Annotated in this window: 37 protein-coding genes and 6 pseudogenes (1 of these 43 only partly in view); 31 read left to right on the forward strand and 12 right to left on the reverse strand. The window is 62.0% G+C overall.

The genetic code is table 11. The features are described 5' to 3' along the window. The 4 genes from JNK74_07560 to JNK74_07575 all read left to right on the forward strand — a co-directional run. Positions 1-3,633: the 3' portion of a hypothetical protein gene (locus JNK74_07560; protein ID MBL7646032.1), read on the forward strand. The gene continues 1,662 nt to the left of window position 1, outside the view; only the last 3,633 of its 5,295 coding nucleotides appear in the window; its start codon lies off the left edge, out of view; its stop codon occupies positions 3,631-3,633. A gap of 92 nt (positions 3,634-3,725) precedes the next feature. Then, positions 3,726-4,709: a hypothetical protein gene (locus JNK74_07565; protein ID MBL7646033.1), complete on the forward strand. Its 984-nt coding sequence runs from the start codon at positions 3,726-3,728 to the stop codon at positions 4,707-4,709. A gap of 24 nt (positions 4,710-4,733) precedes the next feature. Beyond that, positions 4,734-5,072, forward strand: coding sequence for a hypothetical protein (locus tag JNK74_07570; GenBank protein MBL7646034.1), 339 nt, complete (start codon positions 4,734-4,736; stop codon positions 5,070-5,072). A gap of 417 nt (positions 5,073-5,489) precedes the next feature. After that, complete coding sequence (locus JNK74_07575) at positions 5,490-6,080, forward strand: transposase (GenBank protein ID MBL7646035.1); 591 nt, start codon at positions 5,490-5,492, stop codon at positions 6,078-6,080. Positions 6,081-6,192: 112 nt separating this feature from the next. Here the strand turns inward: JNK74_07575 and JNK74_07580 are convergent, their stop codons facing one another. From JNK74_07580 to JNK74_07595, 4 genes are read right to left on the reverse strand one after another with little or no spacing between them, the layout of a single operon-like run. Beyond that, positions 6,193-8,331, reverse strand: coding sequence for a hypothetical protein (locus tag JNK74_07580; protein MBL7646036.1), 2,139 nt, complete (start codon positions 8,329-8,331; stop codon positions 6,193-6,195). A 23-nt stretch (positions 8,332-8,354) separates the two neighbouring features. Continuing rightward, positions 8,355-9,023 (reverse strand): peptidoglycan-binding protein, encoded by a 669-nt coding sequence (locus tag JNK74_07585; protein ID MBL7646037.1) that lies wholly within the window; start codon positions 9,021-9,023, stop codon positions 8,355-8,357. Positions 9,024-9,054: 31 nt separating this feature from the next. Continuing rightward, positions 9,055-10,371 carry a PAS domain S-box protein gene (locus JNK74_07590; GenBank protein ID MBL7646038.1) on the reverse strand — a complete coding sequence of 439 codons (1,317 nt, stop codon included), beginning with the start codon at positions 10,369-10,371 and terminating at the stop codon, positions 9,055-9,057. Further along, the gene (locus JNK74_07595; protein ID MBL7646039.1) at positions 10,368-11,390 is read right to left on the reverse strand and encodes a c-type cytochrome; all 1,023 of its coding nucleotides are present in this window, start codon (positions 11,388-11,390) and stop codon (positions 10,368-10,370) included. Before JNK74_07595 ends, JNK74_07590 begins: the two co-directional genes overlap by 4 nt. Positions 11,391-11,819: 429 nt before the next feature. On the opposite strand from JNK74_07595, the pseudogene JNK74_07600 reads away from it, so the two are divergent. The 7 genes and pseudogenes from JNK74_07600 (at position 11,820) to JNK74_07630 (ending at position 17,496) form a co-directional block, all read left to right on the forward strand. Continuing rightward, a pseudogene (locus JNK74_07600) lies at positions 11,820-12,116 on the forward strand (PKD domain-containing protein). Next, positions 12,102-12,350 (forward strand): annotated as a pseudogene (locus tag JNK74_07605) (PKD domain-containing protein). The pseudogenes JNK74_07600 and JNK74_07605 overlap by 15 nt, the downstream one beginning before the upstream one ends. A gap of 450 nt (positions 12,351-12,800) precedes the next feature. Further along, positions 12,801-13,145, forward strand: a pseudogene (locus JNK74_07610) (PKD domain-containing protein). Positions 13,146-13,268: 123 nt separating this feature from the next. Next, positions 13,269-13,652: pseudogene (locus JNK74_07615) on the forward strand (PKD domain-containing protein). 114 nt (positions 13,653-13,766) lie between these two features. Further along, positions 13,767-14,171: pseudogene (locus JNK74_07620) on the forward strand (PKD domain-containing protein). A gap of 165 nt (positions 14,172-14,336) precedes the next feature. Continuing rightward, positions 14,337-15,824 carry a PKD domain-containing protein gene (locus JNK74_07625; GenBank protein MBL7646040.1) on the forward strand — a complete coding sequence of 496 codons (1,488 nt, stop codon included), beginning with the start codon at positions 14,337-14,339 and terminating at the stop codon, positions 15,822-15,824. 88 nt (positions 15,825-15,912) lie between these two features. After that, on the forward strand, positions 15,913-17,496 hold the full coding sequence (locus tag JNK74_07630) for a PDZ domain-containing protein (GenBank protein MBL7646041.1): 1,584 nt from the start codon (positions 15,913-15,915) through the stop codon (positions 17,494-17,496). Positions 17,497-17,636: 140 nt separating this feature from the next. On the opposite strand, the gene JNK74_07635 is transcribed toward JNK74_07630, so the two are convergent. Beyond that, positions 17,637-18,770 carry a cobalamin biosynthesis protein P47K gene (locus JNK74_07635; GenBank protein ID MBL7646042.1) on the reverse strand — a complete coding sequence of 378 codons (1,134 nt, stop codon included), beginning with the start codon at positions 18,768-18,770 and terminating at the stop codon, positions 17,637-17,639. A 152-nt stretch (positions 18,771-18,922) separates the two neighbouring features. On the opposite strand from JNK74_07635, the gene JNK74_07640 reads away from it, so the two are divergent. From JNK74_07640 to JNK74_07650, 3 genes are all read left to right on the forward strand, one after another. Continuing rightward, a complete protein-coding gene (locus JNK74_07640) occupies positions 18,923-20,479 on the forward strand; it encodes a cobalamin-dependent protein (GenBank protein ID MBL7646043.1) in 1,557 nt (518 codons plus the stop codon). Beyond that, the gene (locus JNK74_07645; protein MBL7646044.1) at positions 20,476-21,501 is read left to right on the forward strand and encodes a uroporphyrinogen decarboxylase family protein; all 1,026 of its coding nucleotides are present in this window, start codon (positions 20,476-20,478) and stop codon (positions 21,499-21,501) included. Before JNK74_07640 ends, JNK74_07645 begins: the two co-directional genes overlap by 4 nt. 71 nt (positions 21,502-21,572) lie before the next feature. Further along, on the forward strand, positions 21,573-21,962 hold the full coding sequence (locus JNK74_07650; protein ID MBL7646045.1) for a DUF4280 domain-containing protein: 390 nt from the start codon (positions 21,573-21,575) through the stop codon (positions 21,960-21,962). Positions 21,963-22,045: 83 nt separating this feature from the next. On the opposite strand, the gene JNK74_07655 is transcribed toward JNK74_07650, so the two are convergent. Together JNK74_07655 and JNK74_07660 are read right to left on the reverse strand one after the other, a co-directional pair. Next, the gene (locus JNK74_07655; GenBank protein MBL7646046.1) at positions 22,046-23,590 is read right to left on the reverse strand and encodes a hypothetical protein; all 1,545 of its coding nucleotides are present in this window, start codon (positions 23,588-23,590) and stop codon (positions 22,046-22,048) included. Positions 23,591-23,699: 109 nt separating this feature from the next. Continuing rightward, positions 23,700-25,391, reverse strand: a complete 1,692-nt coding sequence (locus JNK74_07660; GenBank protein MBL7646047.1) for a right-handed parallel beta-helix repeat-containing protein — start codon at positions 25,389-25,391, stop codon at positions 23,700-23,702. A gap of 249 nt (positions 25,392-25,640) precedes the next feature. Between JNK74_07660 and JNK74_07665 the strand changes: the two are divergent. The 5 genes and pseudogenes from JNK74_07665 to JNK74_07685 all read left to right on the forward strand — a co-directional run bounded on the left by JNK74_07665 (position 25,641) and on the right by JNK74_07685 (position 29,471). Beyond that, positions 25,641-26,132: pseudogene (locus JNK74_07665) on the forward strand (TlpA family protein disulfide reductase). A gap of 645 nt (positions 26,133-26,777) precedes the next feature. After that, positions 26,778-27,422 (forward strand): cobalt transporter CbiM, encoded by a 645-nt coding sequence (cbiM, locus tag JNK74_07670; GenBank protein ID MBL7646048.1) that lies wholly within the window; start codon positions 26,778-26,780, stop codon positions 27,420-27,422. Continuing rightward, positions 27,419-28,039, forward strand: a complete 621-nt coding sequence (locus JNK74_07675; GenBank protein ID MBL7646049.1) for a carboxypeptidase regulatory-like domain-containing protein — start codon at positions 27,419-27,421, stop codon at positions 28,037-28,039. Before cbiM ends, JNK74_07675 begins: the two co-directional genes overlap by 4 nt. After that, positions 28,039-28,788 carry a cobalt ECF transporter T component CbiQ gene (cbiQ, locus tag JNK74_07680; GenBank protein MBL7646050.1) on the forward strand — a complete coding sequence of 250 codons (750 nt, stop codon included), beginning with the start codon at positions 28,039-28,041 and terminating at the stop codon, positions 28,786-28,788. The genes JNK74_07675 and cbiQ overlap by 1 nt, the downstream gene beginning before the upstream one ends. Next, positions 28,785-29,471, forward strand: a complete 687-nt coding sequence (locus tag JNK74_07685; protein MBL7646051.1) for an ABC transporter ATP-binding protein — start codon at positions 28,785-28,787, stop codon at positions 29,469-29,471. Before cbiQ ends, JNK74_07685 begins: the two co-directional genes overlap by 4 nt. A gap of 102 nt (positions 29,472-29,573) precedes the next feature. Here JNK74_07685 and JNK74_07690 read toward each other — a convergent pair whose 3' ends face one another. Next, positions 29,574-29,951 (reverse strand): transcriptional repressor, encoded by a 378-nt coding sequence (locus JNK74_07690; GenBank protein ID MBL7646052.1) that lies wholly within the window; start codon positions 29,949-29,951, stop codon positions 29,574-29,576. 116 nt (positions 29,952-30,067) lie between these two features. Between JNK74_07690 and JNK74_07695 the strand changes: the two genes are divergently transcribed. From JNK74_07695 to JNK74_07705, 3 genes are read left to right on the forward strand one after another with little or no spacing between them, the layout of a single operon-like run. Beyond that, complete coding sequence (locus JNK74_07695; GenBank protein MBL7646053.1) at positions 30,068-30,982, forward strand: zinc ABC transporter substrate-binding protein; 915 nt, start codon at positions 30,068-30,070, stop codon at positions 30,980-30,982. Beyond that, entirely contained in the window at positions 30,979-31,731 is a 753-nt protein-coding gene (locus tag JNK74_07700) for an ATP-binding cassette domain-containing protein (protein MBL7646054.1), read from the forward strand. The genes JNK74_07695 and JNK74_07700 overlap by 4 nt, the downstream gene beginning before the upstream one ends. Continuing rightward, positions 31,724-32,533 (forward strand): metal ABC transporter permease, encoded by an 810-nt coding sequence (locus JNK74_07705; protein ID MBL7646055.1) that lies wholly within the window; start codon positions 31,724-31,726, stop codon positions 32,531-32,533. Before JNK74_07700 ends, JNK74_07705 begins: the two co-directional genes overlap by 8 nt. Positions 32,534-32,539: 6 nt before the next feature. Here the strand turns inward: JNK74_07705 and JNK74_07710 are convergent, their stop codons facing one another. Further along, positions 32,540-35,389: a response regulator gene (locus JNK74_07710; protein MBL7646056.1), complete on the reverse strand. Its 2,850-nt coding sequence runs from the start codon at positions 35,387-35,389 to the stop codon at positions 32,540-32,542. A 42-nt stretch (positions 35,390-35,431) separates the two neighbouring features. Further along, complete coding sequence (locus tag JNK74_07715; GenBank protein MBL7646057.1) at positions 35,432-36,160, reverse strand: response regulator; 729 nt, start codon at positions 36,158-36,160, stop codon at positions 35,432-35,434. A 473-nt stretch (positions 36,161-36,633) separates the two neighbouring features. Between JNK74_07715 and JNK74_07720 the strand changes: the two genes are divergently transcribed. The 9 genes from JNK74_07720 (at position 36,634) to JNK74_07760 (ending at position 46,500) form a co-directional block, all read left to right on the forward strand. Then, entirely contained in the window at positions 36,634-37,083 is a 450-nt protein-coding gene (locus JNK74_07720) for a glycine cleavage system protein H (GenBank protein ID MBL7646058.1), read from the forward strand. Between the two features lie 91 nt (positions 37,084-37,174). Continuing rightward, positions 37,175-38,284, forward strand: a complete 1,110-nt coding sequence (locus JNK74_07725) for a cobalamin biosynthesis protein P47K (GenBank protein ID MBL7646059.1) — start codon at positions 37,175-37,177, stop codon at positions 38,282-38,284. A 5-nt stretch (positions 38,285-38,289) separates the two neighbouring features. Then, positions 38,290-38,679, forward strand: a complete 390-nt coding sequence (locus JNK74_07730) for a hypothetical protein (GenBank protein ID MBL7646060.1) — start codon at positions 38,290-38,292, stop codon at positions 38,677-38,679. Further along, positions 38,676-39,581, forward strand: coding sequence for a ferredoxin family protein (locus tag JNK74_07735; GenBank protein ID MBL7646061.1), 906 nt, complete (start codon positions 38,676-38,678; stop codon positions 39,579-39,581). Before JNK74_07730 ends, JNK74_07735 begins: the two co-directional genes overlap by 4 nt. A gap of 4 nt (positions 39,582-39,585) precedes the next feature. Next, the gene (locus JNK74_07740) at positions 39,586-40,782 is read left to right on the forward strand and encodes a radical SAM protein (GenBank protein MBL7646062.1); all 1,197 of its coding nucleotides are present in this window, start codon (positions 39,586-39,588) and stop codon (positions 40,780-40,782) included. A gap of 67 nt (positions 40,783-40,849) precedes the next feature. Next, the gene (locus tag JNK74_07745; protein ID MBL7646063.1) at positions 40,850-42,664 is read left to right on the forward strand and encodes a polyprenyl synthetase family protein; all 1,815 of its coding nucleotides are present in this window, start codon (positions 40,850-40,852) and stop codon (positions 42,662-42,664) included. Beyond that, the gene (locus JNK74_07750) at positions 42,603-43,466 is read left to right on the forward strand and encodes a hypothetical protein (protein ID MBL7646064.1); all 864 of its coding nucleotides are present in this window, start codon (positions 42,603-42,605) and stop codon (positions 43,464-43,466) included. Before JNK74_07745 ends, JNK74_07750 begins: the two co-directional genes overlap by 62 nt. Continuing rightward, positions 43,466-45,355, forward strand: a complete 1,890-nt coding sequence (locus JNK74_07755; protein MBL7646065.1) for a squalene--hopene cyclase — start codon at positions 43,466-43,468, stop codon at positions 45,353-45,355. Before JNK74_07750 ends, JNK74_07755 begins: the two co-directional genes overlap by 1 nt. Continuing rightward, positions 45,352-46,500, forward strand: coding sequence for a cysteine desulfurase (locus JNK74_07760; protein MBL7646066.1), 1,149 nt, complete (start codon positions 45,352-45,354; stop codon positions 46,498-46,500). The genes JNK74_07755 and JNK74_07760 overlap by 4 nt, the downstream gene beginning before the upstream one ends. A 4-nt stretch (positions 46,501-46,504) precedes the next feature. Here JNK74_07760 and JNK74_07765 read toward each other — a convergent pair whose 3' ends face one another. Together JNK74_07765 and JNK74_07770 are read right to left on the reverse strand one after the other, a co-directional pair. Further along, the gene (locus tag JNK74_07765; protein MBL7646067.1) at positions 46,505-47,476 is read right to left on the reverse strand and encodes a class I SAM-dependent methyltransferase; all 972 of its coding nucleotides are present in this window, start codon (positions 47,474-47,476) and stop codon (positions 46,505-46,507) included. Between the two features lie 245 nt (positions 47,477-47,721). Further along, on the reverse strand, positions 47,722-48,150 hold the full coding sequence (locus JNK74_07770; GenBank protein MBL7646068.1) for an acyl-CoA thioesterase: 429 nt from the start codon (positions 48,148-48,150) through the stop codon (positions 47,722-47,724). Between the last annotated feature and the right edge of the window lie 178 nt (positions 48,151-48,328).

Consider the following 48,328-nt stretch of genomic DNA (forward strand, 5'->3'; position numbering starts at 1 on the left):
CTGGTCAATCGCCGCCTCCGCACCGACATGCTGGATGCCTACCGCGGCATCTTTGAGTATCGCTACGTGGCGCCCCTCGCCGTCGCGGCTCAGGATCGCATCGTCAAGGAAGAGCCCGTCTGGCGCGACGAAGCAACATACGCCCTCGGGCAGCTTCTGCGTATCGAAGCCATGACCGAGGACGGATTCGCACCCGACCTCGGCTCCCAGGGCCGCAAAGTCGAGCTGAATAGCTTCCTCGCCTATGCCGTCGAGGACAAAGCCCAGTACGCGGAGCACGACAAGTTCTACAACGAATACGTCAAAGACCTCTACGACCCGCCCACATCCCAGGCCTGGCCGCCGGAGATTTTCTTCGAAGCCGGAGCCAGGGAACGCCTCCATGCGGCGGTAGACAGCGGTACAACACAGTTCAAGAAGCACATAGACACCTATGTATCCGAAGGCGCGGCCTTTGCCGATCTTCGTGCGCTGTTCACCGCGCTGACCGATTTCCACGACGCTGAGTCCCTCCTCTGGAAGAACGCCCAGGAGGGTGGCAACCCCGATAGCGTCCATGAGATCGATGTCATTCTCGCGTCGTGGCGCGAAGACGTTGAGAAGCTGACCGAGAAGCGCAAAGCACTGGATGAAGTCATCACCCGCCTCTTCACTGATCGCGAAGTAGACATTAAGAAGCTCTGCGAGGACGAGCGGGAAAAAGTCCAGGACAAAGTCAACAGCGACTATCGTATTCTCACCCAGGAGCTCGACAAGGTCGTGCCCATCAAGGTGGACGAGACCGGCCTGCACATACAGGATGTGAAAAACCGGCTCGCCGCCGACAAGACCTCGACGGATGCCCTCGTGACCCAGTCTGTCGACAAGTTCCTGGCCGATTTCGACGCGCTCCGCGCCGACCGCGAATTTCTCGCCAAGACCGACTTTCAGGACATGCGCGGCTACCAGTTGCGCAACCACGTCTATGGATTCCTTCAAGAATCGGACTATGTTGTCGGCGAAGATGTGTACGATCCCTTCGATTACCTCCTCGACCTCGAAGAGCTCCAGAAGGCCTTCGACGAGAGCGTGCGCAACATCGCCGATTTCGATACGAACTCGGACAGCTTCAACAGCGGCCGGGAAGCCGCCGAGGCCATGCTTGCGCTGATCTACCGCCAGCAGCGTTTCAAGGTCGTGGCGCAGATCGTGGAAGCGCTCCCGATCAATACCTCCGACTTCGCCCGCCTCGTGGCCTCACGCGTCGAGGCCCAGTGGCTGGAGCGGCCCGAAGTTCCCCTCACGCCGACCGGCGAAATGCAGCAGTTCGACGATGGATTCAACACCGAAGTGGTCTATGACCTCCTGACACTCTGGTCACACATGAAGGAAATTCTGGGCCAGGAAAAGCTTGGAAAAGACGCCCTGCCCGACATCGAGCGGCTTCAGCGCAGTTTCAAGGAAAAAAATCAGGTCTTTAACAACTACATTACCGAGTATGTGAACTACTGGTCGCGCATGGTCGACCAGAACACCGAAATGGTCCAGTACGCCACCTGGAAGGAATTCCACGCGGAGCTGAACAATCTGGAGGTGTACAACGTCAACCACAAACTGCGCATGCTCTACGAGACCGCGCTTTATGCGGTAGATATCGTGCCCGACACCCACCCCGGCCAGACGGACGCCCACTTGGACCTCTCCCTCAAGCTCAAGGGCCTCGGCGAGGACTTTGACGCGGAATGCCTGCGCATTCTAAACGCGTGGAAGGCCATCGAGAAAATCGATCGCGATGTGGTGAACAACATCCTCGTCATGAAGGCCGACGCCTTCAAGAGCGGCTACCTGTCCCTCCTGGACAACAGTGTGAACAAGGCCAACTTCGCCTTCTGGACCAGCCTCTGCACCCAGGCCGTCCGCCTTCTGGCCGACGAGGGCGAGCACCTGTCCCGCTACTACCTCGTGAATCTGGCCACGCGCTATAGGGGCTTCCCCCTTATCAACGACACCGCCACGCCGCCCCTGACGCCGGAGCAGTTCGACGAGGCCGTGGAACTGGTGCGCCATATCAAGCAGCCGCCGAAGCCCGAAAAAGCGGAATCCCTCATGACCGGCGAACGAACCGGCTGGCCCGACGTGGACAAGGAAATCGATCGACTCCAGGGCGACAAGGTCATCCGCACGGAATACGAGCGCGAATGGTTCGACCAAATCGTGGCCGTGATGGATTTCATCGGCGGCGACACGCCCCTGACCTGCGAACTGGTGATCCTGCCCCGCGAAATGCAGGAAAAGCGCCCCCCGCGTTTCCCGGAGCCCATGCCCACCAGCAAGGTCTATGGCGCCGCGCCCTGGGTCTACCGCTACATGCGGATCAACGGCGAAGCCTTCAATACCGAACCCACAACCTATGTGGTGGGCGAGGCGGCCAAGACCTATCCGCTGGCACCGGTGTCCAACAAGCTCGCGCTGCACTTCTACTACACGTCCGAGGATCTTAATCCCGGGGTGAACAGCTTCGCACGCCCAAGCGGCGTGGGGGGGCTGGAAATGGACTGGCTTCCCATCGTCGTGCTGCACATGGGCGACTCCGTCGTGCTGGAAGACAAAATGACCTGCGCCGTGCCCTTCCGCGTGGTGGACAATGCCGAGCACAAGGACAGCGAGTACTACTATTGGCTCGGCTTCAAGTTTAACAAGGAAATCCCCGATCGCAAGGGCTGGCCCTCGGCCTACAACTGGCCCAGCCTGCGCCGTATGCCCCGTGCTCTGGGCGACTCCTATCCCGAAGAAGCGGAGGGTAGCCAGTTCATCAATCCCGACGCGCCCCTGCTGCCCCTGGTTCGCGAAGAAGGGATTCCCGAGCCGGTTCAGACCAATGCCACGTCGGTGCAGGTCAGCGACAAGATCAAGGAAGTGATGATAACCGGTTCGGGCGACACCGCCCCCCCTGCGGCGCCTGCGCCGGCTCCCGAAGTGACGCCGTTGCCCGCCCCGGAGCCCGCGCCAACCGTCGCACCGGCATCCACCGGAACCGCGCCCATGCCCAATGGCGCCTACAGTTACAAGCCCGCCGCCGAATCGCCCCGCGTGTTTACCCTGGACAATCCAAGCACCCCGGTTCGCGGGGGAGAAGTGCCACAGACCGTTCCGGTAGAAGCTTCGCCCCAGCCCGATCTGGATGTCGCCCACGCGCCAGCCGTCGAAGCATCTGCGCCCGACTACACGCTTCCGGGTGAAATCCCGCCAGCAACCCAATCTGAGCCTGCTGTGGCGCGCTCGTTCCAGCAGGCGCCTGCGCCTGCCCCCGCCACGGCCCCGGTTGCGACGGCACCCGCGCCTCAACCCGCCATGCCCGCCGTGCGCACCGAGCCCATCAAGCGCCCGCCGGCGATTGTGCCCGCACCGGAGCGGCCGCTCTATACCACCGAGGTGACCTTCACCACGCCCCGCGAACCTGCGAACGGCGCAGCGCCCGAGCCACCGATCATTGGCGCACCCTCCGCTCCCGCCGCGAGCCGCGATGCGGTCGCCGATCCCTATTCCGAGAGCACCGGTCCGGGCTATGGCGGCAAGAAGAGTAAAAAAAAAACCGATCCGGGCCTGGATCCCCCGCAGGAGCGACGAGTAAGCCGGGGCCGACCGGACCGGTAACCGTCGTCGAGACCCGGTCGCCGATCAAGAAAGATGATCGGCGCCTGTCCAATCCCGCCATTCTGAACCAGTATGACCGCCCCAAGATTGTGGTGCGCCAGGCTCCGGACCAGCCCGATCCGACCAATCAGTTTCCCATCTACTTCGACATCAAAATCGACGAGCCCGTGGTGGATTTCCCCACGGGCGCCAACGCTCCCGGCATTGTATTGTCGGGCACGGCTTCTGGCCTGCGCTATAGGGTCGAGGGCGAGCGCGACACCTACCGCGTCGCCATCCTTTCCGCCGAGCACGACGGTACTATCGAGGTCAGCGTGCCCGATGGGCTGTGCGCCGACCTCTTCGGCAATCTCAATGTTCCCTCTACGGCCGAAGACGCCAGTGTCGTCTTTGATGGATCGCGACCCACCTGTCTCGTCCACAGCGAGGCCGCCGGTGTGGTCAACAACGCCACCATGGAAATCGCGCTGGGCTTTTCCGAGCCCGTATTCGGACTGAAAGACGAAAGCCTCTCCGTTGGCAACGCCGAGCTCAAGCGCAAGGCAGGGGCCGATGGCGATGCCATCTATCTCTTCTCCGTTACCCCCGCACAGGACGGTACGATCGCATTCCAGATTCCGGAAGATGTGGCGCACGACGCCGTCGGCAATGGCAACGAGGCATCGCCCGCCTTTTCGATTGTGGTGGACAGCGCCGGCCCGGTGGTCGCCCTCACGTCCTTCGAGACGCCTGGCGCCAGCAATGCCCGCCTCATTCGCGTGCGCGCGGAGTTCAGCGAGCCCGTACAGGGATTCGAGCGGGGCGATGTCGCCGTCGCCTATGGGAAAATGATCAATTTCTCCGCCGAGCCGGATGGCAAGACCTTCATCATCGATATGCGTCAGGATCGGGGGCCCGTAACCCTGTCCATCCCGGCCGGGGTGGCCACGGACCAGATTGGAAACCCAAACCTCCCTTCGGAACCTTTCCACCGGGACTACGGGCCCGCCCGGCGCACGCCCGTGGAGGTGGAGCCCGATGTCTCAGCGCCGCCCCTCATTGGACGTCCCCAGAGTGCCGTCACCCGCAATCCATAATCATGTCCGAAAGGATTCATCGCCATGGGTCTAAGACAACGGGCCAGAGAAGCCTTCGAAGCCCGACAGGAAGAGATTCTCGCGGAAAAGATTCGGACAACCCGACAGATTCTCCGGGAGCGCTTCGGTGTAAAGGAAGAGGAGATGGACACCTTCGAAGCCGCTTCCATCGGCCTCTGCGGTGCCGATAAGACGATCCGCATTGAAGATTTGCTCTTTATGGTAGACGACGCCGGCCGGCTTCACGTCCGCGATCAGCGTGCCACCTGGCACACCGACGAACCCTGGAAACCCATAGAGTCCCTGGCGGATCTGGGCCAGATCGCCGCCCAATCCACCGTCCAGACGACACCGAGAATATGACCAATGGGTGTGCCAACGGTAGCGCCAGGTGCCACCCACAGCCGGGTTCCACCAACAGCAACGGGGGGGTGCGGACGAGCGAGGTGAACTTCGTTCAATAAGGGTGATCAAGGTGTTCAATGCAGGGCATCGGCAATAGAAATCTCAGTGACGCCGGGAACCGTCAAGAGTGACGTTGGGTGCCACCCACACCCGGAGGAGCGCAGCGGGGGAGGATGTGGGTGCGGAGGAGCGAGGTGAACTTCGTTCAATAAGAGTTGATCAAGGTGTTCAAAGCAGGACATCGGCAATGGAACTCTCGGTGATGCCGGGAGCCGTCAAAAGTGACGTTGGGTGCGGACCGAGGGAGGTAAAGATTCGCTCAATCGAAGTTCATGACGAAGCAAAAAGCAGACTATCGACAATGAATTGTCACTCTTGATGCTCAACAACTCCCATGGGGCCTTCATGGAAGAACCGCCGCACCGAAAGACACGGGAAACGTACAATACGCCGGGCGAGGCTCACGAACTCACCTTTACCTGTTTCAAGTATCGGAAGTTCCTCAGCAAAGACCGTACTCGCTGGTACGCCATCAATGCCCTTGACCGGTTCCGAAAACAGTACAGCTACGACCTTTGGGCCTTTGTCATCATGCCGGAGCATATGCACGTAATCGTCTATCCTCGTGATGAGCAATATGACATGTCGGACTTTTTGGGATCGGTCAAACAATCGGTGGCAAAAAAGGCGACGTTCTATCTCCGCCGATACAATCCAGACGGACTGAAGTATCTCGCGACCGGCATGGAGTGCGCACCGTATGCGTTCTGGATGGATGGTCCCGGCTACGACCGAAACGTTATCAAGCCAAAAACGCTGGCCCATATGGTTGGATATGTTCACAACAATCCCGTTCGCCGCGGGCTGGTGCAAGATCCGGAAGATTGGTACTGGTCGAGCGCGCGTGAGTGGTTGGAGCCTGGTTCAGGCCCCTTGAGTCTGGACTTGGATTCCTATCCCTTTTGATATGTGGGGCTGGCTGCGCGTGCTCCGCACCCACATCCTCCCCCGCTGCGCTCCGCCGGGTGTGGGTGGCACCCGGCGTCACTTTTGGTGGCAACCGTGATCCCGTCCCCAATCACTTCGGCGGCTCAATCTTCTCGGGGTTGTCGTAAAACTTCTCCAGCGTCTTCCACCACGGGGGCAGCTTGTCAACGGTGCAGCCGTAAGCGTTCACCAGCTTGTCCATACCCGCACCGCCGAGACGGGGTTTTATGTTCAAGTACCGAAGGGCATTCTTCGTCGCCCACTGATCCCAGACTTTGGTGCGCTTGACTCGCTCCGCCTCGGGAAGCTGGCTGAATGTGGCCTTGTCCATCTTGCAGGCCTTTTCCACCAGTCGCCAGAAATCGGCTGGGCTGAGACTCGCCATTTCCGTCATGTACCAGTCCGTGCCGATCATGCACTTGTCGAAGAGCCGGCCCGCGCCCTTTCGCTGCTCCAGCGCATCCTGAAAGATCGGACCCACGATATCGTTGAAGGAAGAGCCGTTCCCCGTGATGAACGAGATATCGGTATAGACGTTGTCGTACTCCGTGACCAGCTTGGTGATCTTCGTACTCCAGTCATCGGGATAGGCCGCGGCCCACTTGTTCAGCCAGTCGTCCCACTCCGTCTTGGGGGCGAGTAGCGTATCCGCGGACTCCTGCGCAAAGTCGTCCTTAATCTTCTTGTCGTAGCGATTCCGCACCGCCCCCTTCTTGAAATAGTCTTTGAAACTGCGTTCACCCGTGGCGCCCGAAATCATCGGGTTCTTATGCAGCAGCAAGTCGCAATCCGCTTTCGCGGCATCGGATTTCACATCATACCGGACGTAGGCGCCCAGCTTGGAGCCGAAGTGGGCAAAGCAAAGACGGAGCTTGGGATATTTCTTCAGAACCGGTTCCCAGCTATACGGCGACGTGGTCAACTGGTCGTACAGGCAGTAATAGCCAAAACCGGTCAGTTCAAAGGTCAACTTCTCCAGGGAACGCTCTTTCTTGGAGCGGTTTCTCACATACATGTCCGGCTGCGTCCAGTTGCTCGGAGGATATCCCGGAGGCGCCGCGTCGGAGGCGTCCTTCCGGTCTTCCGCCGTGGCTTCCGCCGTCATGCGCCATGGGAAGACCAGTGCGCCGTCCGGCGGGTGGCCCGTGGGGCTGGTATGGTTCAGAATGGGAATGTCGTTCGCCGTGACATAGGCGTAGAATTCGTCCAGCCGGTCATCAAGTATCTTGCCGGTCGCCTTGCCATGGAGCGCCGCATTGTTCGTAGGCATCCACCCGCAGCGGGCATACAACTTGACGCCCACGTAGGCCTGCGTGTCCATGGCCGCCTTCACAATATCGAGGCAATTAGGCCGTCGCGGGTCGTAGGGGCAGAAGGGCATGATCTGGCCGGGCCAGAGTGTGGCCATCAGGTGGAGAATCTCCACCTGGTGGCGAAACATCGAGTCGTCCCGTGTGAAAAATCGATGATCCCGCTGCGTCTGTGCCGACTTTGAAAAATAGTAGATTCCGGTATCCGCCAGCTCCTCCTGCCGCGCCTTCGTCTCATTCATGCTGTTGCCCGAGCCCTTGACCTTGGCCGCCTTACTGGCCACTGAAGTGCCCAGCGGCGTATAGCCGAAATCCAGCAGCATCGGCGTAATGATGACCGGGTTGCCGATGTCCTGCCGCTCCGTGGCGTCTTGAAAGCTCTGCGTGCTGGTGATGATCTTCTTGGCGACCCACGGATCGTCGAGGAAATTCCAGTGTCCCAGTTGCAGCGCCGGGTTCAGCCGCGACTTATACTGCTCTTCCTTCTTCTCGTAGTACTCGTTCAGCGACTTCTGGAATGCCTCGCGCTTCTTCGGCGTCTTCAGATCGTTGCCGTGAAACAGGCCGTGTTGCTTGAAGTCCTTCAACGCCGCCTTCGTCTTGGAAAGGCTCACCCCGTGAATGTGGCAGTGAATATCCACAATCGGCAGCTTCGGCAAAGGCTCGTCCAGCGTGGACGCCGTCGTGCTCGCATCGCTCGTCGCTCGCGCCACCGACTGGGTCGTCCCCTCGCCCGTAGGATCGACGGGATTGTCGTCGCGCCGGACCGCGTCAATATCCAGCGGGCCGTCGATGAGTTTCTCCTGGAAAATTTCTTCAGGATCGTCGGGGTTCGTGAGATTGACCAGCTCTTCCGTCTCTTCAACGTTTGACGGTGGCGTTCCGGTATTCGTGTTCGGGCTGTTGGGGCCGCTATCCATCGGGGTTCTCTTTGCCTTCTTGGTTAGGAACGGTGGACTTCAACCAGTTTCTGCCGCGTCGTCTCGTCCGTTTCGCCCGTCTCCGGCAGCGCATTTTCCTTCTGGAACGCCCGAACCGCATCCTTATAGGCGAGCGTAAGTTCGTCGTCAATAAACCCGCCGTACATGCCGATATTCCGGAGGCGCTGCTTGACGCCCTTCACGGTCGCCACAGGCAGCGTGTGGCCGAGCTGGAGGGTATACATCTTTTCATCTTCGGGGGGGCCCACCCAGAGCTTGCCCTTCTTCGCGTTGCACGGGATATAGATGTCCACGAAACCCTGGCTGTCGGTTACGCCCTTCGACAGCTTGCCGTCGATATCCACCCGGTAGGATTCGTTCGCACGGGGCTCGCCATGCTTCAACAGACGCAAGTGCAACTTCGCGGGAACGCCCTTGCGCCGGAACCGGTAACTGGCGTTCGTCGCTTTTGATACCGTCTTCTTCGTGATCGGCTTGACCGTCACCCGGTCTCCAGGCAGCAGCACATTCGGATCCTTCCGGATCTCCTTCAGCGTCGCATTCGCCGGGTCGTCCCAGATCGTCTGCCAGAAATGGCCCGTGGCCTCGGCGATGGAAGACATGCAGTCGTCATCCTTCACCACGTAGTTGCCCGTGCCTACGGGCTTGGATGGATCGCCACCATTGCTCATGTAAATACCTTCCTCATTGCGACGCGCGCCATCACCGCGCCTTCGAATCGGGCGCCATACCCAGGCGCCGCGTATTCAGCACCATGCCCCGAACCGCGGGATTGCTCGCCTGGTTCGAAGCGAAGGTCTCCACGAGGTGCCACTTCCCAAAGGCATCCATCACGCGATATTGAATCGTCTGCTCCGTCGGCAGCTCGCGCTGCGCACGGGCCAGGTAATCCTGAACCTTGATAATGTCGTCGGCATGTATTCCCTCATAAACGCTCTTGCCGATCATCTCCTTGTCCGTCAACCCGAAAAAAGCCTCGCAGGCTGGAGATACGTGAATATAGTGCTCCTGACGCGACAAAATCGCCATAAGGTCGAAGGCGTGAAGGACCAGGGCGTTGTGACGTTCCTCCGCCAGCAGCGCCGATTGTTCCCGCTCACCGCGCTTCACCGTTTCGGACTGGAGCTTCGCCTCTTTGATGGCGTTCTTCAATCCTGCCTGCTCCGCAAGCGCCGTATCCAATCGGAGTTGAGCGCGATGGAGACCGGCAAAGAAGAGGAAGGCCAGGCTCAGCAACAGCGCGATGGTAAGAACGCCCAGAAAAGTGGCTGTCCGCTGACGGTGCTCGAATTCGGCGCGTTCGTACAGCGTCACCAAATCGACCGCCCGTCCCGAGAGCGGGGCAGATGCAAGCTTGACCAGCACCTCGTCCAGGGCCTTCTTCCGTGAGCGAATGGTCTCACCCTGCCGCACAAAGGCCGACAGGTGCGGCTTGAACGAGGCGCTGACCTCTTCGCCCGCCTCCGCCGCAAGGGACGAAAGCTCACTCGACAGTTGCGCCTCCACCGCCGCGCCGGGGTGATGGGCAAGCCGCGCCAGATTGCCCGCCGCGCGCGCCAACAGACCGTCGCCGTGTCCGCCCGCTTCGATACGTTCGTCCAGTGCCGCTTCGATCTTCTCCGGAAGGGCGTCCAGACTCACCTGCAGGGCGGCCAGACCCGTCTTGAACTCCTCCACCAGCGCGAGCCGCTCGTTCACCATCACCGCAAGTTGAAGCCGGGCTTCATTGAATGCGGCATCCGAATTGAGATAGCGGGGGATGTTGTTCAGCGGACCCTCCGCGCGCCGCATCCCATGCACCGCCTCCTTGAGGCCGTCGAAATGGCTTCCCGCGCCAATCTCAAGATATTTCAGCTCGGCGTCCAAGCTTCGTTCCGCTTCAACAAAGTCCAGGAGCGATTGCTCGTAGGCGTGGCCGGCGGGCCGGGCCGCGGTCGCGAGGCCAAAGCCCACCACGCCCAGGATCAGTCCGATCAAAAGCAGGATCGCGCCGTGATTCAGGCAGAGTCGAAGCTTCATGGTTGGGACCCCGCGGTCGCATCGAGGAGCGCACTCCCGGTCAGCGACTCCAGGAACGCCACAATCGATTGTACTTCCTCATCCGATATCGACCTGCCGATCTGATGCTGGGCCATCGCGCGCACCGCATCCCCCAGGCCGGGTACCGATCCATCGTGAAAATAGGGCGAGGTCAGCGCCACGTTCCGCAGGCCGGGAACCTTGAACTGATAGCGGTGCGATTCATCGTTGGTCACATTGAACCGCCCCAGGTCGCTGTTGTTGACCTGTGTCCGCGAGGAGAGATACGAACCGAAGGAGGCAAACAGATTACCGCCAACGCCCGCGCCCTGATGGCACCGGACGCAGCCCAGTTCCTTGAAAGCTTCATAACCCCGCCGGGCTTCCTCTGTCAATTCGCCCCCCGCGAGCCAGCGGTCAAACGCGGAATTGGGCGTCGACAGACTGCGCACGTAACTCGCCAACGCATCCTCAACGGAGGATTCCACAAGGCCGGCCTCGGGATAAATCCGTTCGAAGCGGGCAACGTAGTCCGGATTCTCGGCAAGTGCCGGAATGATGCTGTCCCAGGAGCCGTCCATGACGTTCTCCGAACGGATGGATGCCTGAATCACCGCTTCCAGACTTTGTGCCCGGCCATTCCAGAAGTGAGCAAACTGGTGGGCGGCGTTAAACACCGTGGGGATGTCATAGGGCTCGGCATCGCCGGTCACGGCTCCGGTCGGCGGCCGGCCCGTGGTGCCACCCTTCTCCAAGGCGTGGCACGTGGCGCAACTCACCCGGCGCGATGCGCCCGAAAGGGCCGTTTCGTGGAAGAGTTGTCTGCCCAGTTCCAGTTTTTCCGGGGACACGCCGGGGGGCGCGGGAACGGGGAGAATCGGCTCGGCATGCCCCGCGCGCGCGGGCGGTGCTTCAGTACCGGCCTCTGACGCCTCACCGGGAGCGCTCTCGCGGCCGCACTGACAGCAGCAAAGGGCGATCAGCAACCCGCAACCGGCTCTTCGAATCGTACGCACCATGCTCTTTCCCTGGGTCCCTGCATTGGAAGTGCGCGCATGCCGCCGCGCCCGGGGTTGTCGGTTGAGTTTTGGAACCGAAATCCGGTGCCCAGTGTGCTTCCCGAACCGTTCAAACCAGAGATTAAGATACAGGGTTGACTGAAGAATTGCAAAGACTTCGCCGTGGTCGGCGCAACGCGTTTCGCCGCGTAAATCAACCGTGGGATTGCGGTTGACAAGCATGCTGGTGACAAGATAAGGTTCCCCTGAGCCGGTGTGCCCCAGCCCCCCTTTGGACCGCTTCAACAGCCGATTCCCATGGGCGCGCGGCCCTCCACCCGATGCAAGAGCCGGTGGAGGGGAGGGCGGGCCGGACCAGGCGAGTGAAACACGTTGCGGTACAACGATCGAGGGCCACAGGCCGGGTCCTGAATTCCGAAAGGGAAGGTAATGCGCGAGAAACTGGTAGCCGGGGTTATCTGTCTGGCCCTGTCCGTGACGCTGATGGGCTGTCCCCTCTTCGAGAGCCCCGAATCGGCGTTCACCGCGACCCCCACCGAAGGTAACGCGCCCCTCACCGTTCTCTTTGTCGATCAATCCCAGCCCGGCTCCACCGATCTCACCAACTGGCTCTGGGATTTCGGCGACGGACTCAGCAGCACCGCGCAGAATCCCAGCCACGTCTACAGCGCGCCCGGCGTCTACCGCGTCACCCTCACCGTCACCAGCCGCCTGGGAAATGATACCGAAACCAAGATCGACTATATCACCGTTCGAAAACTGCCCGAAGCCGACTTTACCGCCTCCCCACAAGCCGGCGAAGGACCGCTGCAGGTAACCTTTACCGACGCCTCCATCGCGGGCGCCGCACCCATTACGCTATACGAGTGGGACTTCGGCGACGGCAATACCAGTGAAGACGTAAACCCCGTTCACATCTACGAAGATCCCGGCACCTATACTGTCAAACTCAAAGTTACCACCGCGATTGGCGATAACACCGAGACCAAGGCCAATCTCATCAACGTGCAGGAGCGGGCCACCGCCTCTTTCACGGCATCCCCACGCGCGGGTGCCTCGCCCCTGGCCGTGCAATTCACGGACACCTCCGATCCCGGCTCTTCACCGATTACCCAGTGGTTCTGGGACTTTGGCGATGGCACCTCGGACACCCGTCAAAATCCCCAGCACACCTACACCGCCGCGGGCGCTTATACCGTATCGCTTTCCGTCACCACCGCCGTCGGCCAGAGCCCCATCGCCTCCCAGTTAAACTTTATCGAGGTCGAGGAACTGCCCAGGGCAAATTTCAGCGCTTCGCCCACTTCAGGGCCAGCGCCCCTCAACGTCAACTTTACCGATCTCTCCTCCGGCGGTTCTGACGTGATCACCGAATGGCTCTGGGATTTCGGCGACAGCACGAGCAGCACCCTGCCCAGCCCCAGTCACCGATATGCCAGCGACGGCGTCTACGACGTATCCCTCACCGTGACCACCTCCTCCGGAAAATCCCACACGCTGACCAAGGCAGGGTTCATCACCGCTCAGCAATCGCCCGATGCCGCCTTCAGCGCAACGCCTCGCAATGGCGAGGCGCCCCTGACTGTGCAGTTCACCGATCTGAGTGACCCTGGCTCGGCACCGATCACCAGTTGGCAATGGGACTTCGGCGATGGCAGCACCAGCGTCGATCGCAATCCCTTCCACTCATACACCCGGCCTGGACGCTACACCGTGACCCTCGGTGTCTCCACCGCGGTGGGCAGCGACACCGCCACGCAGGTGAATTACATCACCGTGGAGCAAAAGCCCGTCGCCGCCTTCACCGCGACGCCCACGAGCGGGGCCGCCCCCTTGACCATCGTCTTTGCCGATCAGTCCACACCGGGCTCCTCCGAGATAACCACCTGGGCCTGGGACTTTGGCGACGGCACAAGCAGTTCCCAGCAGAATCCGTCCAAGACCTACGCCCAGCCCGGCGTGTATACGGTTAAACTGACCGTAACCTCCGCCGCAGGCACCGGCACCATAACCAAGGCCAACCACATCACCGTCCGCCAGTTGCCGTCCACCGACTTCACATCAAACGTCACCACCGGCTCCGCGCCCTTGACCGTGCTCTTCGCGGACGAGAGCACCAGCGGTAGCGAGGCCCTCACCGGATGGCAGTGGGACTTTGGCGACGGCACCACGAGCGGCCTCCAGAACCCGAGCAAGGTCTACGCAACCCCGGGCATCTACACCGTGTCTCTGACCGCCTCCTCCAGTGTTGGCAGCGATACCGAGACCAAGTCCGCCTACCTTACGGTTCGACCCGCGGTCAACTTCACCGCCACGCCCACCACCGGCGCGGGAAGTCTCTCCGTTTCCTTCGCAGATACGACACCCCTCGGCGCGTTGAATGTTACCTCCCGTTCCTGGAACTTTGGCGACGGCGCCGCCGCCAGCACCGAGGCCAGTCCCGTACACATTTACAGCGAGCCCGGCATCTACGATGTGACCCTCACCCTCCAGACCAGTCTCGACGGTCAGGCCGATACCCGGACCAAGTCGGGCCTGATTATCGTTCGTCCCCAACCCGCCTTCAGCGCCAATGTCCTGCAGGGCGACGGCACCCTGCAAGTCAATTTTACGGACGAGACCGAATTGGGCTCCCTCGACGCCATCGGCGTCCTCTGGAACTTCGGCGACGGCACCACCAGCCAGACCGCCAATCCGTCCCATACCTACACCGAACCGGGCACCTACACCGTTAGCCTCACCGTGACGACCGCGGCCGGCTCGCAGACCGCGACCCAGTCCAATCTCATCGTGGTGCGTCCCATACCGGCCTTCTCCGCGAATCTTACCGCCGGACCGCCGACCCTGACGACCGCGTTCACGAACCTCACCGAACTGGGTGGCCTGACCATAACTGGTCGCCTCTGGGACTTCGGCGATGGCACCACCAGCGAAGCCGCAAGTCCGATTCACGCCTATACCGAGCCTGGAAACTACGATGTCACGCTCACGCTGACGACCAGTCAAGGCGTGGTGACCACCACCGTCGCCGACTATATTCAGGTCGCGCCCGTCGTCGCCTTCACCTCCGATGTCAGCAGCGGCGCAGCGCCACTTTCGGTCCAGTTCACCGATGCGACCGACCCCGGTTCCCTGACCATAACCGGGTATTCCTGGGACTTCGGCGATGGCACGGCGACCTCAACCGACCAGAATCCATTCCATACGTACACCACCGGCGGCAGTTTTGATGTGAGCCTGACCGTGACCACGGCCCAGGGCAACAGGACCTTCGTCGATCAGGACGCCATCGTCGTCACGCCGATCATTAAGATCCTGGCCAGCGTCGTGGATGGTAAGGGCGGTGAAAACGGCGCGGTTAGCTTCCTCGATGCAACCGATGTGGGCGACGCGACCGTGCTCGGTCGCCGCTGGAGCTTCGGTGATGGCTCGGAGAGCAGCGAGGAAGCAAACCCTGTCCACGTCTATCGCGCGCCGGGTACCTATGACGTCGGCCTGGATCTCCTCACCACCCTGGGCTCCCTTTCCGGTACCGTGGAAAGCCTCGTGGAAGTGCCACCCGTGCCGACCTTCACCGTCGACCAATCCGAGGGGATCGCTCCACTCACCCTGTCCTTCACCGATACCACGGAAATGGGGACCTTGTCGCTCCTTGGAAGGACTTGGAATTACGGTGATGGGACCTCGGACAGTACCGGTGCTCACACCTACCAGGGGCCCGGTACCTACGAAGTAACCCTGCAAATCGCCACGGAACTGGGCTCCGCCCGCAGTAACCCCACCACCATCAAGGTCGGCATCAACCCCCTGGCGGCCTGGTTCGACGGTCGCGAAAACGAAACGGGCCATGCCTGGATCCCCGTCTCCGGCGGCTATATGCTCGTGGGCACCGCGTCCACCGGTGAAGAAAATGGGCTCGATGTGGTTCTCGTCGCCACCGACGGAGAAGCACAGGCGCTGCCCGGATGGCCCCGCTATATTGGTGGCGCGGGCGACCAGCAGGGTTTCAGCCTGGCGGCGACCCGGGACGGCGGCTATGTCATCGCAGGCGAAACCATCCCGGAGGGCGGACAGGATGCCAACGCCATGTTGCTCAAGGTCGACGGCGACGGCCAACTGCTCTGGAACCGCGAATTCGGTGGCCCGGGCGACGACCGCGCGAATGCTGTTATTGAGTTGCGTTCGGGCCGACTCGTTATCGCGGGCGCGAGCAGTTCCCCAGGATCCAACGGCGGCTTCGACGCCCTCGTGGTTAACACGGACGCCGCTGGCGAGAATGCGCTCCTCACGTGGCATGGCGCTCCACAAGATGAAGAGGCCGTTGCTGTCGAGGAGCGTTCCGATGGAATCTTGCTTGTTAGCGTCGAATCCGGCGGAAAGACCGAGGGGCTTGGCTACCAGCTACGACTCAATCCGGACCTCAGCGTGCCATGAATCACGCCCACCAAACCTGAGCAGGCGATAAATGATACCCTTCGAAAGATATAGGCCCAAATTCGGGGTTCTGATTCTTACAGTCGGCATGTTGCTCTACGCGACGCTGGCCGACGCCCAGGCGCGCTTCGGCCACATTGAGGTTCGTTGCGAAGCCGAAATCAAAGTCTTTCTCGACAACAAATTCGTTGGCGTGTCCGATGTAAACGGTCTGTTTCTTCGTCAGGTGCCCGTCGGCCCCCACGTGGTCCGAATTGAGAAGGACGGATATCAACCCCAGAACAGCGACACCTTTCTCCTCGAAGCCGATCAGGTCTATCTCTTCGAAGCCGGCAAAATGGAAGCCGCGCTGGAACCCGAGTCCGATGAGAACGAGGAAGTCGCCCGCGGCACCGGCAGCCTCGTCATACAGACTATTCCCGTCGAGTGCCTCGTGACGCTTTTCGGCGTCGGGCTCACCGGTAACGACGAGGAAATCGTCAAGACCCAGGACCGGTGGACCGCCAACGGCGTCCGTGCCGGGCGCTACCTGGCCACCTTCTCCGCCATGGGGGTGGAGCACAAGGAAATAATAAGCATTCAGCCCAACCAGACCACCCACATCATGGTGGATATCCAGCGCGGTGAAATGACCGATATTGGCCTGCGAACCATCCGCGAAATGCAGTCCGAGGGTTGGCGCGAGAAAGCCGAGTCAGAAAGGGAAGCCGCCCGGCAGGACAATATGGCTCTGCTGAAAACCCGCGCGACGGAAAATATCCGCAAGGAAGACTACCAGAAGCGGGGTCTCGAGCTTCTCCTTCATCAGGGCGAAAAGCAGTACGAATCCGCCCAGTACACCCGCTGCCTCTACACCATGCTTCAGGCCCTCTACCTCGACCCGAAAAATGAAATCGCCCTCTATTACTACAAGAATGCCCATGCCCGCCAGGGCGATGAAGATCGGGCCATCAAACTCGCCGGTGAGTACCGCCAGTTCATCTACGGCGAGGACGGCGAGCTCGGCTTCGATCTGGTAAACACCGACGGCAAATGGACCTTGCGCGTGTATTCCGGCGAGAAGGAACTGGAAATCGTCGATGCCTCGGTCCACGACTTCACACTTAAGTTCTCCCGCCGCTACACCCTGTCCGCGCTACAGATGTTCTCGCGCAAAAAGGGCAGTATCATTCCAACCTTTCACACGGACAAGGACTCCAAATTCGCCTACGAGGACTATGAACTCACCCTCGACGGTCGCGACGCCCAGGGCCGACGGCGCTGGCGCCACGCCCGCCCCAAAGTAAATGGCGTCCCCACCGACGAATGGTTCCCCGTCACCTTCCGCAAGCAGGGCGGTGATCGCGCGCCCCAGGGCTACCTCGGCATCTATCACGACGATCCCTCACACGTCGCCCAGTTGGAAGGCGATCCGACCGAGGCCGCGCTACGCATCGCCAAGGGCTGGCCGGAACAATACGGAGCCGTTGTTCTTTCCTGTTACAAGGACTCCCCGGCCCAGCAGTCCGGGCTCCAGCAGGGCGACTTTATCTACAAGTTCGACGGGGCCGACGTTCTCAACAGCCAGGATCTCGACCAACTGATCGAAACAAACCCCTTCGAGACCGTTGTGCTCAGCGTATATCGCGATGGGCAGCGGAAGCAGTTCCGCGTGACCCTCCAGGGCGGCTGAGGGACGTACCGCCGCAGGGGCGCCCCACACAAAGCGAGGAACTTCAAGCACCGCCGCGAAGCCGTCAGGCAAAGCGCACGCTGGCGCGGCGGAATGTCCCGATGGATGATGGCCTGAGATTTTCAGCCTCACATGAGTTGCTACAAGCCAATCCGCACCGTATTCCGGCTCGGTGGCGGCGGCGCCGGCGGGCTCGGAGCAAAAGCCTCCAGTGAGGCCACCTCATGCGTCAATCCCCAATCGACCGCGCACGCGGCAATGGCCTCCAGAACGATCTCGCGCAGCAACGCCGGGTCCGCCTCAGCGCGAAGATTCAACACCAGGCTCCCGTCCACGAGCGTTTCATCCAGCCGGCGGACCACTTCGCAGCCGTGAAGATTGCTGGTGGCATGGATCCCAGCCTCCCGCGCGCCATCGATCAGCCGCATTTTGAAATGGGCGACTTCCGCACCGGCGGCCACCAGGGATTCGTGAACCCGCCTCGCAAGCGACTCCAGTGCCTCATCCCCGTTCCACGAGCGCTTCCCCGTCAATTTCACCCGTGCATTCAACCAGCCCAGCGCCGCTTCGCCCGCGGTGTAGAGCGCGTAGTCCACGGCCACCGGGTGTTGCCCGGTCCCGCCATGGCCTTCAATCCGCGCCATCAGCGCGTCGAAGCCTTCCCCCGTCCGCGCGGAAACCGCCAGATGCTCCGCCCTCGGAAAATTCTGGCGCACCAGCCGCATCACCCTGTCCAGCGCTGCCGGGGGCATCCGGTCGACTTTGTTCACGGCGATAATATCCGCCTCGTTTTGCTGCATCTTATAAATGTAAGTAACCTTGCTCGAAAAGCCCAGTGCCCCCCGGCCCGTCAGCGCGTCCAGCGCGCGCTCCGGATCCAGCAGCACCGCGTAGGGAGCGACGGAAAAACGCTCCGTGTAGAGCTTGCGCAGCGGCGTGATGACCGCGTTGACCAGATCCGTGCAACTCCCTACGGGCTCCGCCAGAATCACATCCGGGTCCAGCCCGTCCGCCAGGCGACCGGATGCTTCCAGCAGCTTTTCGAAGTGGCAACAGAAGCAGCCCGATGGGATCTCCTCCGTGGCGAGCCCGGCCCCCCGAAAGGTCAGCGTGTCCACCAGACCCTCCGCCTGATCGTTGGTGATGACTCCCACCCGCAGGCCCCGGCCCGCATAGTGCCGGGCCAGGCGGAGCAGCGCCGTGGTTTTTCCCGCACCCAGAAATCCCCCAAGCATGACGAAGCGAATGGGCCGTTTGGATGGGCTAATTTTCAAGGGGAAAACCCTCCTTTTGCGGCGCCGCCACGGCGCGTCCGGGCGCATGCTACCCGAACAGAAAGGCCATTGCAAAGTCGAGGTATTAGTGTTATATTGCAGATCGGTCAAGCACCTCTGCCCATCGGGCTTCGGAAGGAGGATGAGATACGGTGTCACGTTCGATCCAGGCCCAGCACCTTGCGCCAGGGGACGACTCAACCCTCGCCGAAACCTTCTCAAGGCTGTCTCACCGGGTGCACCAGCACCTTGCCCTCGCCCGCGACGCCCAGGCGTCCAACAGCGCGCTGGGCGACCTCCTGCGGCAGGCCAGGGCCGCCTCCGGAGCCAGCGGCTTCGCCGGTGTAACCCAGCAGCTCGTCGTCACCAACAAGAATCTCCAGGAGTACACCCAGGCGGTGGGCGAGGCTATCGGTACCGCCGTGGCCGCCTTTCAAGACCTCGAAACTACGGTAAATCAATTCGAACAGGAGTTCGTCCTGCTCCGGGAAAGGATCGACGCAATTCGCGACTCCGCCCGGCAGGTCTATGAGATTGCGATGCAGTCCCGAATGGTCGCCATCAACGCATCCATACAGGCGGCGCACATTGGCGCGGCGGGCGCGGGTTTTGCCGTGGTCGCGAGTGAAGTCCGCGATCTCTCCAACCGGACCGGAAAAATCAGCGACACGGTACAAGACGAACTCGTCGCGGTGGAGGACCCACTGCGGCACACCACCCAGCGCTTCGAGGAAAACCACAAAACACTCCTGCGGGCCAAGTCCGCCGTAGAGGGGCTGGAGGCCACGGCCGAGGCCATGCTGGGAGAGGCACACGCCCTGTCCCGCGCCACCGACAGCGTAGAAGCCATCGCGTTCAAACAGGTGGAGATTCAGGACCATCTGGATGGCATGGATCGCCATGCTCAGTGGGTGGCCCAGGCGGCGGACGCGCTCGTCCCCGAGCTGGCGGGCACCTCCGCCGCGGTGGATAGTCTTTGGGACACCGCGCTGCCCCCCGAGGATCGCACCGCCATCGCGAGTCTTCAGCATTTCGAATCGGAACTTCACCTCGCACTCCGCAACGACGAGCCCCACCGCGCAAGACGGGCGGTGGAAGTAGCCGTTCACGCCCACCTTGATCACGATGAGATGCTCAACCGCGTCAGCCGCGCCGCCATGTCACTGCACCTCGAGCAGCTCGGACGCGCGCTACCCACCGAAACCGTATTCCGCAACGGCCGGATACTTGAAGACACGCTCAGTGCCATGGAGGCCCAACAGCCCGCACCGCTTTCCCGAACGGAAACGGGATCCGAGTTCGCTCCTTCCGTCCCCGTCGTCATATTGGGAAATGCCTTTGAAGACTATCACGACCTCGGAAGACGCCTGGTGGCCATGCGCATGCGAAGCGCGGGATTTCACGTCATCGACCTCGGTCTCAGCGTAACCAACGAAGCCTTCGTCGAGGCCGCCAGAAAACATAACGCCGACGTGATCGGCGTCTCCGCACTCCTGCTACACACGGCGGTCTGGATTCCCAAATTAAAGCAGGCCCTCCAGAAAGCCGGCCTGGGCAGGATTAAGGTGATCGCGGGCGGCGCGCCTTTTCTCGTGGACCCCCTGCTGCGCGATGAATTCGGAGCCGATGGCGTCGCCGGTAACCCCAACGAGGCCGTACGCCTCGTTTCCGCCCTCGTCCACCGCTCCCGCGCGGGAGCAGTCTCATGACGCCCGTCGAACGTATCCTCGCCGCCGCGTCGCTTCAGCCGCTGGATCGCCCGCCCGTGCTACCCGTGTTGCTTCAGCAGGGCGCCCGCATGCTGAACATCCCCCTGACCTCCTATTTCGGCGAGCCGACCCGACTCCTGGAAGGACAGTGTCGCCTGGTGGACCGCTTCGAACATGATGCCGTATTCGCCTTTCCCCATGTGGTGCAGGATACCCTGCCCTGGGGCGCCGGCATTGACCTCCATGAAGACGGCCCCCCTTCGGTGAACAAGATGGTCATCCAGCGCTACGAAGAAATTTCTCAATTGCGCGCGCCGGATCCCTGCGCCAATCCCTATCTGCTCCACACCCTGAAAACGGCCGCCGAACTCGCGCGGCGCTACAAAGGCGATCGTCTCATCGTCGGAGCCGTCATCGGCCCTTTTTCCCTGCCCTCCATGCTCATGGGCATGGGCAAGGTCCTGGATCTCATTTTCCACCAGGAGACCCTCCGCCGCGCCTGTTTCGCGCCCTTGATGGACCAGATGATGAACTACACCCGGCGCTGGGCCCAGGCTCAGCTCGATGCCGGGTGCGATATCGTCGTCATGGCCGAGGGCATGGCCTCCGCCTCACTGCTCACGGAGAAAACCTTCGTCGAATTCGCCCTGCCCGTCTTGCGGGAATCACTCGCCGGTATCAAAGGACTCGTGGGCCTCGAACTCGTCGGTGACGCACTGCCCTTCATGAAGCACCTGCGCGATCTGCCCTGCGCCGCCCTCCTCGTAGGCAGTACCGACCGCCTCCGGGACACCCGCGCCATTCTCGGCAAACAAAAGCTGCTCATTGGCAACATTAACAACCTCAAGTTGCTCCACTGGGATCCGGAGCGGGTGGAATTCGAGGCGCGACGGGCCATCCGCGAAGCCGGCCTGGGCTTCGCCCTGTGCAACCAGGGCCCGGAAATACCCTGGCACGTCTCCGATGCCAACATAGACGCCCTCGTCCGCGCCGCCCACCGCTCACGCATGTACGCCGCCTGAACGCCCCTTGTTCCGCGCGAAAGGCTTCCGTATACTGCTGCGAGGTCCGAAACCCAGAGGAGACTTCCGCCATGGCCATGCCCGTCGTAAACGGGGCCAAATTACTTTGCACCATGGGCACCGCCCCCTGCACGCTGATCGTACCCCCCGTCAGCATGGTGACCATGGAGGGCGTTCCCGCCGCCAACATCATGGATTTCGTGCCGATGAAGAACATCACCGGATTCGGGAACTGCATCACAATGTCCAATCCCACCGTCGCCTCCGCCACCGCCGCCGCGCTCGGCGTGCTCACGCCCATGCCCTGCGTTCCCGTCATTCCCGCCCCCTGGGCGCCCGGAAGTCCCACGGTTACCGTGGGCAAAATGCCCGCGCTGAACAACACCAGCAAGTGCATGTGCGCTTTCGGCGGCAGCATTTCCATTGTGGACCCAGGCGTGAAGAAAGAAACCATTGCCTGAGCGTTGGTCGATGGCGTAGTTCGGCTCCCCGGTAAGCCGTTTCAGCATCCTGCTCGTCGAAACTCATGGGTATCAAAGTGCGCTCAGGTCAGGGGACTGACCTCAGCGTCCATCGGCAGTACACGGCGCACCAGCGGCGCAAGATCTTCCGCGTCCACCATATCCACGGGCTTTTCGATGCCGAACAGCGCCGGCAGGTGCGCCCGCAGGGCGCAATCGAGCGCGCCGGCGGGCTCTGCGTCATCCCCAAAGTCCACCAAGAGCGTCACGCTGTTCATCTGCGCGTCCAGATCCCGCTCGACCGCGCCCGCCCGCGCCGCCAGCGCACGTGCGGCCCGGAGCACGCCCAACTCTTCAGCCTTGACGTCGATAGACGCGATCAATCGGGCGACTCCCTGAGACAGGGCAATTTCCCCCATGGTTTTTCGCGCCCGCAGCGCCAGCCCTTCCACGTCCGGCACCAGTTTGTGCAGGTGCCGATAAAAATAGCGATTGCGTGGGAGCGCGCGGGCGCTAAACTCGGCACAACGAGTTTGAAGCACCTCCAGGGCTCCGATTCGCTCTCGATAGGACGTGGGGGCCAAGTCCTCGTAGGCAACCAGGGCCGAATCGATTTCCACCGTAAATGGGGACGCCCGCCAGCCCCGCTTCAGCGTTTCGCCGGGGCGATAGCGCGCGCAGCAGGCCCGCAGCCGCTCCAGGTGCTCCAGACGCTCCGACAGATCGCCATCACGGGCCTCGTGGCAAATTCGGATCCCGCCTTCAATCTCCGCCTTCTCCGCAGGGTATTCGCCGTGACCAATGGCCGTGTCCCGCGCCCACGCCTCGCCGACCTCGCCCTCAAGCTCCAGGAAGGCGCGCGCTCCAGTCCGGATTTCCCGGATACGCGCTATTCGTTCCGAAAGACCGAGGGCATTGCACGTGTGATACTGGTCTATTCGATCCCGGAGATTCTGAATCGTGATTCTTGATCGGGCGCCAACCGGCACATCCAATACAAAGGCCGCGCCCGTGCCGAGTTCGGCCTGTCCTGCCTCCGTCTTCCAGCGGGTCATCGGTACCGCCGCCCTGGAGAGCTGGATCAGACAAGCCACGGGGGCAGTCTCCGTCCTTTCCTGCGCGATGGGTCCGGCAAAGGGGCCAACGCAAGACTCTCCAAGGTCAATCGAAATGGTCGGCAGGAAATGGATCGGGCAGCGCGAGAATTCCCAGGGACCACCCGGGACCGAGTCCGAGGTCTTGCCTCGGGTCAACCAGCGTCCATTCAATGCGTCCACAACATTTCGCACCGTCCCCCGTATCCGTGTCCGCAGTTCGTCAGCATCGTTGCCGCCAAGCCAGGGAGGCATGTGGATCGACAGTGCGACACAGACGATCATCAATCCATCAAACCTGTTGTCTCGGAGCCCAGATCCAGAAGGAACCGCATCCGTCATTCCCAACTCATCGCCGCCACGGGAAAACACATAGATATCTTCCAGTCCAGCGCGTCGGCTGGGTGGGGAGGCGGGAAGGGACTGATAGGCCACCCGCAATGCGACGGTGGCGTCACCAAGACCATGCGCCGCCAGTATGCCTGCGACTTCGTTCAAGGAATCCGCCGGGAGATCGGGAGGGGGGTAAGACAAGATTCAAACTTCCTGTTCAAGCAGAAGGACTTTCGCGTCATTCACAAACGCCGCTGCACGATTGTAAGCGTCGAGACTTCCGGCTGCAAGGGGGGAGTGGAGCGACGGGTCAAGGTACGGCGGGGGAGATCTCATAGGCTCCAATATCCGGACCGTCCCCGGCGGGTCTTCGATTGCGATCAAAATCCAGCACTACTTCGGTTTCGACCCCGCGGTCAATGCAAGGACTTGTCGCACCAGGACGCAAGTCGCCATCCACCATCGGGTCGGCGGTCAAATCGCCATCGGCCAATGTCAGACCCGCAACCGGCCCGGCGCCATTGCCGAAATAGGCATTGTTGAGAAAACTCGAGTCCGCCGCCTCACTGCGGAGGCCCACGCCCCGATTGCCCACCAACAGGTTGTTGGCGACCAGCGAAGTCGAAGCGCCGAAGCCGACCACAATACCATCGTCAACGCCGCGCACCGCATTGTGAACGATTTGCAGTCCCCCCGCCTCCTGAATGCCAATACCGGCGTGGGGGAGTCGGCCCTGAAACGTACCCGTAATCACGTTGCACGCCACTACAACCGAGGCCAGGGTTCCGGTGAATCCGCGCGCCGCGATCGCATCGTGCTGGGCGGTGTCCCTCAGGCACGCGCCATGGATGCGGTTTCGCTGAACGGTGACCGAAAGCGCTCCGCCATAGTTTTCCAACTCCTCCAGTACTAACGCGCGCCCCCCCAGACCTTCAAACTGGTTGTCCTCTATCAACAGCGAACTCGCCGCCCCGCTCGGTCGCCAGACACTCACCCCATCGCCCGCGAGGTTGCCGCCACCGCCCGAAAAGCGGCACGCGCGGACCACTCGAATCCAGGCCTTGTCATCGCTCCGTATCGCCGAGTGGTCTTCGCCCGCACCCCGATGGGTCGCATTGAAATGGCAACCTTCCACATCCGTCGGGCCGCTGCCCGCCTCCACCGCCTGAATGGCATAGCCCCGCCCCCGAGCCAGATTCCAGTCGTCAAAGGTGCACGCCGCGATACTCGCATAATTGGCCCCCTGGCCAATCTGGCAATGGGTGCCGCCACTTTGCGTGAACGCGCAATCCGCGATTTCCACGTGGTCGGCCTCCCACAGCAGCAGCGTAGTCTTGATCGCATGGCGGAAATCAAGACCCTCCAACCGCAGGTGACTCATGCTCAGGGGCCCCGCCACAAAATCCCGCACCGGGACCTCGATGGACTGGGCCACCGCGGCCGGATTGCTGTCCTGGCGCACGTAGAGGCGTCGGGAAACATCGTCGTACCAGAAATCCCATGGATCGGCCAGCGAGTCCTTGTCACGGCGGGGCGTGGCCACCTTGTCATCGTAATAGAACACGCCCGGGTCGTTCCGGATATCGTCCAGATACCAAATTCCGTCGCCCTCGTAGCGCCACAGGCCGGGGGCTCCGAAAACATCCGAGCCGCGCACGCTTGGCGGAGCGCCCTCGCCATAGGCCCCGACGCGAATGGGGGCTTCCGCCGTGCCCGACGCGTCCACAATTAGCGACTCCCGCCAGACACCGCCGCGCCGCAGCAGGATCGCGCTTCCCGGCGCCTGGTATGTCTGAAGCAGGCGTCCCAAGGATTTCCAGGCCGAAGACTCCGTTCGCCCGTCTGCTTCGTCATTTCCGCCCACGGCATCGATGTAGTAGCTCGTCGCACTTTCCCCACGGGGTCGGACCGGCGGGGGATCGGGCGACGCCCCCCGGCCCGCCGCCCATAACAGGGTCAGGGCGGCAATCGCGAGGAAGAAAAAGAGCAGGGCATAGCGCATTTGAAATCTCAGAGCATAGAAATACAGGAGACAAACAACTCGATTCGAACTATCTCGCCATTCAACGATAAGGGGGCGGGAAAGACTCCACGCTCCGATCATACCCACACCACCTCGGCGGATCTACCCGCGCGCGACCCATGACATAAGTATTGTGGACCGCCCGAATATACTTCGACGCGCAGGATGAAGCGCCCCGGCCCGTTCCAGTAAAATGCCCCTGCAATTCCGCACAACAAGGAACCCCCCATGAACAAGTTCACGACAACCATGCTGCTGGGTCTGACCACCGCCCTTGCGCCTTTTGCCCACGCCCTCGAAGTGGGGGGGCCAGCTCCGGACCTGGCTGTTTCCAAAGTGGTAAAAGGCGAAGAAATTGCCGCCTCCCTGAAAGACTCGGGGAAGATCACCGTGGTCGAATTCTGGGCCACCTGGTGCGGGCCCTGCCGCCAGAGCATTCCCCATCTCACCGAGCTGCAGAAGAAGTACAAAGATAAGAACGTCCGGATTATCGGTATTTCCGATGAAACCGAGGAGCAGGTCAAGCCATTCGTTGAGACCCAGGGCGAGGCGATGGACTACACCGTCGCACTCGATCAGGAGAAAAAAACCTGGGCGGCCTTTGCGGAGCCCTTCGGACTTACCGGAATTCCCCACGCGTTCGTGGTCGATGCCGCCGGCACGCTGGTCTGGCACGGACACCCCATGGATGGTATGGATCAGGTCATCGAAAAGCTGGTGGAAGGCAAGTTCAATCCCCAGGAAGCCAAAATTCGGGAAGAACTGGGCGAACTTTCCATGGTGTGGGCCCAGGAGTATCTCATCCTCGCGAAGTACGGCAGGGACAAGGAAGGCGCCGACAAAGTCGGGCGGAAGCTCCTTGACAGTGGATACGACGACGCCGAATTCTTTGGCCAAGTCGCCTGGACACTCCTGACCGACGACAGCCTCACCTACAAGAACCTCCCCTTCGCCCTTGAAGTGGCGACCTTCGCCAACACCCTGGCGGACGGCAAGTCCGCGAATGTGCTGGACACCCTCGCCTTCGCCCAGTTCAAGTCGGGTGATATCCCCAAAGCGGTGGAAACCCAGAAGAAGGCCATCGAAATCTGCGACAATGAAGACCTGCTCACCCAGTTGAGGCAGCGACTTGCCGAGTACGAGAAAATCTGATCCCGGCAACCCAAGTCACGTGTTCGTCCCCGCCGCAATGACGTGGCGGGGACGTTTTCTTCAGGCGTCGGCGTGCCGGTGCCGCCCGAACAGGTGCGCATCCATGCAAACATGATAGTATTAGCCCGTCATCTCAGGGGGCGGATGCGGCAGCGCTTCTGCCCCGATCCGCCCAGCCGGGCCCCATCGTTACCGATACCAGTCAGGAGTACCATGCACTTAGCCGAAGGAGTCATAACGTCGCCCCTCGTTTGGGGCGGTGGCTATGTGGTGGCTGGCGCCGGGGTCGCCATCGGATTGCGCAAGCTGGACGAGACGCAGGCCATGCGCGCCGCCGTTATGGCCTCCAGCTTTTTTGTCGCCTCCCTCGTCCACATTCCCCTCTTCGGCGTACCGGTCCATCTCTCACTCACCGGACTGCTCGGGATTGTCCTCGGCTGGGCCGCGTTTCCGGCCGTCTTTGTCGCCCTCATCCTGCAGACCGTCCTCTTTGGCTTTGGCGGCATCACGACCCTCGGCATCAACACCTGCATCATGGCCCTGCCCGCCGTCGTTGCCTGGTACGTTTTCCGACTCCTGCGATTGGATCACCGCAGGCGTCGCTTGCCGGCCGCAAGCGGTATTCTGGGCACCCTCGCCGTTACCCTGGCCTCGCTCATGCTCGCCCTCGTACTCGCCACCGCCGGTGAAGCACTGATTCCCGTCGCGTGGTCGGTCCTCGTGGCCCAACTGCCGGTCATCGTCATTGAAGGACTCGTCACCGCTTCCGTCGTGGCTTTCCTGCAAAAAGTCAGCCCGGAGCTTCTGGCGGGCGCCGCCCTGCGCGGGGCGACGGAAGCAGGAGACGTCGGCCCGTGATGATTCCTAAGCCAGTCTGCACCCGCATCGCCCCGCGTCTCCTGACCGCCGCGCTGCTCCTCGCGCTCGCGCCACTGGTCCGCGCCCACGGCATCAATCTGTTTGCCACGGTCGAGGGCGCCACGATTCAGGGGACCCTGCGCTACGCCGACGGCTCCCCCGCGACAAGCGCGCCCGTGACGGCCTTCGCACCCGACGGATCGAAGATCGCCGAAGCAATGACCGACGAGACGGGCCGTTTCTCATTTCAAGCCCGTGTCCGCTGTCGCTACCGCCTCGTGGGCGACGCGGGCCAGGGCCACCGTGGCCTGTTCACAATCCAGGAAAAGGAACTGCCCGAGTCGCTTCCCGCGCCCGGCGAAGAGGCGCCTTCCGCTTCCGCACCCGCAGTGGCTGCGCCACCGGCGCCGAATGCCGCGCTTCAGACCCTGCCCGCCGATTTCGATGAACGGGTCGGGGCCGCCGTCGCGCGCCAGGTCAATCCGCTGCGCGAACAAATCGACGGCTACGAAAACCAGATCCGCATTCGCGACGTTATGGGCGGTATAGGCTATCTATTCGGCCTCTTCGCCATCATCGTTCTCGTGAAGCACCGCAACACCCGCCGGGCGGACTGATGGATATCATCATCTACAGCGACAAGCGCTCCCGCGTGCATCGATTGGATCCCCGCGCCCGGATAATCGCCGCGGTCCTCTCCAGCATGGCTATTTCAATCTGCCACGAACCCCGCGCCCTCGCCTTTGCCCTCATCGCGGGCGTGCTGGCCGTTTCAGTCGCACAAGTACCGATTGCCGCCATCCTGCAGCGCCTCGTACCCCTGAATGGGCTGCTCCTGCTCCTGTCGCTCTCCCTGCTCTTCTTTACCCCCGGTGAAACCATCTTCACCATAGGCGCACTCGAAGCCACCATGGAGGGTTTCCGACAGGCCGTGATTACCGGACTGAAGGCGAATGCCATCGTGCTCCTACTGGCCGCCCTCCTCGGCACCATCGAACTCGTCGATCTGGGCCATGCCATGAGCCGGCTCAAGGTGCCCCCCGTGCTCACCCACATATTTCTCTTCACCATTCGCTACATGAGCCTCATGCTCGCCGAGTTCGAGCGCCTCTCCCGCGCGGCACAGTTGCGCGGCTTCCGGCCCGGCGCAAACCGGCACACCCTTCGCACCACCGGGTATCTCGTCGGAATGCTCCTCGTACGAAGCTATGCCCGGGGCGAGCGCATCTTGAACGCCATGCGTCTCCGCGGGTACACCGGTACCCTCGCCTTTGACGGCGAACTCGCCTATGCGCGGCGCGACGCCGTGTTTGCGCTCCTTGCGCTGGCCGCCCTCGGGGCACTCCTCGGATTGGAATCGAAATGAGCGGTCCCCTCATTCGTCTCACGGACATCACCTTCGGCTACCTCGCCGACAAGCCCCTCTTCAGCGATCTCAACTTTTCACTCGACGCGGGCCAGCGCATCGGACTGACCGGGGCCAATGGGCGTGGAAAGAGCACCATGCTCCACCTGATCACCGGCCTGCTGCGCCCCCAGGCCGGTATCATCGAGGCCTTCGGCCGGGTGCGTCGTTCGCCCAACGATTTCCACGAAGTCCGGCGTCAGGCCGGCTACCTCCTTCAGGACTCCGAAGATCAGCTTTTCTGCCCCACCGTGCTGGAAGACGTCATGTTCGGCCCCCTCAATTTCGGGGAGGGAAGGGAGGAGGCGCGGCGGGTCGCCATGGAGACCCTCGAAACCCTCGGCTGCGGAAACTACGCCCACCGCGTAACCTACAAGCTATCCGGGGGGGAAAAACGCCTGATTGCCCTCGCCGCCGTGCTCGCCATGCGACCTCGCGTACTGCTCCTCGACGAGCCCACCGCGGGACTCGATGCCGACACCGAAGAACGGCTCGCCGCCATCCTCGAAGCGCTGGATCAGGAGATTATCCTCATCTCACACAACCGCCCCTTCCTCGAGCGAATCACCAACACCGTATACACCCTCGATCACCACGTGCTTGTCGAAGCGGACCCGGTGGGACTGTCCAGGAACGATGCCTGAACTGGGCAAGTGACATATCAATAGACGGAGGGTCTGAAAGGGTTGAAGCAACGCCGGATAGGAATGTCCCACGCCCTTTGTGCGCGGGACGGTCCCCCGGCGTCACCGCGCCGGTCCGCATTCCCGACAGCGACCATAGATAAACACTTCATGATCTTCCATCACAAAACCACGTGGAACCAGATTCTGCAAATCGCCCGGACAACCGTCCATCTCAAACATGCGCCCACAGGAACGGCAACTGAAGTGGTGGTGATGGCCCTTGCCCGACAACTCATAGCGCTGCGGCTCGCCCGGCACATCCACGACACTGAGGTCATGACTTTCCGTGAGGCTTTTCAAGGTCCGGTAGACCGTCGCCAGACCCATGCGCGGAACCAACTGCTGCGCCGAGTCCAGGATTTCTTGCGGGGTGAGGGGGCGATTCTGCGCGCTGAATACCTTGCGAATGGCCCGTCGTTGCGCGGTGTCACGTTGCACAGTGCTGAGTTCCTTGCATCATTTAATGATACGTTGTTATCATTACATTCAGAGGCTGTGTTTCAGGTGCACTATACCAGAGCGCCGCGGTGTCTATAAAGGTTTTGGGTGGTTTAATGACGCGTCTGTCTGCGATTTGGGGGTGCTGCCGCGCCATCGTGCTCGGGAGCGTCGTATGCCTCCTCCACGCCTGCGCACCCTCGCCCCTGGCGCAGGCCGACTTCGTCGTCACCATTCCGCCCCTCCAGTTTATCGTGCAGGAACTTACGGGGGATGCCGCAACCGTGGCGTCCATTCTTCCCCCGGGATCTTCACCCCACACCTATGAACTTCGTCCCTCCACGGCGCGCCTCCTCGAAAACGCCCGGGCTGTCTTCTATGTGGACGACAGCATCGACGGGTGGGCGGCCCGCCTTGCTCCCGGTAAGATCCACGCGGTCTTCGATCTGGTGCCCGAAGACCTCCGTCGCGAGTTCCACGTAGCGCACGATCACGGCGAAACCGAGTCGGCTGCCGAACCCCATACAATCAACGCCCATTTCTGGTCCGACCCGGTGGTGGTTAAGGCGATAGTCCCCCGGCTCGTGGATACCCTTTCCCAATCGGACCCGGACAATGCCGACATCTACGCCACCAACGCCACCCGATTCATAGGCGAACTGGACGAACTGGATGCGGAGTTCAAGGCGGCGCCCGCCCCGGTCGGGGGCTATGCCCTGGTGGCCTTCCATCCTTCCTGGTGCTACTTTTTCGAACGCTATGGCATCAAGGTGGGCGCTTATGTGGAGCCCTTTCCCGGCAAAGAACCCACCCCCCAGACCATCCAGCAGCTCAAGCAGGATCTGACGGGCGCAAAGCGCTGTATTGTCCTTTCCGAAGTTCAATTGCCCGCCAAATCGGCCGAGGTACTTGCCGAAACGCTCGGGGCTCAAGTCGCGGTGATAGACCCCCTCGGAGGACAAGGTGACCGAACCACCTACGCCGGGCTGCTGCGATACAACGCCGCCCGCATTCGGGAGTCGCTCCAGTGAAGCCCACCGCCGTCGAAGTGCAACATGTGAGCGTTTCCTTCGGGGATTTCGTCGCCCTGTCCGACGTAACGTTCTCCGTTCCGGAATCCGCTTTTCTTGCCATCATCGGTCCCAATGGTGCGGGCAAGAGCACCCTCCTCAATGTGCTCCTCGGTCTCCTTCCCGCCGATCACGGCTCGGTGTCGGTTCTCGGCCGTTCCCCCGGCACCCTGGCCGGTATGCGCGTGGCCTATGTCCCCCAGAAAAAAACTTTCGCCCAGCAGTTCCCCGCCACGGTCTTGGAGCTGGTCGTCAGCGGCATGCTCGGCACCTGGCCCTGGCGCGTGACCAAACCCCAGCGCGAAGTGGCTCTTGCCATGATGGAGAAAACCGGGGTGCGCCACCTGGCGGACCAGTCCGTGCACCGCGTTTCGGGTGGTGAACTCCAGCGCGCATTCCTCGCCCGAAGCCTCGCCAACAGCCCCGACCTGCTGATCCTGGACGAACCCGCCGCCGGTATGGATCTCAAGGGCGAGGCCGCCATGTACCACATTCTTTGCGACTACCAGGCGGAATCCGGCGCCACCGTTGTCATGATCACACACGACTGGGAGGGCGCCCGCTGCCACGCCGATCTCGTATTGCTCCTCGATCGCGCCGTCGTCGACTTCGGCCCGTCGCGAGAGGTGGCTTCCGAGGCGCGGCTCCTTTCCCTCTTCGGCCATCGGGGCCATGTGCACGAAACCCACCCCGAGACCGCCCATGCTTGAACTGCTCCAGTACCCCTTTATGCAGCGCGCGCTTGTGGGTGGAATTCTCGTGGCGATTGTCGCCAGCTTTTACGGCCCCTTCATTGTGCAGCGCCAGCTTGCCTTCCTCGGTAGCGGCCTCGCCCACGCGGCCTTCGGTGGCATCGCACTGGGGCTGTTGATGGGACAGGACCCCCTCTGGGTCGCGATTCCATTCACGGCCATCGTCGCCGCCGGCATCGTGTGGGTCCGCAACCACACCGGACTAGCGGCCGACACCGCCGTGGGCATCTTCTTTTCCCTCGCCATGGCCCTCGGCGTCATATTTCTCTTCTTGAGAGATACCAATTCAAGCGACGCCTTCACCTACCTTTTCGGTTCCATACTCGCCCTGAACCAGACCGACCTCTACCTTTGCGGGGCCGTGCTCGTGGCCAATCTGGCCATGCTTCCCCTGTGGGGGCGATGGGCCTACGCCACCTTTGATCGGAATCTCGCCGTCGTGGACGGCCATCCCGTACTGCGCGACGAGTACCTCCTTTCCATCGCCGTCGCCATCGTCACCGTCGTCTCCATCAAGGTCGTGGGCATACTCCTCATGTCGGCCTTCCTCGTGATTCCCGCCGCAAGCGCCCGCCTCGTTTCGAGGCGCTTTATCCATATGATGCTCGCCACCCTCGCGCTCAACGTCGCCGGTGTGGTCGCGGGCCTCGCCGCCTCCTATTACAGCGACCTGCCCAGCGGCCCGGCAATCATTATTGTGCAGACCATCCTCTTCGTCGCGATGTACCTGCTTTCGCGCCAGTTCAAACTCGCCGCCTGAGTCGAATCAGGAAACCGGATCCTGGGCCGTCGTATCCCGCAGAACCTTGCGGATGTGCTCCGCAATCGTTCGGGGCGACGCCGGCTTCAACAGAAACTGGCGGACCCCCGCGTCCAGCGCGATCTGCTCGTTGACCGTGTCGCTGAAGCCCGTGGCGAGGATCACTGGAAATTCCGGGCGGAGCTGCATCGCGTGGCGCGCCAGTTCCAGGCCCGTCAACCGGGGCATCGTCTGGTCGCTGATCAGAATGTCGTACTCATCCGGACGCGCCCGCAGCGCGGCGAGGGCTTTCACGCTGTCCGTGTGGCCCTCCACACGATACCCCATCGACTGGAGCCCGCGGGTCAGCATGGACACTATCGCGGGCTCGTCGTCCACCAGCAGTATCCGCTCCGTACCGTGCCAGGCCCGGGTGCGGGGGAGGGCGTCCCGGTTCAACTCATCGATCGGCGTGGCCATCGGGATAAATACGTTGAACTCCGTCCCGTGCCCTGGCTGGCTGCTCACAAGAATGTGGCCCTTGTGACCCTTCACAATACCATGAACCGTCGCCAGGCCGAGCCCCGTGCCTTCTCCCACTTTTTTCGTCGTGAAATAGGGTTCGAAGATCCGCTCCATCGTCTCCTCGGACATCCCCAGCCCCGTGTCGGCGATGCTCATTTGCACATAGGCCCCGACCGGAAGATCCGAACTGAGCATGGGGGAATCCAGGGTAACATGCGCCGGTTGAAGCCGCACGGTCAAGACGCCCCCGCCCTCGCGCATCGCATGATAGGCGTTCGTACCCAGATTCATTACCACCTGGTGCATCTGGGTGGGATCGGCAATCACCGCGGGGCAATCCTGCAGATCGAGTCGTATACTGATCGTCGAAGGAAGCGATCCGCGAAGAAGCTGCGTGCACTCCTTCACGATGCTTTCCAGTTGCAGCAGTTTGCGCTCCTGCTCTGAGCGGCGGCTGAAGGCCAGGATCTGTTTCACCAGTCCCGACGCCCGCTTGCCCGCATTGAATATCTCGTTCAGGCTGTACCAGAGCTCCGATCCGTGCTCCACCTCCGTCAGTGCCAGCTCGGCATAGCCCAGAATCGGGCTGAGCATGTTGTTAAAGTCGTGGGCAATGCCCCCGGCCAGGGTCCCGATCGCCTCCATCTTCTGCGCCTGCCGCAACTGCGCCTCCAGATCCACCTCATGCGTCACGTCACGCGCAACGGATACAAAATTGATAATGTTGTCGCGGTCGTCCCGGATCGATGAAATCGTCGCTTCCTGCTCCAGAAGCTGGCCCGACTTGGTCTTGTTGATAAAACGACCCTGCCACACCCGGCCGGCGTTCAATGTCGCCCAGAGATTCTGATAAAACGTGTCGTCCATCCTGCCGCTGCGCAATATGTTCGGCGTCTTGCCCAGCGCCTCGGCCCGGGTGTAGCCGCTCAGCCGTTCGAACGCCGGATTGACATACTGAATCGTGCCGTCCGGCTCCGTGATCATGATGGATTCCGCCGCGTGCTCCACCGCCGCCGCAAGACGGGAACGCGCCTCCTCCGACTGCTTGCGCTCGGTAATATCGCGCGACACCGCCACCAGGCCCGACGTGGCCCCCGCGGGATCCCGCAACGCGATGAATCCCGTCTCCGTTGAAATCGGCGACCCGTCTCGATGGAGAAATACCAGTTCCAGATTGTGGGTGTGGTCTCCCGAGAATCCCGCCGGGTCCGCGATAGCCTCCGACAGCAGCGACTTCACCGCCACCGCCGAGTCCGCCGTCATCTGCTCCTCCAGCCGCTGGGTCATCGCTTCCTCCACGCAGTGGCCCCGCATCGCCTCCACCGAAGGGCTGACATACGTCAACCGCCCCGCGGCGTCTATCGTCCAGATGATGTCCGCCACATTGTCCGCCAGCAGCCGGTACCGTTCTTCACTGCGCGCAAGCGCCTCCTGCGCCTGCACACTCCGGAGAATTTCGGAACACACCGACGAAAGCAGGGCCCCGAGCTCCCGGTCCTGCTGGCTGAAGGGAGTCGCATCGTCCCGTTCCAGGCACACGAAGCCCGTGACCCGCGCCGTTTCCCCAAAAAACGGGATGAATAAGAGCGACGTCGAGGGAAGGGTGTCCCAGGGAGGCGGGGCCCCGTTGTCGGGGACCGAAGTGCTCGCCACCAGCAGCGGCTGGCGATTCTCAAGCAACAGATCAAAGATCGAAGCCGACGTTGCCGCCGATTCCGAAGGGCCGTTCGTATCCCAGGCCGACAGCACACCGTCTTCTTGAAGCAGGTGAAAGGCCCCGCGCTGGGCGCCGATCACAGAGATGACTTCGTCCAGCACCAGGGGCATCAGCCCGTCCACCCGTTTGGACGCCGTCAGCCGCCGCGCCGCCTCCACCACGCTTCGGAGGCGGACCGTCAGGGTTTCCAACTCCTGATTGCGCTGGCTCAGGGCCGACTCGGCCGCGATCTTGTCTTCCTGCAGCGCAATTTTCTCGAAACAGCGCTCCAGGGTCGTCAGCAGATCCAGACCGTCGATGGGCTTGCGCAGGTAGTTGTAAGCGCCCTGCTGCAGCGCCTGAATCGCCGTGTCCAGCGCCGCGTGCCCCGTCATCATCACGCAGAGCATCTCGCTCCGCACCGCCTTCAAGCGCGAAATGAGCTCTATGCCGTTGTCCCGGCCCAGGCGGATGTCGAGCAGCGCCACATGCGCGTGAAAATGCGCCGCCTGCTCGCACGCGTCCTGCGCGCTGTGAGCGAGCCGGACCGTGTACCCCTCCGAATCCAGGATTTCCCCGATCGCCGCGGAAAAGTCACTGTCATCGTCGACAATGAGTATGCGCTTGCTACCCTCTTTCCGGGCTGCTACCGTCATCCCGACCCATGCTCCTTTGCCAAGTTCTGGCACCCCGACAATTCAGCCCTTCTTAACCATGGACGCGGCAAGTCTGGCCACAGCCGCGGGGTCGCACGGCTTCAACAGCAACGCCACACGGGTCCCCTCGCAAAGGGAAGCCAGCCTTGAATCCGCACCCGGAGCCTCGCCCGTCACGATAATCGCCGGGGACTCCTGCCCCCGTGCGCGCAGGCTGTGAAAAAGCTCCACAAGTCCGTCGGCAGGAACGTGCAGATCCAGAATGACCAAGTCCGTCGATTCATCCCGCACAAGACGCACCGCTTCCACGTCGCCCTCAGCGACCACGGCCCGGAGCCCCTCCGCGCCAAGGGCCGACGTCAGTGCCGCGATGAAGCCCGGCTCCTCATCCACAATCACCACCAGGGGGGCCGCGGGCACCGCCTCCACAATCTCAAGCACCTGAAGCATGTCCAGCGGCTTATGCATCACCGCCCAGGCTCCATTCTCGACCGCCCGTTGCAGCAACTGCTCCATGCTGTAACCCGTCATCATCACCACCCGCGCATCCGGCTTACGGCTCCGGATCTCCAGGAAGCTTTCCACCCCGTTCTGGTGGGGGAGCTTCACGTCCATAAAGGAAATATCGTAGTTCTTGTGCTCGAACAATTGCACCGCGTCCTCCCCCGTATGACACCGGTCGACACGGTGATTCTCCGCCTCCAACACATCCGTCAAGGCCTCGGCAAAATCCCGGTCATCGTCTACGACAAGAATGTTCAGTGTGTCCATGGTCCACTCCCATTAAGGATAGGATATAGTTTCCAGCAGATTTATCCAAGTAGTTTTTGCGACTTTCTCGATTGTCGCCACGTGCGCGATTCGACCCGCACCCGAGAGACCGACACAGGCGGGTTCGCACTTCTCCCTGGCGCACCCCGCCTCGGGTCGGTCGCCTCCGGACCGGGGGCGAAGAGTGTCGTCTCCAAAGTGCGAAATGTGTGGCAGGCATGCAACCCGGCTTTCTTGACTCGACAGCGCCCGTCTGTTTAAATCTACGAAGCAGCATCGCTCCTCCGAACAGAGCGCCCACCCCTTTGGCGCGGGGCCCCCTCCCTGAAGGTGTCCCGCATTTCAAAGTTGGACGGCCCTGATCGCGTACGGGCACACACGATGCCGCCCTTGACGTTGGACCGTGTTTCTATCCTGATGTTGCCCGAGAGACGATGACGAACCACAACCCCGGGGACCCCGTCCCCACTGAGATGGATACGATCCGTTACCGGCGGGAGAAGTTCTCCACCCGACTCTATCGCGATTGTCTCTACACCCCGGCCCACGCCTGGCTGCGGAACGAGGGAGACGGTGTCTGGCGTGTCGGTTTAACCAAATTTGCCGCCCGCATGCTTGGCGATCCCGTGGAGTTGGACTTCGAAGTGCAGGACGGCGTTCCGGTCGAACGCGGCCAGGAAGTCGGCTGGCTCGAAGGCTTCAAGGCCGTCAGCGACATTTACACGCCCCTTACGGGCATTTTCAGAGGTGGCAATGGCGCGCTGCTCGAAGATATCGATTTGCTCGGTCGGGATCCTCACCGCGAGGGTTGGCTCTTTCGCGTCGAAGGTCGCCCCGGCGAAGACTGCATTGACGTAGAGGCCTATATGTCCGTGCTGGACAAGGCGATTGATAAAATACTCGGAAATAATAGTACCCTGTGAATTGTCTAGTTGTAGAGCGACAAACGGGCACCACCCCCCAAACCCAAGGCGCATTGTGAACATTTCAGTACAAGAAAAGGCACGCTACATCATGCTGGGGGGCTTTCTGGGGGCCGGTAAGACGACCGCCATCGCGGCGCTGGCCCGTCACCTCAGCGAGGCCGGCCTCCGCGTCGGCCTGATTAGCAACGATCAGAGCACGGGGCTCGTCGATACCGGCGTGCTCCGTGCGCGCGGATTCTCCGTGGAAGAAATCGCCGGCGGCTGTTTCTGCTGCCGGTTTGATTCCCTGCTCGATGCCGCCGGGAAGCTGTCCCGGGAGGTCGCCCCGGATGTCTTCCTGGCGGAGCCCGTGGGCAGTTGTACCGACCTGGTGGCCACCGTTTCTTATCCCCTCCGGCGGATTTACGGTGATCGCTTCGCCATCGCGCCACTGAGCGTGCTGGTCGATCCCGTCAGGGCCGCGCGGATCCTGGGGCTGGAACCCGGACGCCCCTTTTCGGAGAAGGTCGTCTATATCTATACCAAACAGCTCGAAGAGGCCGATATCATCGTGCTCAACAAGTGCGACAGTATCGACCGCACCCTTCGAGAGCAACTGCTGAATGCCCTGCGGGTGCGCTATCCCGGAGCCGAGGTGTTCGCCTGCTCTTCGCGCGATGGTTCGGGTCTCCTTCCATGGTTTGATCGCCTGCTCCACACCGAGTGTGGGGGAGAACGTCCCACCATGGAACTGGACTACGAGCGCTACGGCGAGGGCGAAGCCCTCCTGGGCTGGCTGAATGCCACCATCCGCGTGGGTGCCCCCGATGGCTTCGTGCCGGATGAACTCCTCCTCCAACTGGCCAGGGCCATTGGCGCGCGCGTCACCGGGGCCGGCGCCGAAATAGCCCACCTGAAAATGACCCTGGACGCCGGTGATATTGCCGGCAAGCTCTCCGCCGTCAGTCTGGTTCGGAGCGACGGTCTCCCGGAACTGCGCGATTCCCTGCCCGATGAAGTGCGTGCCGGTACCCTCGTTCTCAACTTGCGCGCCGAGGCCGACCCGGAAACGCTTCGCCAGATTGTGGAAGGTGTGATCGCCGAGTCGGGACAGGAAAACACCTTGGAGATGGTCCTGGAGCACCTGGAGAGTTTCAGACCCGGACAACCCCGGCCCGTCCATCGCGACGTTGTGGCCGCCGTCGCCTGCGGGAGCTGACCAGGATGGAGAAAATTGAGATAAATCCGGCAAACACCGAGCCACCGCTCCCGCGAATCTTATACTGCAATTGTACTTATGCAAATGTGGTGCCCAAGGAGGTCAAGCGTGAGGTGCTTGCCGCGCTGAGCGCCTCCGGCCTGGCCTTCGATGCCGTGCCGGATTTGTGCGACATGGCGGCCCGCAAAGACCCTGCGATAGCGCGTCTGAGTGCCTTCCCCGAAGTTCGCATTGCCGCATGCTATGAGCGCGCGGTCCGATGGTTGTTTCACGCCGCCGGAACTCCGCTGCCCCAGGCGGGCGTGGAAGTATTGAACATGCGCGAAGACAGTGCGGAAAACATCGCCCGCGCGCTCCTCGCGCCCTGTGTCGGCTGTGGGAATTCGAAACAATGAGAGAACAGGCAAGCAAGACAGACGGACTCAACCTTCGCGTCGTACTGTATGAGGGCGCAGGGGCCACACCCCTGTCCGACTCTGCGCGTCTGCAGACCCTCACCGCACTGCTCGAAGATGGGTTCGAAGTGAGCCGCCCCGCGCCCTGCGAACAGGCGGCCCCGAGTGAAGGCGAGACCGTGCTCGTGCTCGGGCAGTTCGAAGGTAGCTCTCCGGCCCACGATTTCAACCCGAGTAATACTCACGTGCGCGATATCGCCGGGCTTGCACCGGAAGACATCGCCGGACTGGCGCGTAGTACCCGTGATTCGGTCGGAGCCCGCGCGCTCGACGCTTGGAAACCCTGGTTTCCCGTTATCGATTACAGCCGCTGCACCAATTGCATGCAGTGTCTCAGCTTCTGTCTTTTCGACGTGTACGCCGTGGACTCGGAGAGCCGGATCACCGTTCAAAACGAGAGCAACTGCAAGACCGATTGTCCAGCGTGTTCCCGGGTCTGCCCAGAGGTGGCCATCCTTTTTCCGAAATATAAGAAAGGACCAATCAACGGCGACATCGTGCGCGAGGAAGACCTCCAGCGCGAGGCCATGAAAGTGGATGTGTCCGCCCTGCTGGGCGGTGATATTTATTCCACCTTGCGTACCCGCCAGTCCGGCGCGCGACAGCGTTTTTCCACCGAGCGCGACGAATCCAAGGCGCTTCTGGAACGCAAACGCTGCCTGAAGAAACTTAAGAAGGATTTGGACATTCCGGACGAAGTGCTCATGAGCCTGCCATCCGCCGGCGATATCGAGGAGCGCGCCGAACGCGCCCGCGAAAAACTCAAGCTGCGCCAGGAACGCTCCCGGAGCGCCCGGGATGCCCAACGGCCCGCGCCAACCCAGGATGATTGGGGTATATAGATCGATGCTGCCTTCCCTCGCCTATCGCATGGTGCGCACCGTGGACGCACGGCTCCTCTGGAAGTTTTCCTATAACTTCGGCTTCAAAGGCATGCTCTCCGTGCAGCGCTTCAAGCGCGAACTCAAGAAGGGCAAAGTGTTCCCGCCCTTTCTCTACGTGTCCATCATCAATAGCTGCAACCTTCGCTGCCAGGGATGCTGGGTCGATGTCGCCGCGCCCCAGGCCATGATTTCGTTCGAAGACCTCAATCGACTCGTGGTAAACGCGAAGAAACATGGCAATACCTTCTTCGGTATTCTCGGCGGCGAGCCCTTCATGCACCCGGACCTGATCCGGCTGCTGGAAGCCCATCCCGACTGCTACTTTCAAATCTTCACCAACGGCCACTTCATTACCGACGAGGTTGCCGCCAAATTGCGCCGTGCGGGTAACGCCACCGTCCTCATCAGCATCGAAGGACGCGAAATTGCCAGCGACATTCGCCGGGGCCGCAAGCGGGTGCTGAACCACACGGTCAACGGCCTTCAGGCATGCATCCGAAATCGCATTATCACCGGCGTCGCCACCAGCGTCTGCCAGAGCAACTTTGAAGAACTCGTCCGAGAAGAGTGGGTGGACGAACTGATCCAGTGGGGGGTTCACTACGCCTGGTTTCACACCTATCGCCCCGTCGGTCCCGATCCCAGGCCCGAGTTGGCCCTGACGCCCGAGCAGGTGCTCGCGGTGCGGCGCTTCGGTGTGGAAATGCGCAATCGCAAGTCCATTGGCTTTGTCGATGCCTACTGGGACGACAAGGGCAACGCCCTGTGCCCCGCGGCCGTGGGGATCAGTCACCACATCAGCCCGTGGGGCGATATTGAGCCCTGTCCAATCATCCAGTTCGCCAACGAGTCCATCACCGACAACGACGGCGACATTTACAAGACCATGACGGAGTCGCGCCTGCTGGAAGATTTCCGCAAGTCCGCCGCAAAGGCGACCCGTGGCTGCATTGTGCTGGAGCGGCCGGCCCTCCTGAAGGAGATTGTAGAGCGCAACGGGGCACACGATACCACCGCCCGCAAGCAGGCTATCGCCGAGCTCGAAGCCATGGAGTCGCGCAACAGCCAGTATAATCTTGGAAACGAAATCCCCGAGAAGCACTGGCTTTATCGGTTTGCAAAAAAATACTGGTTCTTTGGTTTCGGTGCCTACACTTGAGCCCGGGCGCAGTGAGGTTAAGGTTGAGTGGTCCCAAGGAAAGGATAGTGGTGGCGACATGAGCAAGATGATTACCAATGCCCCCGTGGCAACCACGCTCCCCGCGGGTGATACGGTTCCCAGAGGCACCTTGTCCCCAATCGTGTTGCCTGCCAAGGTGCCCAGACAGGCCTATCGCAAGGCCCAGTCGGATATTCCCGATGAAAAGGCCGCCCGCGCCCACCTGAAGGACATCGCCCGTCTCTACGCCCGCTCCGTGGGACTCGTGCCCCCCCTGACCATGGATGAATTGCGCGAACACACCGCCGTTGTGCTCGAGAAAGCCGGACTCGACGAGACGTTTAAAGACTACGCCGCCGTAATTGTCAGTAACGCCTCCTGGGCCGATTCCCTCGCCCAGATTCCCTACGAGAAACGCCTGTTGCTCTTGCCGAAGTGCCTCCGTGTGGAGAGCAAGTGCCCCGCGCCTTTTGATGAATTTGGTCTCCTCTGCAAAGAGTGCGGCCTCTGCTCGATTCAGGATCTTTCGGTAGAAGCTGAGCGACTGGGCTATGCCGTTCTCGTGGCCGAAGGCTCCGCCATCGTGCAGAAGATGATCGAGACCGGAAAGATCGAGGCCGTCGTGGGCGTGAGCTGCCTGAATGTGCTGGAAAAATGCTTCCCCCACATGGAGGCCGCCGCCATTCCCAGTGTCGCCATCCCGCTGCTGCAGGACGATTGCATCAACACCACCGTCGACCTTGACTGGGTCTGGGAGTTTATCCACCTTACTGCCGAAGACAAAACCCACCGCCTCGATCTGGACGGTCTTAAGGAAGACGTGCGCTCGTGGTTCCACCGGCCCGCCCTCGATGACCTCCTCGGCCCTTGCGCCAGTGAGACCGATGATATCGCCCGCGAATGGCTCGCCCGCGATGGCAAGCGCTGGCGCCCTTATCTCGCCGCGTGCACCTACATGGCCCTGGAAGGCGCCCACCACGATACGCCGCCGCCGCCCTCCCGCGCCCTGCGCCAGGTGGCCGTCGCCATTGAATGCTTCCACAAGGCCTCGCTGATTCACGATGATATCGAAGACGACGACACCCAGCGCTATGGCAAGGCCACGCTCCACATGGAGCGCGGTGTCCCCGTCGCGCTCAACGTGGGCGACTTCCTCATAGGCCTGGGTTACCAGCTCCTGGCCGACATCGACGCGGACCCGGCGATCAAAGTCGAGATGTTGCGCCTGGCGGCCATGTCCCACCAGATGCTCAGCCGCGGCCAGGGCACCGAACTCTGCTGGGCCCGGAACCGCAGCGTGCTGACCTCGCTGGAGATCCTGGAAATCTTCCGCATGAAAACCGCGCCAGCCTTCGAGGTCGCCCTTCGCCTGGGTGCGTGTCTCGGTCGGGCCGACGCGGAGATACACGAAGTTCTCTGCAAGTACAGTGAAGCCCTCGGACTCGCCTACCAGATCGCGGACGATCTCGAGGATCACACCGATGAAGGGGATTCCCACGATCTCGACGCCATACGGCCCTCGCTGATCATGGCCATCGCCCACAAGCGCGCGCCGGAAGGTCCGAAGCAGGATATGATCGCCGACCTCTGGTGCGGACGCCTCGCCTATGCCGGAGTGCGCGACGAAGTGCGCCAGCTCCTCGAAGAGCGCGGTGTGCTGGACAAAGCCGAGGAACTACTGGAAGCGTATAAGGAAGAGGCTGTGCGCTCCCTTCGCTATCTTCCCAATGCGACACTCAAGGGCCTCTTGCGCCGCGTGGTGGGCAAGATATTCAGTGAGCAATTGATCGAAGGATATTGCAGTGAGTTTGAGGCTCGAAATGCTACAAGTCGCGCGGCTGGCGCCCAACCTGCTCGGGCAGGCCTCCTCACGAATCGTTGAGTTTATTCAGGCCCACAGCAACGGCGATGGGGGCATCGCCGACCGGGCCGGGAAGAGCGATCTGTATTACACGGTCTTCGGACTCGAAGGGTTGGTGGCCCTCCGCGCGCCCTTTGACGTCGAAAATGTGCGCGACTATCTGGGCAGTTTCGGCGACGGAACGGAGTTGGACTTTGTACACGCCGCATGCCTCGCCCGCTGCCGGGCCTCCCTTCCCGAAGCAAGCCTCGCGCCCGAAAAGGCCCGCGCCCTGGCCGCCCACATCGAATCCTTCCGCTGCGCCGACGGCGGCTATGGGCCCAATTCCGGGGCGGCCCATGGCACCGTCTATCATTCTTTTCTCGCCCTTGGGGCCTATGAAGATCTCGGCATGACCGCTCCGGATCTCCCCGGCCTTGTCCGGTGTGTGTCTGGACTGCGCACCAGTGACGGAGCTTATGCCAATGAGCCGGAGCTGCCCATGGGCACCACGCCCGCCACGGCCGCCGCGGTTACGCTACTGCGCAAGCTCGGCGAATCTGTCCCGCCGGAAGCCGGGCAATGGTTGCTGGATCGCGCCCATTCCCAGGGGGGATTCACCGCCGTGCGCGGCATCGATCTTCCCGATCTCCTTTCGACCGCCACCGCGCTCCACGCCCTCTCGGGTATGCATGTGCCCTTCGACCATATCAAGGAATCGTGCCTCGATTTCCTCGATTCCCTCTGGACCGGAAAAGCCTTCTGCGGAAGCTGGGCCGACGACGCGGAGGATTGCGAATACACCTACTACGCCCTCCTCGCCCTGGGGCATTTGAGCCTCTAATGAGTGAAGCGATGAACGCCATACGCCAGACCCTGGAGAACGCCCGCGCCCGGCTGCTCGGCGAACGAAACAGCAGCGGCCACTGGGTCGGCGAACTCTCGTCCAGCGCCCTTTCCACCGCCACCGCCCTCTGCGCCCTGACCCTGGCCCGCCGCGAAGCGGGGGAGGGGAGTGAGGCAGCCCGACTCGATGCGAGAATTGCCGCCGCGCGGCGGTGGCTGGCCGACCACCAGAATGCCGACGGCGGCTGGGGCGATACCGCCCAGAGCCCGACCAACATCAGCACGACCACGCTGTGCTGGGCCGCGCTGTCCGTGTCGGCCCACGTCGACGGAGAACAGCAAGCCCTGGCGCGGGCAACGGCTTGGCTCCAACATGAAATCGGCGAACTTACCCCCAACGCCATATCGCAGACCATCTGCTCCCGCTATGGCGTCGACCGCACCTTCTCCGTGCCCATTCTGACCCTCTGCGCCCTGGCCGGCCGCTTCGGCGACGGGCCAGAGGCCTGGAAGGATATTCCCGCCCTGCCTTTTGAGCTGGGCGCTTTCCCACGGCGCTGGTTCAACCGACTGGGCCTCCCCGTCGTGAGTTATGCCCTGCCCGCCCTCATCGCCGTAGGCAATGTGCAGCACCACAAAGGACCCAGCCGGAATCCGCTGCTGCGATTGATTCGCGCCCGCGCCCGGAACCGGACTCTCCAGATTCTCGAAGAGATTCAGCCCGAATCGGGCGGATTCCTGGAGGCCGCGCCCCTCACCAGCTTCGTCGTCATGAGTCTCATCGGCGCGGGCCTCGCCGACCACCCCGTGACGCGAAAAGGCCTCGCTTTCCTCGAAGCCACCGTCCGCGAGGACGGAAGCTGGCCCATCGACACCAACCTCGCCACGTGGGTGACCACGCTGAGCATCAAGGCCCTGTATCGCAACCCCGCGTTGGGTTCCGGCCTATCCGGCGATGCACGGGTCCAACTGCGGACCTGGCTCCTTGCGCTTCAGGGACGAACCCGACATCCCTATACCCTCGCCGAACCCGGGGGCTGGGCCTGGACCGACCTTTCCGGTGGCGTGCCCGATGCCGACGACACGCCCGGCGCTCTCCTTGCCTTATACCATCTTGCCGAGAAATCGTCCGAAGGACATCTCACCGACATCTTGTTGGTGGAGCGCGCCAGCGCCGGACTCCAATGGCTCGTCGACCTCCAGAACAAAGACGGCGGCATCCCCACCTTTTGCCGGGGATGGGGGAAGCTACCCTTCGACAAGAGCTGCCCCGATCTGACCGCCCACAGCCTCCGCGCCTGGTTTGCCTGGCGTGGGGAGGTGCGGGAGCACTTACGCGCCCGAATCGACCGGGCTGCCGCAAGGGCCATCGCCTTTCTGCTGAGTGAGCAGGCCGAAGACGGAAGTTGGACGCCCCTGTGGTTCGGCAACCAATCCGCACCGGGTCAGGCCAATCCCGTCTATGGCACCGCCATGACCCTGGGGGTGCATGAACTGCCCGACGCCACGGTCTTCAAGGCGCTTCATGAAAGGTGGGGGAGAGGTCGCGCCCGCGCCGTTGCCTGGCTGCTCAAGGCACAGAGCGAAGATGGCGGATGGGGCGGCGCGCCCGGCGTGGCGCCCACCATCGAAGAGACCGCCTTGGCGGTGGACGCTCTCGCGCGAAGCGCTGCGGGTGCAACCGAGGTGGCGGCCCTGCGCCGGGGCTGTGACTGGCTCGTGAACGCCACCGCCGGGGGCACCGAGTTTCCCGCCACGCCCATCGGGCTCTACTTCGCCCAGCTCTGGTATCATGAGCGCTTGTACCCCCTCGTCTTCACGATCTCGGCCCTCGCCGGCGCCCTGCACCGGCTGGAAGCCGAAGCAATGGACTCCGAAGCATCATGACGCCCATCTACCTCGACCATGCCGCCACCACGCCCGTAGACCCTCGCGTGCTCGACGCCATGCTGCCCTTTTTCACGACCCACTTCGGCAACGCCGCCAGCGCCCACCACGCCTTCGGGAAGTATGCCCACGAAGCCGTCGATCTGGCCCGAGACCAGGTGGCCACCGCCCTCGCCGCCGATCCCCGCGAAATCGTATGGACCAGCGGGGCGACCGAGTCCAACAACCTCGCCCTCCAGGGCATTGCCTTCTCCCCCTACTATGCCAAGCGGGGCAACCATATCATCACCGTGGCCACCGAGCACAAGGCCGTCCTCGACTGCTGCGCCTTCCTCGAAACGCGCGGCATCAAGGTCACCTGCCTCCCCGTCGACGGTGGGGGACGCATCGACCTCCAACAACTGGCCGACGCCATCACGTCCGAAACGATTCTCGTCTCGATCATGCACGCCAACAATGAAACCGGCGTGCTCCAGCCCATCCGCGAAATTGGCGCCCTCTGCACCGCGCGCGAAGTGCTCTTCCACACGGACGCCACCCAGAGCTTCGGCAAAGTCCCCATCGACATCGAGCGTGATCGCATCGACCTGCTCAGTCTGAGCGCCCACAAGATTTACGGGCCCAAAGGCGTGGGCGCCCTCTATGTGCGCCGCAAAGGACCCCGCGTCCGCTGTACTCCCCTCGTCCACGGCGGCGGCCACGAAGGCGGACTCCGCTCCGGCACCCTCAACGTCCCCGGCATCGTCGGCCTCGGCTGCGCCGCTGAAATCGCCACGGGCGAAATGGAAACCGAGCAGGAGCGCATACGCCAACTCCGCGACCACCTCGAAGCCGAGCTCATCGCCCGCGGCCCCTGCGCCATCACCCGCAACGGCGCGCCGCATGATCGCCTGGCCGGCTTCGCCAACCTCAGCTTCGACGGCATCATCGCGGACCAGTTCATGGCGCGAATCCCCCAGCTCGCGGTCTCCGCCCGCGCCGCCTGCACCAGCGCCGTGCGCCAGCCCAGCTACGTCCTCGCCGCCATGGGCTGCGATGAAGCGCGCATCGCCGGCGCCATCCGCCTGTCCCTCGGCCGCAGCACCACCCGGGCCGAAATCGACGAAGCCATCCGCGCTATCGCCGAGGCCCTTTCACGGGGCTGAAGATTCAGCGCACCCGCTGGATCCAGAAGCTCTTGTGGCCGTGCAAACGCTGGGCGTGGTCACTGGACGCCTTGAACCGCACATAGGAAGGAAAGGCCTTCTCCAGCGCTGCCGGGTGACGGAGGTGCATGAACTGTCCGGCCCACGTCACGCGAAATGCTTCATTGAACGCCAGAAAAGCCTGGAGCAGATACTGCTCATTCCAGAAGAATTTGTTCTGGTACCAGTTCTCAAAATAGCGCTGGGGTAGAACAATATCGTGGATGTGAACATGGACCCCGCGTTGGAGCACCGGGAGCACATCGAGGTACTCGAAGCAGACGTCGTTGTACACATTAATCGTGTGGGTCGAATCGATGAAGAGAATATCGTTCTCTTCGAGCGCGGTAAAGGTATCCAGCGGCAGCTTCTCCACACGGGATTCCACGACACGCGTCACCTCGGGGATCTTGCGGATCCAATCCATCGGATAAGGCTCCACGCAGACGAAATCGCACCCGTAGGCCGGATCCTCCTCAACGTTCTTCCGGATGGCCGCCGCTGTCACCCGCGTGGAATAACCCGAGCCAATTTCAATGATGCGCTTCGGCTTGAGGCGGCGAACCGTGCAATACAGAATCTCCGCATCGACCGTCTCAAACGCGCCATTTCCGAAATAGTACCCGACACCATCCCGCGGGGCCTCAAAGGGAAAACCGTTGTACTCATCCCGGTACGCCGCGCAGAACTCATCCAGGAGCGAAAGCTGTCCACCTTCGTTCATGTCCAACCCGGAAAGGGCGGACTCCCCCTCAAAAATGTCGGGAGGCAGATCGCGGCTGTCCGGCACCGGCTGATAGAAGTGAACCGGCGTGACGTGATAGCCCTTCCGCTCCCAGAGGTGAAAGAATGCGGGACTCCGCATCAGTCCCGCGGGGAGCAGGTCCGAAAGTATCTTCGCCAGCGCCTTCTTGACAGCTTGCCTGAGCCTGGACATAGGCCACCCTTTCAAAAGATCATAAGTCAGCCCGAATGAAGGCGGAGCACGAAATCGCCAGGGGCGCGGGGGCGTCAAAACCGAAGGAGTGATTCCCCCACCAATCGACGACTGCAACCCCCACCATCCACAAACCCGGCGCGATAACGGCCCGCATCCTACTGCATGGGGCGGGATCCCTTCAAACATTCTCCGGAGAGGCGACCCCGCTGCCGAAGCACCAGTCCGGGGAAGTACTGCTCCCCCTACGCGTTCCCGGCTTCGAATTTCGCCATGAGTTCGCCGGGCGTGCGGGAGGCCTTTCCAGTGGCCATGACGAGGAAGGAGCCGCGCTGGATGGCGTGGGCGCAAACTTGGTCACCGACGGTTATTTCGGCTTCGAGCCAGATGCTTGCGCGGCCGAGATGGGTGCACCACATGTGCCCGACAGGCTCGTCGTAAAGGCCGATAGGACGCTTGTAGGTTATCTGCGTGGAGGCGAGGATGGGCGCGACGCCGGCGTCCATAAAGCGTTTGAGCGGATAGTATTCGCGGAGCACTTCCATGCGCAGATCTTCGAGCCAGCGCACGTAAACCTGGTTGTTCACGTGGAAGGCGAAGTCGATGTCGTAGGTCTGCACCTTGAGGGGCACGGTGACCAGCAGGGGCCGTTTTCCGGGCCGGGCATCTCGCATGGGGATACTACTTTCAATACTTTTTCTGGGCGGCATGGTGGAATGGAGAAACGGGTTTTACGGGACCAATGGGTCTTGTGAAATTAGCCGGGCCCCCATAAGACCCATACGACCCATACGACCCATACGACCCATACGACCCATACGACCCATACGACCCATACGACCCATACGACCC

The organism is Candidatus Hydrogenedentota bacterium (assembly GCA_016791475.1).
Classification (GTDB): Bacteria; Hydrogenedentota; Hydrogenedentia; order Hydrogenedentales; family JAEUWI01; genus JAEUWI01.

Excerpts from the sequence above, each read along its gene's own strand:
- JNK74_07570 (MBL7646034.1), top strand. The coding sequence starts at position 4,734 with ATGGGTCTAAGACAACGGGCCAGAGAAGCCTTCGAAGCCCGACAGGAA.
- JNK74_07580 (MBL7646036.1), bottom strand. The coding sequence starts at position 8,331 with ATGGATAGCGGCCCCAACAGCCCGAACACGAATACCGGAACGCCACCG.
- JNK74_07585 (MBL7646037.1), bottom strand. The coding sequence starts at position 9,023 with ATGAGCAATGGTGGCGATCCATCCAAGCCCGTAGGCACGGGCAACTAC.
- JNK74_07590 (MBL7646038.1), bottom strand. The coding sequence starts at position 10,371 with ATGAAGCTTCGACTCTGCCTGAATCACGGCGCGATCCTGCTTTTGATC.
- JNK74_07595 (MBL7646039.1), bottom strand. The coding sequence starts at position 11,390 with ATGGTGCGTACGATTCGAAGAGCCGGTTGCGGGTTGCTGATCGCCCTT.
- JNK74_07630 (MBL7646041.1), top strand. The coding sequence starts at position 15,913 with ATGTTGCTCTACGCGACGCTGGCCGACGCCCAGGCGCGCTTCGGCCAC.
- JNK74_07645 (MBL7646044.1), top strand. The coding sequence starts at position 20,476 with ATGACGCCCGTCGAACGTATCCTCGCCGCCGCGTCGCTTCAGCCGCTG.
- JNK74_07650 (MBL7646045.1), top strand. The coding sequence starts at position 21,573 with ATGGCCATGCCCGTCGTAAACGGGGCCAAATTACTTTGCACCATGGGC.
- JNK74_07660 (MBL7646047.1), bottom strand. The coding sequence starts at position 25,391 with ATGCGCTATGCCCTGCTCTTTTTCTTCCTCGCGATTGCCGCCCTGACC.
- cbiM (MBL7646048.1), top strand. The coding sequence starts at position 26,778 with ATGCACTTAGCCGAAGGAGTCATAACGTCGCCCCTCGTTTGGGGCGGT.
- cbiQ (MBL7646050.1), top strand. The coding sequence starts at position 28,039 with ATGGATATCATCATCTACAGCGACAAGCGCTCCCGCGTGCATCGATTG.
- JNK74_07685 (MBL7646051.1), top strand. The coding sequence starts at position 28,785 with ATGAGCGGTCCCCTCATTCGTCTCACGGACATCACCTTCGGCTACCTC.
- JNK74_07695 (MBL7646053.1), top strand. The coding sequence starts at position 30,068 with ATGACGCGTCTGTCTGCGATTTGGGGGTGCTGCCGCGCCATCGTGCTC.
- JNK74_07705 (MBL7646055.1), top strand. The coding sequence starts at position 31,724 with ATGCTTGAACTGCTCCAGTACCCCTTTATGCAGCGCGCGCTTGTGGGT.
- JNK74_07710 (MBL7646056.1), bottom strand. The coding sequence starts at position 35,389 with ATGACGGTAGCAGCCCGGAAAGAGGGTAGCAAGCGCATACTCATTGTC.
- JNK74_07715 (MBL7646057.1), bottom strand. The coding sequence starts at position 36,160 with ATGGACACACTGAACATTCTTGTCGTAGACGATGACCGGGATTTTGCC.
- JNK74_07720 (MBL7646058.1), top strand. The coding sequence starts at position 36,634 with ATGGATACGATCCGTTACCGGCGGGAGAAGTTCTCCACCCGACTCTAT.
- JNK74_07725 (MBL7646059.1), top strand. The coding sequence starts at position 37,175 with ATGCTGGGGGGCTTTCTGGGGGCCGGTAAGACGACCGCCATCGCGGCG.
- JNK74_07730 (MBL7646060.1), top strand. The coding sequence starts at position 38,290 with ATGGAGAAAATTGAGATAAATCCGGCAAACACCGAGCCACCGCTCCCG.
- JNK74_07735 (MBL7646061.1), top strand. The coding sequence starts at position 38,676 with ATGAGAGAACAGGCAAGCAAGACAGACGGACTCAACCTTCGCGTCGTA.
- JNK74_07740 (MBL7646062.1), top strand. The coding sequence starts at position 39,586 with ATGCTGCCTTCCCTCGCCTATCGCATGGTGCGCACCGTGGACGCACGG.
- JNK74_07745 (MBL7646063.1), top strand. The coding sequence starts at position 40,850 with ATGATTACCAATGCCCCCGTGGCAACCACGCTCCCCGCGGGTGATACG.
- JNK74_07750 (MBL7646064.1), top strand. The coding sequence starts at position 42,603 with ATGCTACAAGTCGCGCGGCTGGCGCCCAACCTGCTCGGGCAGGCCTCC.
- JNK74_07755 (MBL7646065.1), top strand. The coding sequence starts at position 43,466 with ATGAGTGAAGCGATGAACGCCATACGCCAGACCCTGGAGAACGCCCGC.
- JNK74_07760 (MBL7646066.1), top strand. The coding sequence starts at position 45,352 with ATGACGCCCATCTACCTCGACCATGCCGCCACCACGCCCGTAGACCCT.
- JNK74_07765 (MBL7646067.1), bottom strand. The coding sequence starts at position 47,476 with ATGTCCAGGCTCAGGCAAGCTGTCAAGAAGGCGCTGGCGAAGATACTT.
- JNK74_07770 (MBL7646068.1), bottom strand. The coding sequence starts at position 48,150 with ATGCGAGATGCCCGGCCCGGAAAACGGCCCCTGCTGGTCACCGTGCCC.